The organism is Caloramator sp. Dgby_cultured_2 (genome assembly GCF_028872215.1).
In the GTDB taxonomy this organism is placed as follows: domain Bacteria; phylum Bacillota; class Clostridia; order Clostridiales; family Caloramatoraceae; genus Caloramator; species Caloramator australicus.
Map to the genome: position 1 here is coordinate 2138341 of NZ_CP118396.1, position 55029 is coordinate 2193369.

Consider the following 55029-nt stretch of genomic DNA (forward strand, 5'->3'; position numbering starts at 1 on the left):
AGGGCAAGTCTTATAGGATCCACTTTTTTATCCTTCTCGAACTAATAAAATAAACCAACATACCACTAAAGGAAGAGCCTAAAAAGGATATTAACATCAATTCTAAGCTTGCTACGCTTTTTTCATCGCAAGAAAAACTGCAATTGTAAATATTGCTCCCTGAGTAATTCCTATTATCGACGGTTCTGCTAAAGGGTTTCTTGTAATCCCCTGCAATATTGCACCCGATACAGATAAATAAGCCCCAACTAAAGCAGCTGAAAGGACCCTTGGAATTCTAATGTCCCAAATAATCTGTGAATTTATTCCTTCTCTTGATATAAAAATGCTATTTACTACCTCAGTAAACCTTATATTTTTAGCTCCAAAGGATATGGATAGAATTATTCCAAAAACAAGATTAGAATGAGAATTAAATTTATATATAAAAAACTTTTTCTTATATTAAAATGCATTTAATCACTCCCGTAAGAAAAGTAAGGATGACATAAGTTAACCTTAAGTCACCCTTTTACTAACCTGTTATTTTGTTAATTGAGTTTTTAAAATATCTAAAAGCAACTCCTTTCCGATTGGTTCGTAACTTTGACCAAAATATGGAGAACTATCAAGATAAATTACCCTTCCTTCTTTAACAGCTCTTATATTTTTCCATATTGAACTTTCTTCAAGTGCTTTCTTATCAGTCTCTGTAGCTAAAACTATTAAATTATCTGAGTCTATCTGTGATAAACCTTCAAGGGTTACAACAGGAAGACTAATATTTTCTTGTTTAGGAAGATTAGCTGGTTTGTTTAATTTCATATCATTATAGATAATATCTCCAATTCCTGCGTTACTAAATACAAAGAATTGTCCTGCACTTGCAAGCACAGAAAGGTAACTTTCATTTTCTCTTTTTCTCTAATTTTATTTCCTATTTCCTGGGCCTTTTTGTCATATTCCTCTAACCACTTCATTGCAACATCTTTCTTATCAAGAAGTGTTGCAACATCTACCATCTTGCTTCTCCAATCATTGTCATATTCCTTTAATACAATAACAGGTGCTATCTCCTTTAATTGATTATAAATTTTTTCCTGTCTTTGGCTCATTATTATAAGATCAGGATTAGTCTCTATAATTCCCTCAACATCCATTGTGTCTGACATATAGAAGCCGACTATCTTTGAACCATTTAGCCTGTCCTTTAAATATGAAGGGAATTCCGTCGGTTTATAAGGATCAGTGTTTGCAGTGGCAACTGGAGTAAATCCTAAAATCAACAATATTTCGCTGGATCCAGAAATATCAACTATTCTCTGAGGATTAGCTGGTATTTCAACATCACCCTTTATAGTTTTAACTACTCTCTTTTCGTTATTTTGATTTGCTGTTTGTGTTTGCTTAGAGCATCCAGAAAAAATACCTACTAAAATCATTAAAGATAGTGCAATTACCAATATTTTCTTCATGTTTTTCCTCCTCTTATGTAATGATATTCATTATCAACTATAAACAATAATCATTATATCATAATTTTTACTCTTGTCAATAAAAAATCCTAAAAGGCTTTTTCCTTTTAGGATTGCATTATTATTCAAAAACCTCCAAAAACACATTCGCAATCTTAGGGTCAAACTGAGTTCCTGAACATCTTTTTATCTCTTCTATGGCCTCCTCGTGGGTTTTAACTATATTGTAAGGTCTTGAATTTGTCATGGCATCATATGCATCAACAACGGCTAGGATTCTACATTCTACTGGGATTTCTTCACCCTTAAGACCTAATGGGTAGCCTTTTCCATCCCATCTTTCATGATGTTTAAGTATAAGATCTGCTATTCCTGCAAGCTCTGGTGAGGATACCGCAATTCTATATCCCTTTTCAGGGTGACTTTTTAGAATCTCCCATTCTTCATCCGTCAAAGGCTCCCTTTTGTTTAATATATCATCTGATATTGCAACCTTCCCAAGATCATGCATATCTGATAATAGCAAAAGATTATTTTTTGAACCTCACCAAGCCCCATCTTTTCTGCCATTTTATGTGCCATTTTCTTTACCCTTTCAGTATGCCCTTTAGTTACATAATCCTTCTCTCCCAAGGCAGCCATCAGAACATTTAAAATCTGGTTTCTTGAACTTGTCTTATCCAAAAGCTTATTCTTATACATATTGTTATCAGCTTCCTTAAAGCCAACTTTAAAATCCCTATTATCATCTTTTACCGCCATCCCAAGGGCAACGCTTAAGGTTAAAATCCTTTCGCTAACATTTTCATTATGTTTCTCTATATTATGTTTTATGTTATTTAAAACTTCCTCAACTTCTTTTGCTTGTGTATTAGGGAGTAAAATTAAAAACTCATCTCCCCTAATCTAAACACTACATCCTTATCCCTTTTGATTCTAATAAAATCTTTGAAAAGGAAATTAAAAGTTTATCACCATATAAATGGCCTAAGGTATCGTTAACAAGTTTTAGACCATTAACATCTGCCATTATAATTCCAAGGGCAAGTCGCTATGCTTTATATTTTTAACAAAACTATTAAAATATCTAAAATTATAAAGCCCAGTTAATGTATCATGGTAACTTAAATACTTAAGATCTTTTTCATATTTCTTCTGTGTTGTTATATCCGTATAAATCCCAAAGCCACCATAGATGCGTTCGTTTATCTTGATTAAAATGCTTCTAATTAAAACATTAACAGGTTTTTTCTCTTTATTAAACCTTACTGTTTCAACATTGCAAAATCCATTTTGAAAAACTTGATTACTAATTTGTCGCGCTTCCTCAATATACATTTCATCTGTAATTAAATCATCTATATGTCTTCTTATACACTCTTCCTTTTTATATCCAAATATTTTCTCAAAGGATTTGTTTACATCTACGATAAGCCCTGATTTATCAAATTCAACTAAAGCATCAGGGAGTTTTCAAAAGAATTTTTCTTTTTAAAGTCTCCTCCTTGAGCCTTCTATAATCAGAATTCAGTCTGTAAATATAGGATATAAACAAGATTATTGTAAATAATACTATATGGTAAATTGCAGATTTTATTGAAAAAGAAGTTTAAACATTGACTTAAATGTGTTTTGAACATACATGCCTGTTCCTATATATGCTTCTATCTCCGGGATTCCCTTTATATAGGAAAGCTTAAATTGATGTTCGCTAGAACCTGGAGGTGCAGAATAATAAGAAACATAAGACCCTTCTGGACTTTCCTTTGCCGCCTTGACAAGTTCCCTTATAACATAAGTCCCCTTTATATCTTTATAATTCCAAAAGTTTTTCCATTCCTTTTCCCTCTCAAAGGGTTGAACTATATATGTTCCATCGTAGCTACTCATAAAAATATAATTTTTGAATACTCATCATCATAGGTCATCCTTCTTACTAAATCAGCAATTCTTTCTATAGCCTCTTTCTTTGTTATCTTTCCCTGTCTTTTTAATTGTAATATAGGTGAAATAGCATTATATACCATATCGATCTTTTGCTTTAGCTCATTCTTCCTTTGAATTTCAACCTGATAATAAAATTTATCAGTTAATATTTTTACATAATAGATTTGAAAAAGCATCAGCAAAAGTAGTAAAAAGGCAAAAGCCTTAAATACAAATGATCTATTTTTATGCATATAGCTTATCCCCCTCCTTTAAAATCATTATATGGTAAAATTCAAGCTATATCAACAATTGTTGACAAATTTCGTAGTAGATTAATGTTTTATAAATTTCTTTATATATCGTATAATATCATTAGAATATAAGTTTTCTTTATTATAAGGAGAGTGATATTATGTCGATTTACGATGAAGCCCTATCCTTTCATGAAAGGGTTAAAGGAAAGATAGAAGTGATATCAAGGGTGGAAGTTAATAATTCAAAGGATTTGTCCCTCGCCTATACACCTGGAGTTGCACAGCCATGTCTTGAGATACAAAAATATCCAGATAAAGCCTACATATATACAAGAAAGTGGAATACTGTTGCTGTAATATCCGACGGAAGTGCCGTATTAGGCCTTGGTGATATAGGTCCTTTAGCAAGCCTTCCAGTCATGGAGGGTAAATGCGTCCTTTTTAAAAAATTTGCAGATGTTGATGCATTTCCTATTGTTATAGATTCTAAAGATGTTGATGAGATAGTTGAAACAATCGTTAGAATATCAAAGGGATTTGGTGGAATAAATTTAGAGGATATATCTGCACCAAGATGTTTTGAAATTGAAAAAAGCTCAGGGAAAGACTTGACATTCCGGTATTTCACGATGATCAGCACGGAACTGCTGTTGTAACCTTGGCTGCCCTTACTAATGCCCTTAAGATAGTAAATAAAAAATTAAATGAAATAAAAATCGTTGTAAACGGTGCCGGTGCCGCAGGATGTGCAATTACAAAACTTCTTTTGTCGTCAGGTGCTAAAAATATTATAGTTTGCGACAAAAAGGAGTTTTAGATCCTAATGGTGATATTGATAATGCTAAAAGGGAACTTGCAAACCTTACAAATCCAAACGGTGAAAGGGGCCTTTTAAAGGATGTTATAAGGGGTGCCGATGTATTTATTGGAGTTTCTGCTCCTAATGTTTTAACTTCTGAAATGGTAAAAACTATGAACAAAGATTCAATAATTTTTGCCATGGCAAACCCAACGCCAGAGATTTTCCCTGATGAGGCAAAAAAGCCGGTGCAAGAATTGTAGGAACAGGAAGGTCTGACTTTGATAATCAAATTAACAATGTCCTTGCCTTTCCTGGGATTTTTAGAGGTGCCCTAGATGCAAGGGCAAGGGAAATTAATGAAGATATGAAAATAGCAGCAGCCCTTGCTATTGCAAATTCCGTAGAAGAAGATAAATTAAATGAAAATTATATTATTCCAAAAGCCTTTGACCTTAAAGTATACAAAGGAAGTTGCAAAGGCTGTTTACGATGCTGCTATAAAAGTAAGGCAATAAAATAAAGGTGGGAAAATCCCACCTTTATTCAAAATACTCTCTATTGTCGGTTATCCTAATTATGCTAGCACCTAGTTTTCTTAATTTTTCTTCTATTTTTTCGTAGCCCCTATCTATATGCCTTACATGTGTAACTGTTGTCGTTCCTTCCGCTGCAAGACCAGCAATAACAAGGGCTGCACCTGCCCTAAGGTCAGTTGCCATAACCTCAGCCCCTGAGAGCCTTTCAATTCCGTCTATAATTGCTATTTTTCCTTCAACCTTTATATTCGCTCCCATCCTTTTTAGCTCATCAACATGTTTAAATCTTCCTTCCCAAATGCTCTCTGTAACAATGCTTCTTCCTTCTGATACTGAAAGTAAAGTTGTAAAGGGCTGCTGAATATCCGTTGGGAATCCTGGATAAGGAAGAGTCTTTATATTCACTGCCTTAGGTCTTTTATCGCAGCTAACCCTTATAGAATCCTCATACTCTTCAACATTAACTCCCATTTCTATAAGCTTTGCAGTCATAGATTCAAGATGCTTTGGGATAACATTTTTAATTAGAACATCTCCTTTTGTGATGGCTGCTGCAACCATGTATGTTCCCGCCTCTATTTGATCCGGTATTACAGAATAATCGCATCCCTTTAGCTTATCTACTCCAACTATTTTTATAACATCTGTTCCAGCACCCTTTATATTTGCCCCCATCGAGTTTAAAAAGTTTGCAACGTCAACAACATGGGGCTCCCTTGCAGCATTTTCAATTATAGTAATTCCTTCTGCCTTACATGCAGCAAGCATTATATTTATAGTAGCACCAACTGAAACAACATCAAGGTATATATTTGCACCCTTTAGGCCATTCGGTGCTTCAGCCTTGATATATCCATGTTCTATTGTAACCTTTGCTCCTAAGGCTTCAAATCCCTTTATATGCTGATCTATAGGCCTTACCCCTATTGAACATCCTCCTGGGAAGGCAACTTCTGCTTTTTTATACTTTCCAAGAAGTGCCCCTAAAAGGTAATAGGATGCCCTCATCGTCCTTACATTTTCACCATGGGCGCTATATGTTTTAATCGTATTTGGATTTATCTTAACATGCCCGTCCCTTTCAGAAGTTAAAGATATTCCCATATCTATCATTATATTTTCAAGGCATTTAATATCTTGTATATCAGGGATATTATCTATATTACAAAGGCCATCATCCGCCAAAATAGAAGCAGGAAGTATAGCAACAGCAGCATTTTTGGCACCGCTTATATTCACTTCTCCAAATAGCCTTTTTCCACCTTCTATCTGTAGTTTATCCATCTCCACCCATCCTTTGCTTTTCTTTAAACTATAAATCCGTAACTTTTATTATATCATTTTCTTCTTCTTAATGTAACTACTTTTTTCTGGTAAATTATAAAGTTTATCGTTTTTTTAAATATTTACTATTGAAAGTATTTATAAAATAAAATATATTAAAAATAGGGGTGAATCAATGGATTTTAAACAAATTGAAGCTTTTATCAACGTAGCTAAATTTAAAAGTTTTTCTAAAGCAGCCGAAGCAATATTCCTATCTCAGCCGACAATAAGTGCCCATATATCAAACCTTGAAAAGGAACTTAATACAACTTTATTTGACAGAAGCAGCAAGGAAGTTAATTTAACTCCCGCAGGAAAAATATTTTTCGACTATGCCCTAAACCTTTTAAACATAAGAAACAACGCAATATATTCCATAAACGAATTTCAAAAAAGTATTACAGGAAAATTAAATATTGCCTCCAGCACAACACCCTGTAGATTTTTATTACCATCTTTGGTTAAAAAATTCACAGAAAATTATCCCTCTGTAGATTTTGACGTTAAGGAGGACAGCACTAAAAACGTAATAGGACTTGTTTTAAACGGAGATGTTGAGCTTGGTATAGTTGGAGAGACCATATGCGATGAAAGGCTTGAGTATAAAAAAATAGCAGACGACAATCTTATACTGATAAGTTCTCCCGATGTTCCTTCAATAAATAGCATAGAAGATATGATAAAGGAAAAATTCATCTTAAGGGAGAGCGGTTCTGCCACAAGGAATGTTTTCGAAGAGTTTTTAAGCTCTAATGGGCTTTTAGAAAAAATAAAGGTTGCTATTGAAACGAGCAGTCTTGAAGCGGTATTACAATTTGTAAAGAATGGACTTGGGGTTTCGGTTGTTTCTGAACTTGCCTGTGAAGATTATATTAAGGCAGGTTATATAAAAAAGCATGATGTAAAAATCTAGACTTAAAAAGGAATATTTATTTAGTCCTTCATCAAAAAAGAACTCTTTCACCTGCAGCAAGGGCCTTTAAGGAATTTATAAGTAACATTTAAAGGAATTTTGCATATAATATAATGCATAAATTTTTAGAGGGTTAATATGTTTTTTTAAATAAAAAAATTGACCCCTATTTAAAAAACTTAATGAAGATCAATTTAAAAGCAAAATTCCAGTTATCATATCCTTAAGGGAAGACTCTAAAAAATAAAAAGTAAAATAACATCATCAAACGGTAAAATAAAATGGGAATACGAAAACATAAGGGCTATATCCTGTGAGCTTTCCTCCCTTTCTATAGATTATATAACTGAATATCCCGAGGTTTCCTTTATATGTTATGACTATAAGGGTAATCTTTGCTTGAAAAATGCTGAAAAACTTATAGGTTTAAGTTATCCTAAACTTTTCAAATTAACAGGAAAGGGAATAGGAATAGGTGTAGTAGACACTGGAGTATATCCTCATCCAGACCTTACAATCAAACGAAATGCAATAATTTTTTTAAGGATTTAATTAACGGAATTGAAAAGCCCTATGACGATAATGGTCATGGAACATTTATATCAGGATGTATTGCAGCCTCTAAATATACTTCAGACATTGAAGGAATAGCTCCTGATTCAAATATTGTTATGATAAAGGCCTTCGATGCCTCTGGAAAGGGATTTTTATCGGATGTAATTAAGGCTATTGATATCCTTATAACATATTCAGAAAGTTTTAACATAAGGGTAATCAATCTTCCCTTTGAATTCGACATAAATGTAAATATAAATCCATTAGAAGAGATAATTAAAATAGCTCTTTCAAAGAATATTGCAGTGGTGGCGCCATCTGGAAACTCAGGGCCCCAAAGCTTTTCCATTCATTGCCCGGGAAATATCGATGAGGTAATAACCGTCGGCGGTGTCGAGTTCGGTGGAAATATGAAAAATATAAGGGTTTGTAGTTTCTCTGGAAGGGGACCTACTTTTAAAAAACCGTAAAGCCAGATATTGTAATGCTGGCATCCAACGTTAAATCATTGGCTTCCGATATAACATATATCCCTGGCAGAACATCAAATTTGTTAAATGCGTATACTGTTAAATCCGGAACATCCATTGCTTCTGCTATAATTTCAGGTGCAATTGCAGTAATCCTGGAAAAAACGCCAAATTTAACTCCTAAGGATATAAAATCAATCTTAAGCCTATCTACGATAGGAATTGGCGAAAACAAGTTTTCACAAGGGAAAGGATTATTTGTTTTTGACAAGATATTAAAGTAAAGATAGAGCCCTTTATCTTATATCAAAGATAAAGGGCTCTTGTTATCTTATATATTTTAAAGGATTTTTAGGAACACCGTTTTTTCTAACCTCAAAATGAAGGTGAGGTCCTGTTGAACGGCCTGTGCTTCCTACTGCCGCTATCTTTTGTCCTCTATCTACATATTCGCCTATGCTAACATATATTTTACTTGCATGTCCGTATACTGTATGGTAGCCATCACCATGTTTTAAAATAACGCACTTTCCATAGCCACTTTTCCAACCTGCATAGATAACCTTTCCTGAGGCTGCAGCGTATATAGGTGTCCCTGTTGGGGCTGCAATATCAACCCCTCGTGCATTCTTCCCCATCTATATCCAAATCTTGATGTTATCCTTCCTCTTGATGGCCTTATAAAGCCTCCAAAGGCCATGTAGGAGGAGCTTGTTTTCTTCCCACCAACAATTAAAATTTCGTCCTTAGGTTCTTTTAAAACTTTGGAAGATAAAACATCCTCTTGGATTACGTCATCGTTTAATATATAAACCTTCTTTTCAACATAGGCAAGACCATTTTGTCCTTCTTCCTTAACCTTTTCTATGCCTTGTTTTAAGCTTTTATCGATTATCTTCTTTGTATCATAGGGTATTTCTTCCTTGGCATTTATCATAGCAACAATTTCCACATTAACGTATGGCTTTTTCTTTATGAATTTAATCTTTTGTCCTATCTGGATCTTATCTATATTAAGATCAGGGTTTGCAAGTTTAATATCCTCGATAGAAATGTCGTTTTTCAAGGAAATATCCCAAACGGTATCTCCCTGTTTTACTTCATATTCATAGGTTAGCATTTGCCCATCTGCAATTTTTGAAGGATATCATCTGTATCCATTGTGTTTTTGTAGTAGTCAAAGGTTTCAACAGCCTCAATGTTTTCCTTTATAGTAGCTGAGATTATCTTCACATCTCCCTGAACCTTTGGATAATAGTATTTTTTAATTTTATCTAAGAGACTTTGATAATCCTCATAATATTTTACCTTTGCTATTTCCTCTCCGTTTATCTTGATGCTATAAACCTTTGCCTTAAGCCCTAGTTTTTCTCTTATATTATATTCCAATTCCTTTTCAGATAAAAAGTTTGTCTTTAGAAAATTTACCCTTTCATAGGATATTGAGTTTAAAGGAGATTCACCATCTGTTTCCTTAATGGAATTTAAAACATTTTTATATGTCTCAATACCTTTAACCACACCAATCTTACTGCCGTTTATCTTTACTATGTAGGCAGATTCCTTGTCTATATTTATGTCAATGCAGCTTACTGCAACGAATATTCCAACTAAAAAGCCCAGGATAGAAAAAATGTCGATTTTTTGTAAAATTTAAGGTTTTTGACTAATTTTGACAAAAATCAACTTTACCTTCTCCTTGCACCTTCTTTCCCCCTTTCTCTTTAGCTCACATTTTTTAGTATACAATAATAAAAAAATTTTTGCAACCTAGTATATTTTATGCAACATTTTAACTATTTATTTCTATTTGTTTTAACCCCCTTAAACTGATATAATATATTAAAGCAATAAAAAGAGGTGTATCACCATGGCAAATATTAAAATAAATTCTCCATTGCTGGATTTTATTCCTGTTCCCTATGAATTTTTGAAAAACATCTTAAGGATATAAACGGTGACTTTTTAAAGGTTTACCTTATGATATTAAAATTAGCCTATGATGGCCTTGAAATTCCAACATATAAATTAGCAAAGGATCTTAATATGCTCGAGGGCGATGTTATAAAGGCAATTGAATACCTTCAAGAAATAGGAATACTTTTTATTAACAACGACGGCTCCTTGTCCTTTACACACTCAAGGAGAGACGACTTTTCCCAAAGCCTTCAAGAAATGCTTATAAATATAGAAAAAATAATTGCAAGGCCTTTGTCAACTAAGGAAATTTCTACGTTTATTGGATTTGTGGAGGATTTTAAATTTCCACCTGAGGTTGTTAATCTTTTGGTAGAATACTGTGCATCAAAGCAAAAACCGACATAAGATACATAGAAAAGGTTGCTATTGCTTGGCATGAAAGCAATATTAAAACCATCGAAGATGCACAGGCACATTTAAATCGATTTGATGAAAGGTGGAATAGATTTAAAGAAATACTTAATTTTATGGGGATTAAAGATTTAGAAATATCAAAACCTCAAGAGGAACTTCTTGATAAATGGATTTATGATTATAAATTTTCCGATGAACTTATTAAGGAAGCCTGTAGAATATGCGTTAAAAGGATAAATGAAATCAATTTTAATTATGTTGATGCCATATTGAACGACTGGCACAAAAATAACATAGATTCGCTGGATAAAATAAAAAATATGACAAAAAACAAAAAGTTGCAAATAAGCAAACACAAAATTATTTCAACAGTTATGGTGGTCAGAGAAAATACGATATAAAGGAACTTGAAAAAATGCTCCTTTCAAGGAGGGATAACGTTGAGAAGCAGGATAATAGCTGAAATTATGGAGGATTATGAAAAACTTCAAAATGAGGCAAAGGCAAGGCAAAAGGAAAGAATTGAAAAGGTTTATTCAAAAATCCCAAGAATTAAAGAAATTGATGAAGAAATAAAAAAGCTTGGGATTTCGATGGCAATGGCTGTTGTAGGCGGTGAACAAGCAGAGGAAATAATAGAAAACACAAAGGAAAAAATAACTAATTTAAAAATAGAAAAAGGGGAGCTTTTATCCTTTTATAAAATTCCCCTTGATTACATGGAAATCAAATATAAATGTGAAAAATGCAAAGACACTGGATTTATAGGTTCGGAAAAGTGCTCCTGCTTTAAGCAAAAGCTTATAGATAAGCTTTATCAGCAATCAAATTTAAAGGAGATACTAAAAAGGGAAAACTTCGATACCTTTGATATAAACCTTTATTCAAATGAAATTTATCCTGGAGAAGCTACATCACCAAGAAAAAATATGGAAAGGATTTTTACCGATTGTCTTAATTTTGTCCAAAACTTTGATAATATAGACAGGAGCCTCTTTTTCTATGGAGGTTCTGGTCTTGGTAAGACCTTTTATCCCACTGTATAGCAAAAGACCTTTTGGATATGGGAAAGGTTGTTATATATCAGACAGCTCCAGATCTTATAAACATTATTAAAAATTCCAGATTCGACGAAAATTCCCAAAGGGAAGTCATTGAAGACATATTGGACTGCGATCTTTTAATAATAGACGACCTTGGAACTGAACCTAATAGCACAGGTTTATCCCAGTTGGAATTATTTAATATCTTGAACGCAAGGCTTTTAAAGAATAAAAAGATGATAATTTCCACAAATCTTCCCCTTGAAGACTTTGACTCCATATATGCCGAGAGGATAAAATCAAGGATATTCGGTTCCTTTGATGTTTATAAATTCTTTGGAGACGATATAAGAATTAAAAAATGGATAACTAAATCTTCCATATCATAAAAAGGGTAGGCTTTTGCTTACCTTTTTGTAAAAATTAAAAGTCCTAGCATTGCTAGGACTTTTATGGAGCCGGCTATAGGACTTGAACCTACAACCTACTGATTACAAGTCAGTTGCTCTACCGATTGAGCTAAGCCGGCATATGGCGACCCAGAAGGGGCTCGAACCCTCGACCTCCGGCGTGACAGGCCGGCACTCTAACCAACTGAGCTACTGGGCCGTATGGTGGGCACCACAGGGCTCGAACCTGTGACCCTCTGCTTGTAAGGCAGATGCTCTCCCAGCTGAGCTAGGCGCCCAAATGGTGACCCCTAGGGGATTCGAACCCCTGTTACCACCGTGAAAGGGTGGTGTCTTAACCACTTGACCAAGGGGCCACACGACATTTTCTATTATACAATGACATAAAAAAAGTCAATAATTTGCTCTAAAAATTTTTTCAAAATTCTTTGGAAAATTAAGGAATTAGACCTAAAGTCTAATTCCTTTTTCATAATCTTCAAGTGCCTTTTTAACTGTCTTTGAAAGAACTAGTAAGGCTATAAGGTTTGGAATAACCATTATTCCATTGAAAAGGTCGGCAAGTTCCCATACTAAAGGAACTTCAAGGACTGTTCCTAATGCAATAAATATAATAACTAATATTCTATAGGGCATTAACCCTTTTTTGCCAAATAAGAATTTAACATTGGCCTCTCCAAAGAAATACCAACCTATTATTGTTGAAAAGGCAAAGAATAAAAGGGCAATTGCGATAAATACTCCTCCAAAGGATCCTAAACCTCTTATAAATCCCTCTTGAGTTAACTTTATCCCTGTTGTTTTAGTCTCAATTGAACCTGTAGTTAAAATTACAAGGGCAGTTAAGGTTAAAATAACAAATGTATCTATAAATACACTTATAATACCCACAACCCCTTGTTCAACTGGATGATTTACCTTTGCAACAGCATGGGCATGGGGTGTTGAACCCATACCTGCTTCGTTGGAGAAAAGTCCCCTTGCAACACCATATCTTACGGCTTCTTTAACAGTTGCACCTATTATTCCTCCCGTTGCTGCCTTAGGATTAAAAGCTCCAAGGAATATCATCTTAAAAGCAGGAATAAGTGAGTCTATGTTTAAAACAATAACTATTATTCCTCCTATTATATAAAATAGTGCCATTATAGGAACAATCTTTTCTGTTACTGAGGCAATTCTTTTTATCCCGCCTATAAAAATAAAACCTGCTATAATTGCAAGAACTATTCCAACGTAAATAGGCTTTATTCCAAAGGAATTACTAAAGGCTGCTCCGATGGAATTTGACTGAACCATGTTGCCCATAAATCCTAGCGCTAAAATAATTGAAACCGAAAATAAATAAGCAAGAAAATTGCTTCCTAAACCTTTTTAATATAATAGGCAGGTCCACCCGTAACCTCATCCTCTACCTTATCCTTAAAAGTTTGTGCAAGAACTGCTTCTGAAAAGAGGGTGCTCATTCCAAAAAGGCACTTAACCACATCCAAAAGATTGCACCTGGTCCACCTGATGCAATGGCTGTTGCTGCACCGGCAAGATTACCTGTTCCAACCTGGGCAGCTATTGCCGTTGCAAGAGCTTGAAAGGATGTCATGCCCTCCTTTCCTGCCTTTTCTCCCTTTAATGTTATATTACCAAAAACCCTTTTCCACCCATCCTTAAATCTTCTTATTTGGACTCCCTTTAAAATAATGGTATAATAGATTCCAGTCCCACATAATAGAAAAATTAAAACATAACTCCAAAGAATGCTGTTGATATTTTTTACTAGATCTAACATAAAATCCCCCATCTTTAGTTAAAAGTTTAACAATAATCATTATACCCTTTAAACATTGATATTACAAATAGTTGGATTCTTATTTATAGAAATTATCTTTAAATATTCTAAAAATATTAAATTTTTCTAACAATTTCGCACAAAAGCACTTTATCAGAATAGCATTCCTGATAAAGTGCTTAATTTGCCGATAAATCTTCAAACTTACATAATGACATCTACTATATTTAATTCCTCATCCAAGATACAAAACTCCGCATCTTTCCCAGCTTCAATACTTCCCTTTTATCGTAAATTCCCAATAGTCTTGCAGGATTAATTGTGGCTAATTTTACTGCTTCCCAAATCTCAAGGTTTGTGTTTTTGTAAAAATTTCTTATTCCCTCGTTCATCCTAAGAACGCTTCCTGCAATAGTTCCATCCCTTAGTGTTGCCTTGCCATTCTTTACTGTTATAGCCTGTCCTCCAAGCTCATATTCCCCGTCTCTTAAAAGGCAAGCCCTATTTGAATCAGTGACAAGAATTATTCTATCTTTTCCTTTAATTCTAATTAAGACTTCGTAAAGATAAGGATGGATGTGAATATTATCAGGTATTACTTCACAATAAACATCAGTTGTAAAGGCTGCACCTAAAACCGAAGGGTTTCTATGATGAAGCTGAGGCATTGCATTGAAGGTATGAGTTATACTTTTAGCACCATACTCTATTGCCTTTAAGGTTCCCTCAAAGCTTGCACCACTATGACCTATTGATATTACTATGCCTTCCTTAGAACATTTTTTAATAAATTCCTCTGCCCCTTCAAGCTCTGGTGCTATAGTAACTATTTTAATAACATCCTTATAGGGTTCTATCAACTTAAAATCAGGATCTATTAAAAATCTTTCATCATGGGCACCCTTATATTTTTTACTTATAAAGGGTCCCTCTAGATGAACTCCTAGTAAGCCTTTACATCTTCCCTTTAGCATAAAATCTTTAATTTTTCTAAGTGCTCTTTCAATCTTTTCAAATTCCAACGACATTGTAGTGGCAAGAAAGGATGTAACCCCTGTTTTTAAAAGGTTATTCGATATTTCCTCTAATCCTTCCTCATCCATAAAATCATATCCTGAGCATCCATGAACATGGATATTTATAAACCCCGGTGAAACGAAGCTTCCTCCCACATCCATAAGCTCTACTGTTGATAGATTATATTCCTTTTCTGAAACTATATCTATTATTTTATCTTCAAAAAGTATAACCCTATCCTCTAATACGCCATTTTCAAGAATTATTTTACTGCTTTTAATTCCCTTCATAAGTTCCTCCTAATTTCTTTTTAAGTTTAAAATCATAGGTGGAGATACACTAAACTCATCCAATCCCATTTCAAATAAAGTTTCTGTCATACTTAAATCCGATGCCATCTCTCCACACATTCCAACCCATATTCCTTCTCTATGTGCATTATCAATAACAGCTTTAATCAATCTCAATATTGCAGGGTGTGATGGTTCATAGAGATATGATACATTTTGGTTCATCCTATCAACTGCCAATGTATACTGAATAAGATCATTTGTTCCTATACTAAAAAGTCAACTTCCTTTGCAAGCATATCAGATATTATTGCAGCTGAAGGAACCTCTATCATTATGCCAAGCTTATAATCATTAGAATATTTAATGCCTTGAGAAGATAATTCCTCTTCAACTCCCTTTAAGATTCTTTTAGCTTTCCTTAATTCCTCCAAACCTGAAATCATCGGAAACATAATTCTAAGATTTCCATAAATCGATGCTCTAAGAAGCGCTCTTAATTGCGTTTTAAATAAATCTATTCTATTAAGGCAAAGCCTTATTGCTCTCAATCCTAAAAATGGATTTTGTTCCTTTTCTAAATTTAAATAATTAATATGTTTATCTCCACCTATATCAAGAGTTCTTATTATAACTGGTTTCCCCTCCATCTTTTCTAAAACATGCTTATATGCCTCAAACTGCTCATCTTCTGTTGGTAGAGTCTCTTTGTCCATATATAAAAATTCCGTTCTAAAAGTCCAATTCCATCTGCACCATATTTTACAGCTAAATCAACTTCCTCTATTCTTCCTACATTTGCTGCTATTTCTATTAACCTCCCATTTTTGTTTACTATAATATTTTTATACTTTAAAAGTTCACTTTTTTCCTCATTAATTTTCTGCTGTTTTTCTTTATACCTTTTTACAGTTTCATCATCAGGATTAATAATTACAATACCCTCATCACCATCAAGTATTAAAATGTCACCTTCTTTTACTACATCTGTTATATTCCCTAATCCTAAAACTGCTGGTATTTCAAGTGTTCTTGCTATAATTGCAGAATGAGATGTTTTTCCACCTAAATTAGTTGCAATTCCCAAAACTAATTCTTTATTCATTTGTGCTGTTTCAGATGGAGTAATATCATCAGCTACGATGATGCATTTTTTATGTATATTTATTATAGAGTTATTATTGCTTCCACTTAAAATATTTATTATTCTATTTCCAACATCCTTTATATCAGACGCTCTTTCCTTAAAGTATTCATTTTCCATATTAAGAAATATTTGAGAATATTCATAGCTTACTAATTTTACTGCATATTCAGCATTAATTTTATCGTTATAAATTCTATTTTTAATTGAATTAATAAATTCAATATCTTCTAAAATCATCAAATGTGCTTCAAAAACTTTAGCATTTTTTCTCCTATTGTATTAACTGAAGCATCTTTTATTTTTTCTATTTCATCTTTAGCTATAGAAATTGCTCTATCTAGCCTATCAATCTCTTCTTTAGCATTTTCTACTCTATAGTTTTTAACTTCTATTTCTTTTTTATAATATGAGCCCGTCCAATCGCTACTCCAGAAGAAGCAGCAATGCCTCTATCCATTCTCCCACCTCAATCCTTTAAATCTTCTAGTAGTTTCTGAAGTGAATTTATAGCCTCATTTTCATCTCCACCTTCAGCTTTTATTTTTATTTCATCTCCCAATGCTGCCCCCATTGCCATAACGCTCATGATACTTTTTGCATTATATTCTTTATTATTTTTGATTAAATAAATATTCGACTTAAACTTCATAGCCTCTTTTACAAGTATACTTGCCGGCCTTGCATGAAGCCCCGTTGGGTTATTTATTTTTACTAAAATTTCCTTCACAGAAATCCCTCCTTATTTTAATCTTACATTAGCAATAACATCGCCTTCTTCAGCATCTATAAAATTTACGTTCATTTCCTTAACCTTTTCCATGTTAGTAATTAAAACAGGAATTATAGTTGACTTAGCTTTATTTTTTATAAGTTCTAAATCAAAGGTTATAAGTTTATCTCCAACCCTTACATAATCTCCCTCATTTACAAAAGTGACAAATCCCTTCCCTTTCAACTCAACCGTATCAATTCCAATATGAATTAATATCTCCAATCCTTCTTTAGTTTTTATTCCAATGGCATGTCCCGTTGGAAAAACTTGAATTATTTCTCCCTCAACTGGAGAATATATAGTATTATCTTTTGGATCTATTGCAAAACCATCTCCTACCATTTTACTTGAAAAAACCTCATCTGGAACTTGTGATACATCTATTACTTTTCCTTTTATCGGTGATTTTATCTCCATCTGTCTCTTACTAAAAAGTCCAAACAATTTTACTCCTCCTTTTTATCTGTTTATAGATGCTGCAATTCTAAAATATGTATGCCTTCTGCCTCTTATAGTTATCGAATAAGCTAATATATTTTCAGGGATCGCAATTCCCGGTAATCCGCAATCTCCAATATGATGAATATCTGCTCCTGCCATTTTGCACATTAAAGCTATATTTTTTATAGTATTCTCTTCTGCTCCTTCTTGGGAAGTTCCAATTGTAGTCATAGCAATCGCTCCTAAATCATGAACATAATCTATAAGTTCTTTTGCATAATCCAATGTAATACCAGGAATAGTTCCAGGTGCTGGAATTAAAATGCCATCTGCACCCTTTTCGATAAATGAATAAATGTCCTCTTTAGTTATCAATTTGCTGCCTTGTTCTTTTTTAATCCCTGATGAGTGCATTTTACCTGCAAGCAAAATTATATTTTCACCAACTACAAATTTTATTTCTTCTATAGATCTACTTATTTCATTATTGGTAACTCCCGTTTTAGGATTGCCAGTTAATATTATAAAGTCTACACCCATTTCTTTTGCCTTTTTAGCATTCTCCTTTGATGCAATCCTTCCTTTGCTTATGCTTTTAATATTCATTGAAAAATCTACAGGTTCTAAATTAATACCTACTGGTCTGCCTGTTAACCTTTTCACTTCCTTTATATAGTCATAATTATCCTCAACTTTAATTCCTTGAACTAATGGTTCGTTTAAATCAAACATATTTAAAATGATTAAATCTGCTCCAAAGGCAGCAGCCAATTCAGCATTGCTTATATTTAAAAGTAAAGGCTGCAGTAGACTTATCACTTCAGCAGCAATTACTCTCCCTTCGCTTGCCCTAATAGATTCTATTAACTCTTTCTTACTCATCTTTAAAATATCCGAAGAGAAACTATCAATAAATCTTTTCATGTTATCACCCCAAAAATCCTCGGGCAAAGCCCGAGGAATGTTATACGCTTAAATTTTTATTGCTCATAATCGCCTTTATATGTGTTACAAGTGGGTCTGCTGAAGTCCCAACAACAATTTGATAATTATTTTTACCCATCTTTATAACACCTGTAGCCCCAAGGGCCTTTAATGCGTCTTCGTTAACCACATCTGGATTGTTTACTGATACTCTAATCCTTGTCACACATGCATCTATATTAACTATGTTTTCTTTTCCTCCTAAGGCACTTAATATCTCTGCAGCCTTATCTTTCAAAGCTGATGAGGATAATTTGGATATTACTGATGATTCCTCCTCAATTCTTCCTGGAGTCGGTATATCATACTTAATTATGATATAGTAGAAAATAAAGTAATAAATTATACCGAATATAACCCCAACTACTAAAAGTCCTATAGGTTTACTTGATATACCAAAATTTAAAACATAATCTATTAACCCTGCTGAAAAACCAAATCCACACCTCATTCCAAGAGCTGTCGTAACTGCAAGTGAAATTCCACTCAAAAGAGCATGGATTACATACAAAAGTGGTGAAAGGAACATGAATAAAAATTCAATAGGCTCAGTTATTCCTGTTAAAAATGATGTAAACGCAACACCTAACAGCATTCCTGTAACTTCTTTTCTATGCTCTTTTTAGCAGCCATTATCATAGCAAAGCAAACTGCAGGTAGTGCAAACATCATTATTGGGAAAAATCCTGTCATAAATGTTCCTGCATTTGGATCACCAGCAAAGAATCTTGATAAATCCCCTGTTACAATTTTACCAGTTGCATCTTTAAATTCACCAAATTGAAACCATACAAAAGAATTGATAACATGATGAAGACCAAATGGTATTAGTAGCCTATTTAACAATCCAAAGAAAAATCCTCCAATAGCTCCAGATGAGGCGATAGTATTGCCAAATGAACTGATAAAGTTTTGAATAAGTGGCCATACATAACCAAAAATAACTCCAATAACCAAAGAATAAAAAGAAGTTACGATAGGAATAAACCTCTTTCCACCAAAGAAACCTAAAAAGTCTGGTAGTTTAATGGCCTTATATTTATTATATAGATATCCAGCAAGTATACCGACAATAATACCAGATAATACTCCCATGTTTATCTTGTCATTAAACGTAGTAGCAACTTTAGTTAATACAAAGTAACCAACCGCAGCTGCAAGTCCAGCAACTCCATTGTTTTCTTCAGCAAAACCAATGGCTATACCGATAGCAAATAAAAGAGCAAGGTTACCAAAGATTGCATCTCCTGCAGCAAACATCCATTTTAAATTAAAAACATCTGGTGCCCCAAGCCTTAACAAAAGTGCTGCTGCAGGTAAAACTGCAACTGGCGTCATCAAAGCCTTCCCAAGCTTTTGAAGATTAGCAAGCAATTTGTTGTTACTCATTAAAATCCCCTCCTAAATTTAAAATTAAAAAGAGCCAAAAAGGTAAAATACTACCTTTTTGGCTCTTGCTTGACAAAGTCAATTGCACGCCAAAATTTTAAGAATATTCTATAATTTTATTTTATACTATATTTTACTGCCTGTCAACGGAGTTTAATAAACTTTGCTGCATCTTTATCTAAAATGAATGTTACATCTGGATGAAGTTGCAGAACTGATGCAGGATGTTTTGGAACTATCGGCCCATATATTGCTTTATATATTGATTCCGCTTTTTCTTCCCCATTTGCAAGAAGTATTATTTTTTTGAATGCATTATTGTTTTTATGCCCATGCTTATTGCAAAACTTGGGACCTCATTAATGCTATTAAAAAATCTCGAATTTGCCATTATTGTTTCTTCATCTAGTTTTACAACATGGGTTGTTGCTTCAAATTTTAAATCTGGTTCATTAAATCCTATGTGCCCATTTTTGCCAATACCGAGTATTTGAAGATCAATTCCACCCTTTTCTTCAATAATTCTTTCATATCTTTTACATTCCTCTTCTAAGTCCTGTGCCATGCCATCTGGTATGTAAATATTTTCTTTCTTTATATTTATATGATTAAAAAGTTTTGAAACATGTAATAATGATAACTATTTTTATCATTTTTATCTAAACCAACATACTCATCTAAATTAAAAGTAACTACATTTGAAAAGTCTAAATCCTCTTCCTTATGCATCCTTACAAGTTCTTTATACATACCTATAGGCGTGCTTCCAGTTGCCAGTCCTAATATAGTATCAGGCTTTAATAGAATTTGACCTGCAACCATTAAAGCTGCTTTCTTACTCATAGATTCATAACTATCCTCAATAATAATCCTCATAAAACCCCTCCTAAGCAAAAAGCTGAAGGACTCACCTTCAGCTTTTGCCTAAAGTTACACGCTGATTTACAATATTATTATAATCCATAATAGGGGATTAATCAATATAAGGTTTTGTTCTTGAATTTTTCAACATGCATAGCCATATAAGCTATTTCATCATCAGATACTTTTTCTTTTAATTCATTTCCCATAAATTTTGCTATTATTTGTGCTATTTTATAAGAATCCTTATATTTTCTTTTAATAGCGGACTTTAATTCATTTTTTATCGGTATTTTGTTAATTATCCTATAAATTGCAAATTTTATATGAGTTATAAATCTTGCATAATCTATCGATTGTTTATTTATTTCCACTTTTAATTCATCCTCTAATATTTCAATTATACTATTACAAATATATATATTCTTCAAAGTATCTGAAACCTTACCTTTATTTTTTGCAGCATTTATATGAAGTGCAATAAATCCTATTTCACCATCAGGAATTTCAATATTTAATCTTTTTTAATCATAAATGCAGCTTTTTTGCAATTTCATAGTCTTTATTGTATAATGTTTCTATTTCTATTATAAATGGATTTTCTATCTCGTCATTGTTTTTTAATCTTTTTATTGCAAAAGCAATATGATCTACTAATTTTACATGTATTTCTCTGTCTAATTCCTCGTATTCTTCTGAAATCATACTAATTACTTCTTCACATACCCCTACAATTTCTTCATCTATGTTTAATATTAATTTATCAAATCTATCTTTAATCTCTCTTTCAAGAGTAAATATCTTTTCAAATCTATCTTTATTAATTAATTCACCTTTTCTTTTGTTAAATCCTATTCCCTTATCTATTAATATGTATTCTTTTTCATCTTTTTTAGCTAAAACAACATTGTTATTAAAAATTTTTAAGATTTCATAGAACTCCAACTTTCTCCACCCCTAAAAGGAATGTTCTAATAACATTATATTATATAAATTTAATGTGATGAATTTATTTTAATCCACATATTATTATCAACGTATCAATAAAATTAAACTAAGAAAATCTTTTATAACGTTTACTTATATTTCAAAAACATTATAGAAAGAGGTATATATATGTTAAATGACTTGCTAAATAAAAATAGAATTATGTTAAACATTGTTTGTGAAAATTGGGAAGATGCTATAAAAAACGGGACTAAAATTTTATTAAATGATAGTTGTATTACAAAAACTATGAAGAAGCTATTATAAATAATTTTAAATCTCTAGGACCATATATGGTAATAGCTCCTGGCATAGTCTTAGCACATGCAAGACCTGAAAATGGTGTAAAGAAACTTTCTATGAGTCTAATAACATTAAAAAACCCCATCAATTTTGGTAGCGAATTAAACGACCCTGTAAAATTAATTATTACATTAGCAGCTATAGATAGTAAAACTCATCTTAAGGCATTATCTCAGCTTATGAATTTATTAATGAATACAGATGACCTCAATATTATAATAAACGCTAAATCAAAAGAAGAAGTTTTAAATATAATAAACAAATATTCAATTACATAAAAAAGGGGGATGAAGGTGAAAATTCTTGTATGCTGTGGTAACGGACTTGGGAGCAGCTTTATGTTGGAAATGAATGTTAATAAAGTTTTAAAAGAACTTAATTTGAAAGCTGAAGTTGAGCATTCAGATTTGGCCTCTGCAAAGGCGATTAAAGCAGATATTTATATTGCAACTAAAGATTTGGCAAATCAAATGATATCTTTAGACGGCTATGTAATTACCCTTAATAACATAATAAACTTAAATGAAATAAAAGAAAAATTAATAGATGCTTTTAAAAAATTAGATATTGATTTTTAAAGGGGGATAATTTATGTTAAAATTTTTACTTGACATATTAAGTGTTCCTTCTATTTTAGTTGGACTTGTTGCTATGATAGGACTTATAATACAAAAAAGTCTAAATCTGAAGTAATAAAGGGAACATTAAAAACAATAATGGGATTTATTGTCCTTGGTGGCGGTGCTGGCATAGTGGTATCATCTTTATCTGATTTTAGTTCTATGTTTCAACAGGCCTTTGGTTTAAAAGGAATCGTTCCAAATAATGAAGCTATTGTCGCCTTAGCTTTAAAAACATATGGAACCCAAACTGCTCTTATTATGACATTTGGTATGATAGTAAACATAATTATTGCAAGGTTCACCAAGTTAAAATATATTTTTCTAACAGGTCATCACACACTATATATGGCATGTTTAATAGCAGCCATATTAATCTCAGGTGGTATAAAAGGAATCGCTCTTATAATTTTAGGATCCATAATTTTAGGATTTGTAATGGCAATATTCCCAGCTATTGCACATCCAACAATGAAAAAAATTATAGGCCAAGACGATGTTGCATTTGGTCATTTTGGAACTATTGGATATGTTTTTTCAGCCTGGATAGGTAAAATAGTAGGTAAAAATTCTAGATCAACCGAAGAATTAGAACTCCCTCAAGAACTTAGTTTCTTAAGAGATACATCAGTTGCAATAGGATTAACAATGACAATATTATATCTTATTGTTGCTTTTACAGCAGGTAAAAATTTCGTAGAAAAAATTTAAGCGGCGGACAAAACTTTATTATTTATTCTACTATCCAAGCAATAACTTTTGCAGGTGGAGTATATATAATTCTTTCAGGTGTAAGACTAATACTTGCTGAAATAGTTCCTGCATTTAAAGGTATTGCTCTTTCTATTGTTCCCGATGCAAAACCCGCTTTAGACTGTCCTGTTGTATATCCTTATGCTCCAAATGCAGTTTTAATAGGTTTCTTATCAAGCTTTCTAGGTGGTATCATAGGTATGTTTATACTAATTATACTTAAGGCTCCCGTGATCTTGCCAGGTCTTGTTCCCCACTTTTTCTGTGGAGCAACTGCTGGAGTATTTGGAAATGCAACAGGAGGAAGAAAGGGAGCCTTTTGGGGTGCATTAGCTCATGGTCTTTTAATTACTTTTCTTCCAGTAATGCTACTTCCTGTTTTAGGAGATTTAGGTTTTGCTAATACAACCTTCGGTGATGCAGACTTTGGAGTTGTTGGAATAATTCTTGGAAATATAATCAGGTTATTTATACATTAATAAACTAAGCTATGCATTCTACTATTATATTTAAGAAAAATTAAATGATAATTCAAAAAGTCTATGGTGATTCATTAAAAATAACCATAGACTTTTTATTAAACTATTGTTATAAAACAAGGATAATACAAGTTTTTGATGGCTATCTTGTTATAAAATTATATCATATATCTTATATTATCTTTTTGTTCCTTATTTATTAATAAAGAAAACATTATATTTCTTAATACAATACTAATACTGAAAATAGGCCTTTTAATATTTCCCTACAACTATAGTATTTTCCCTCTCTGGGCCTACGGAAACTATTGATATTCTAACTCCGGTATATTCTTCGATGAATTCTAGGTATTTCTTTGCATTTTCCGGAAGGTCTTCATAGGTTTTAGCCCTTTGGATTGATTCATCCCAACCGTCAAAATCCTCGTATATAGGTTTGCATTTTGCAAGATCCTCTAATGATGCTGGGAAGTTTTCAATCACCCTTCCTTCAAACTCATAGCCTGTGCAAACCTTTATTTTTTCAAGACCAGCAAGGGTATCTATCTTTGTTATTGCAAGGCTTGTAAGGCCTGATATCCTTGCTGCATACTTTAAAATAACAAGGTCAAGCCAGCCGCATCTTCTTGCCCTTCCTGTTGTCGTTCCATATTCAAATCCCTTTTCCCTTATATAATCTCCAATTTCATCAAAAAGCTCCGTTGGGAAGGGACCCTTTCCAACCCTTGTAGTGTAGGCCTTGCATACTCCAACAACTCTATCTATCATAGTAGGACCAATGCCAGAGCCTATACATACTCCTCCTGCAATTGGATGGGAGGAGGTTACATAGGGGTATGTTCCATAGTCTATGTCAAGAAGGGTTCCTTGAGCTCCTTCAAACAATACTTTCTTGCCTTCCTTAATATTATCATAAAGAACCACTGACGTATCGGTTATAAAATCCTTCAACTTTTCTGCATATTCTATGTAGGTATTATAAATTTCATCAAAATTCATTTCCTCATCTTCGTAAATTTCCCTTATTAGCCTATTTTTAACCTCTAAGTTTGTTTTTAGCTTTTCATAAAAAACCTCTTTATTTAATAGGTCGCATATCCTTATGCCCGTTCTTTCATGCTTATCAGTATAGCAGGGACCTATACCCTTTCCTGTAGTTCCTATATCCTTTGAACCTCTTTTCTTTTCTGAGAGGGCGTCGATTTTTTTATGGTAGGGCATTATAACATGGGCTCTATCGCTAATTAAAAGTTTTTTATTATCAACCCTTATTCCTTCGTTTTTTAAATATTCAATCTCATCTAAAAGGGCCTTTGGATCTATAACGACACCATTTCCTATAATGCATAGCTTGTCATCGTAAAGTATCCCTGATGGAATAAGATGAAGCTTATATTTTTATCATTGGCAATAACAGTATGTCCTGCATTATTTCCTCCCTGATATCTTACAACTACATCTGCTCCCTCTGCTAAAAAGTCTGTAATCTTTCCCTTTCCTTCATCTCCCCATTGGGCACCAATAACAACTAAACTCATTTTACCACCTCAAATTCTCTTTAGTATTTCCCTTGCGATAATAACTCCTGATACAGAAGCCTGTGCAAGCCCCCTTGTTATTCCTGCACCATCTCCTCCAGCAAATAAATTTTTAACTTGTGTTTCTAAATTAGATGAAAGCTTAACCCTTAGAGAGTAAAATTTTACCTCTACTCCATATAATAGCGTATGTTTTGAATAAATACCAGGTGCAATTTTATCAAGGGCCTGAAGCATTTCTATAATATCCGTTAAGAATCTATATGGGAGAACCAAACTTAAATCCCCTGGAGTTGCATCCTTTAAGGTTGGTCTTACAAGTCCCCTTCTTAGCCTTTCCTCCGTCGTCCTTCTTCCCTCTAAAGGTCCCCAAGCCTTTGAACTATTACTCCTTCTCCAAGCATATTTGCAAGGCTTGCAACATATTTTCCATATTCTATCGGTGAATTAAAGGGCTTTGTAAAATTCTTTGATACCAAAAGGGCAAAATTTGTGTTTTCGCTTTTTTGTGGGCATAACTATGGCCATTTACTGCTTTTATGCCATCGTTGTTTTCCACAACAACTTCTCCGTAAGGATTCATGCAAAAGGTTCTTACTCTATCATCGAAGGACTTTGTGTAGTATATAAGTTTAGATTCATAAACGGCATCGGTAATATCCTTAAAGACGATGGCAGGGCATTCAACCCTAACACCTATATCTACAGGATTTGTAGATGTTTCTAAATTTAATCTTTCAATTTCTTTAGAAAACCAGTCAGAGCCTTCCCTTCCTGGCGCAACAACTATAAACTTTCCTTCAACCACTTCACCGTTTTTTAGCTCTACTCCCTTTGATATGCCATCCTCAACTATTATTCTTTTAACCTCTGTATTTGTCCTTACATCTATCCTTTCCCTTAAGTATTCCTCCATCTTTTTTAATATGTTAAAGCAGTTATCTGTCCCAAGATGCCTTATTTTAGCAGGGATAAACTTAAGATCTGCAGCTGCTGCCCTTTTCATAAGATCTAAAACCCTATCGTTAATCTCCCCATGAACTTCATCGGGGCCTCCAAATTCTAGGTAGATTCCGTCTATGTATTCTATAAGTTTTTTAAGTTCATCTATGTCAATATATTCATCAAGTATTCCTCCAAATTCCGTCGTCAAAGTAAGCTTACCATCGGAAAAGGCACCTGCACCACCCCAACCTGAAACTATAGCACAGGGTTTGCAGTGCTGACATTTAACTCCTTTTTCATTAATAGGGCATTTTCTTTTATTATGCTTTTTCCCTTTTCAAATAAAGCGATTTTAAGATTTGAGTTGTTTCTTATAAGCTCTAGGGCTGTAAAGATTCCAGATGGTCCTCCGCCTACTATTATAACATCAAACATATTTGTTCCCCTTTTTGTGTTTGCATTTATAATATACCAAAGTCTATCATATTAGTCAATTATAATGAAAATAATTAAAATTAAGTTCGATTAAATACGAATTATATTTAAAATATCAATAATGTTCATTCGAATAATTTTTATGTTTTAATTTACAATTTTTGTGGTATAATTGTATTATCAAAGCATAAGGAGGGTGCCATGAATATACCTAATGCTTTAACTACATTAAGATTTATCCTCATTCCTACATATTTATTTGTATACTTTTCTAAAATAAATAATTCTTTTCTTTTTGCCATGATTATATTTTTTATAGCCGGTGCCACAGATGTATTAGATGGTTATATTGCAAGAAAATATAACATGGTCACAAAGTGGGGAACTTTGCTTGATCCCCTCGCCGATAAGCTTATGCTCTTAACTGTATTATTCTCCTTATCCTATACAAATATAATCCCCCATTGGGTTTTTTATATTGTTCTTATAAAAGAAATTTCTATGATCATAGGAGGCTTTACTTTACTTAAAAATATGAAACCGTAGTTGCTGCAAAATACTATGGCAAGGCGGCAACAGCTCTATTTTATGTTGCCATTGGTATTCTTATATTTAATAAACTGTTTGGGCTTTATTTCCTATACTGTGCAATATTCTTGGCTTTTTTGCCCTTTACAATTACTTTATCCATTTTATTCAAATTAAAAGACAGGCAAAATACTAGTCGCCTGTCTTTATGTTTTCTATCATTTTACTTAAAACCAAACTTCCATTAAAATTCTCATCCATTATCTTAGATAAATTCATGTTATCCTGTGCAACCGCTGAAATGTTTTGAGCAATGTCCCCTAATGCCGCCGTAACCTGAGATATTATCTCTGTTATATTAGAAATATTCCTCTTAACCTCTTTAAACCCATCAACCGTTTGTTCCGTTCTGCTATATATATCCCTTAATAGATTTTTAAAATCCTTCGCACTTTTTTCAAATTCATTTGAAACCCCTCTAAAAGAATCATAGTCCTTAATTATCTTATCTTCTAATAAAATTATCATTTGCCTTAGAGAATCAGATAAAGAGTTCTTAGAAGATAAAACATTTTTTATAATTCCATTAACCAATGTAACCTCCCTTGAAGTTCTTTCCGCAAGCTTTCTGATCTCTTGAGCTACAACTGCAAATCCTCTTCCGCTCTCTCCTGCCCTTGCAGCCTCAATTGCAGCATTTAAAGCTAAAAGATTTATAGCTTCTGCTATTTCCAATATACTGTTGGCTACCAATGAAATTTCACTTATGGCGTCTAACTCTTCAATAGACTTTTCCAACCTTAATTTTCTCTCTTCATATATCATTTTGAATTCCTCAACATTTTTTTGTATCTTATGATTTATTTCCTTTGCTCTGCCCTCTATTTTATCTCCAATATCAAGGGATTTTCGAGTTAATAAAAATGTATCATCCGTCATAATGTCAACAGCCTCTGTATTTTTATTTATATCTCTTGCTGAAATTAAAATTTCCTCCATGCTTGCAGATATTTCTTCCGTCGATGCAGATGCCTCCTGAAGCCTTGAATTTATACTAGCAAATTTTTCATCAATAACCTTCATATTGTCAAATACTAACTGAATCTGCCTTTTCAATTCTTTAACTATATCTTTTATATTCATGATAACTTTATTTGTCCAATCGATTATTAATCCAAATTCATCCTTCCTTTGAGTTTTTAAGCTAATATCTAAATTCCCATTAGCAATATTCTCAAGGGACTCTCTAATAATGCCCACATCTTTATTTATTTTTCTTGAAAAGACTGTAATTACAAAAATTAAAAATAAAAGTATTAGCACTCCTAAAAATGAAAAAATCCTATTAAATTGCTCCTTTATTTCTATAAAATGCTCAACATCTATATCCACACCAGCAATACCCACAATCTCTCCATTAGAATTTCTAACCGGGCAAAATGCACTAATAAATGTTCCCCATTTATCTTTATATGCCTTGTCGGTAACCACAAATTCACCCCAAAAGGCCTTTTTGATATAATCATTCATTTCATAAAGTTCACCTATAGGTGAAGGGTCAAAGGACGCATCGTTTACAAAAAGAGTTTCCCTCCTTTATAGGCCATGGTATAAAAATATTTTATATTACTCCCAGCAATAAAATACATCATATTCCTTTGAATTTCCTTATATTCTTTACTTTCCATATCCTTTGTTTCTATTAGTTTTTCTAAATAATCACCATTTATATGCTTTACACCCTCCATTAAAAAATCTCTAACTTCTTTTTAAACTGATTACAAATATTTTTAAAAATTAAATTGCTGCTTATAAATAAAGTTAATAGTAAGAAGATTAAGGTCGTTATACTAAATCCAAAAATCCTATCTCCTAATCTTTTCATAAAACTCCCTCCTAGTTTATAATATTCAAAACAAGGAGGGGCGTTAATTACATCCATTTTAATTGTTCATTTTCTTCCCTTTCAAAGTATAATTTGTTATTATGATTAAAATCAATTATCCTATAGGCTTCCTTTAAATCACCAAAGAGCCAGGCATCTATATCTTTTTCATCAATTATAAGAGGCATTCTGTCATGCAAATTTTTCATTTCTTTATTTGGTGATGTTGTAAGGATAGTAAATGCATTAATTATACTCTCCCCAACTTTAAAACTATTATATATGCCACCAAATAAAATAAATTTACTTTCCTTTTTTATTTTGTATTTTATTTTATCTTTGCCTTCCTTTTTCCATTCAAAAAAGCATTAGCAACAGCAAGGCATCTTCTGTTTATAAAGGAGTCTTTAAAAAAGGCTTTTTATCAACCGTTTCAGCCCTTGCGTTAAATACAGCTTTATTTTGCAGCGGAAACCCCCACTTGTAAATTAAAATTATTTTATCCACACCTTCTAAAATTTTGTCCACATTTTTGTGATTATCGGTGCAGGATTTGTGGGAAAAACCTCACCCCTTGTGAAATCTTTAAAATCGATAAGTCTTGCACCAAAATAACTTGAAATCTCCAAAAGATCATCCTCAAGCCAATACCTTCCACACATTTTATCGCCCTCTTAAAAATTCCCATTTTGTTTCTACTGTAATAACTGAAATAAGTATTAAAGCACATCCTATAATAGTCCTCAATGTAAAGGTTTCACCTATAAAAATTACAGAAAATATGCTTCCAAAAACAGCCTCCATGCTAAGAAAAATAGCAGCTGATGTAGACTTTGTATACTTTTGAGCAACCGTCTGGAGTAAAAAGGCAATACAGGTGGATAAAATTGAAAGATATAATATTGAAAGATATCCGTTAAAGGATATATATCTAATGGAAGGTTCCGTAAAAATCGCTGTTAAAATAGAAAGGATAGCAGCAACTCCAAATTGAATAACTGTTAAATTTATAGGTTCTAACTTTTCGGCATAGTATCCCGTTGATACTATATGCCCTGCAAAGAATACAGCACAAATTAATGTCAAAAGGTCGCCAAAATTTATAGACATGCCTTTGTTATAAGTAAGGGCACCAATCCCAATAAAGCACAAAATTGCACCTATAAAGGAATAAAGATCCGGCCTTTTTTTGTAAAGGGCCCAATACAAAAATGGAACCATTACTACATTTGTTCCCGTTAAAAAGGCTTGTTTCCTGGCGTTGTAAACTGAAGACCTATCGTCTGACTTGCGAAGCCTGAAAATAAAAACAAACCTATAACGATCCCACCTATAAGTTCTGATTTATTAATATTTTTAACTTTTTTAAAGAAAATAATAGCTAAAATAAAAAAGCTATAGTAAATCTAAAGGCCATAAGATATAAGGGAGTGATTTCCGACAAAGCATTCTTAGTTGCAACGAATCCTCCCCCCAAATCGCTGCAACAAGTAAGAGAGCTAGATTAGCCCAAATTGTAACTTTTTTATCCATACATGTCCCCCAAAAATTTAGATAATTTAATTATATCCTGAATTTTGAAAATTTTCTATGTAGCATTGGATGTTAAAGACAAAAACATAGAAATAAGGTAAAAAGGATTTTCATCCTTTTTACCTTTTATTTCGATAAAGAAGATACGCACCAATCGCAATAAATATAACTGGTATAAAGTAAGTGCTTATATAGGATCTTATTAAATTATATATTTCATTCCCATAAAAGGCTTTATTTATAACCCCTAATACTCCTAATATAACTAAAGCCCATCCGGCTATTAATATCCACTTATCGTTTAAAAGGTTAGCCCATCTGCCATCTAACTGGAAACTTCCATTTCCAAATATATCGCTATCATAAACTATTTCGCCTCTATCCAATTTATTGGCTACATTAAAGGTATCGAAAAAGGTATAAAACCATAATGGTATTTTAATAATGGAAGCTAAAAAAGATAACCCAACAATCCTAAACACAGGTTCGATTAAAAGGTAAAGCAGCAAAAATTGAATCCCTCTTCTTATAAGTCCTAAATACATATATCCTACACCAGGTATTAAAGCCGCAAGAAAGGTAAGAAATGAATTTCTCCTCATAAACTACACCCCCATTAATTTGTTTAAATTTTGGATTAAAACGTTCACTCTAAAGATAAATAAAGACTGAAATGAAAATATCCTTTCATATAAACTCGTAAAATGTGAACTACCCCCACTTATAGAAGTGGTGGCTTCGTGGTCAATACTCAAAGCGGAGTAAGTTATCCCACGCTCAAAGGGCTGTTCCTTCCCCATATATACCAATCACATGGCTAATTTTAGCAAATTCTTACTTGCATTTATATCTCTATCATGAACTGCACCACACTTTGGACATTTCCATTCTCTCAATGCTAAATTCTTTACATCAGGATTTTTATATCCACATTCACTACATGTTTGACTTGATGCATAATTTTGTGGTGCTATTATTATTTCTCTGCCATACCATCTTGCTTTATATTCTAACATCCTTCTAAATTCTGCCCATGATACTTCTGTTATTGCTTTGGCTAATTTATGATTTTGTTGCATATTTTTTACCTGTAAATCTTCTAAAACTATCACTTGGTTTTCGTGTATAATTTTAGAAGATAATTTGTGAAGAAAATCTTTTCTTTGATTTGATATTTTTTCGTATAATTTTGCAAGTTTTTGTCTTGTCCTTTCATAGTTTTTACTTTGCTTTTGCTTTCTTGATAATGATTTTTGTATAATTTTAATTCTTTTTTCTGTTTTTCTTAACCATTTTGGATTTTCTACCTTTGTTCCATCAGATAAAATAGCAAATTCTTTAATTCCTAAATCTATACCTACTTTTCTATCTATTTTAGGTAATTCTTTAATTTCTTCTTCTACAAGTATAGAAGCATAATATTTACCTGTTGGCGTTTTTGATATAGTTACGGATTTAATTCTTCCTTCAAATTGTCTGTGTTGTTTTATTTTTATTTTTGTCTTTAACTTTGGAACTTTTAGATAACTACCTTCAAGTGTTACTGTCCCATTTTGATTATTTGTAGTATAAGACTGGTAACCTTTCTTTTTCTTGAACTTTGGAAAGGCTGTTTTTTTATCTCTAAAGAAATTTTTATATGCTTTTTCTAAATTAAGTTGTGCGTTGGAAAGTGCAAGACTATCTACTTCTTTTAGAAAAGAATATTCTTTTTATATTGTGCAGGTGTATTGTTTAGCATTTCTCCTGTTTTTTATAGTATTCTATTTTGTCATGTAGCATTTTGTTGTATATAAATCTTACACAACCAAATACTTTTGCAAAATATTCTTCTTGTTCTTTTGTTGGATATATCCTGTATTTATAAGCCTTTAGCAAAGTTACACCTCTTTCCCTTGCTTTTCTATATATTTTTTAATTACTTCAATTGACACCCCACCTGTTGTAAGTAAACAGTAACTTCTTGACCAAAAATATTCTTTCCATAATTGCTCTTTTAATTTAGGATACTCTTTCTTTATCAATCTTGATGAAGCACTTTTATATGCATTTATAAACTTAGACAACTCAGTATTAGGATGTGCTTTGAATAATATATGGATATGGTCTTTATCATGGTTCCATTCTTGTAATGTGATATTATAATTATCCTGTATCTTTTCAAATATTTCTTTTAGTCTATTCGATATATTATCATAAATAACTTTTCTTCTATATTTAGTTACCAAAACAAGATGATAATACAATAAGAATAATGAATGATTATTATTGTCTAAATCCATTCTATTACATAACCTACTTCCTATAATACTGATTATACAATAAAGGAAGAATTTATCAATCAACATTCATCACCCACTTACAGAAGTGGGCGACTTCTGTTGCTGTTTAGTTAAAACTTCCTTTAACTTTTTCCTTCTCAAAAATCTATACATGTTGATCGGGCAATGTAAAAAAGATAGGTTTTTAAAGAACACTCACATCTATATTTTGAAATGTTTTGGTAAAACTTAAAAAAACCTCCTGAGATATATCCTCCGCTTCTTGAAGATCTTTAACATAAGAATAACAAAACATTACAAGCTGCTTTTTGTATAAATCAACAATATAAACAAATGAATCTTTATCCCCTTCCCTTATCCTTTCGACTAAACCCTTCTCCTCCAACAAAATCACTCCATACACTTAAAGTTAATAACACCACTGTTTAATCTTATAATCATTTTATTTCTCCCACTTCCAATAACCCTTTTATTCCCGAATTTACTCTTGTATCACCATTTAATCTGCATACCCCATTGTCTAAATTGAGCTCAACATCTACATCCTTTTCCTTTGTAGAAAAATTTACTACCCCACTGTTTAATGAAACGTTAAAATTTTTTACTACATCTTCCTTTTTATTATCATCCTTAACATCTATTTTACCATTCACCATATCAATTTTTAAATTTTTTAATTCTCCGTTTATATTTGCATTTCCATTTACTCCCCAAACTTCAACGGTATTGGATATATCCTTTGCGTTTAAATTTACATTCTGACCGTTTAAGCTTAGTATTTTTGCGTTAGAAATGTTTACATCGGCATTTTGAGAATCGATCTTTACTTTAGTTATATTGGCACTGCTTGAAAACTTTAGATTATTAGAAACAACCTCTAAATTAACTATCTTTGGAACATAAACGGTTAGTTCTACTCCCTTTATCTCGTTGTTAAAAAACTCTATTTTAGTCCATCCCTCTGAGGATTCTAAAGTAGGCTCAAATTTGTTATAAAAGCTGCCTTTAGGAAAATAAACTTTGCCCTCAACCTTTATCTTTTTTCATTTGTTTCAATAATGTTAACCTTTAAATTATCAGCTTTTATCAGAACATTGTTTTCTACTGTCTCTAAAGAACTGTCAAAATTTATAGCTTTACTGTCTAATGAATTAAAAGGTTTAAGTTGAAAAGAATCAAAATTAACTATTTTAGAGGAAAAATTTAAACTATAAGAATAAAAGCCGTTAACTGCAATATAAATTAGAATAACAAAAACTATCAAAGGATTTAGTGACATCCTTTCTTCACGTTTTCTTAAGCTAAAAAATATAAGCTCCAACCCTAAAATAACAAGAAGTAAAGGCCAAAACTTTAGCATGGTCATCCCTAAATTAACATCAATTCTTTTTATTATCATCCAAATTCCTAAAAATATAAACCCTACTGCACTTGATATGGTTCCAATACTTCTCATAGTCTATCCCCCTTTCTTTATTCACTTATATAGACGAAGCTTTTTGAAATTATCCCATGAAGGATATAAAAATCTTTTTAACTAAAAAACAATAAAGGGGCATAAAATGTTGCCCCTTTTTAAATGATATAAAACTATTTTGGAGCTCCATGCCGGATTCGAACCGGCGACCTGCTGATTACGAAATAGTGGGAGACAATTTTTAGGACAAGCATTAAACTTTAGAACCCTTGAAAAATCTATGTTTTTTAACATTGTTAATTTATTCCACTTTGCAAAAAATCATTAATTTTTAATCTCGTTGCAGTATTATTGCAGTAAATTGCAGTAAAAAATAAGCCTTGATTTTATTATGTTTGTTAGCACTATTTCATATTTATTGCAGTAAAATTTTTCACTTTGCCATTTTCAAATATGCCAAATCATAGGTATTTTGTATTGTTACCTTCTCAACCTTATCAAATTTATGTTTTAACTCGTCAATATCATGTTTAATTCCTTGTATATCATCCGCTAAACTTTTTACGGATAAAGATAAAATCTCCCTTGTTCCCTGCTGCTCCTTTATTATTTCTTCAAACTTACCTTCTACTTGTTCCTTATAACTGCTATTCCCCTCAAATAATACTGCTACCTTGGATTTTATATCATTTTCTATTATTAGCTTGGTCTTATTAACTTCATTTTCCAACTCGTCCATCCTGTTATTTAAACTTTTAAAGCCCTGCTGCATTTCCTCATAAATTTTTGCATTAAATCTAATACTTTTTCATTATCCATTACTTGCACCCCGTAGTATTAATTATAATAAATCAAACCTTATTTGACTATATAGAACTTTACAAACGAACAAGTTATTATTTATTGCTAAAAATTTTTATTTTTATATAAAAACTCCTGAATTAGCTTAAATCCGGATAAATAAACTACAACAATAACCCCGTTCGTTTATATATCATGTCGCAGGTCTTTGTATCTGGTCGCTGCGGTCTCGCTGGTGCTCAGCCTAAATTATAACCGGGGGATGTTTCATCCCGTCATCAATGTTAGCATTTCTCAGCTATTTAAAATCAATACCCTTAACCTCAAACCTTTCCCTTAACCTCTCTCTTTCTAAGACAATGCTTTCTACTATGCTGCCATAATATCCTGTGTTTACTTTAGGCCTTGAATAATCTATTGCTGCAATATACGTTGTCCTAAAATCTATGTAATCCTCAAACTGCTTTTTAAAGTATCTCATCTTTGCTCTGGCCTTTCTTAATGCTCTTTCCCTTAAAATCCTTCCTTCTTTTTCATCTAATTGCATTATTTCAAATACTTGTTTATCGTGTAAATTGTTATTGTATTTTATCTTTAGGAATCGCATTTCTTCTTCATTTAAGTTCTGACCTAATATTTCCCATAGTCGCTTTAATTCCTTTGTTTCCAGCTCCTCAACAAAGTTAATGCTCTTATCCTCTATCGTATCCATTAACGTTAAGTCGCTGTCCTCATCATCTCCTATATTCTCCTCAAGGCTTAATGTGTCCTCGTGGCCTTCTAATGCCCTTCTAATAGTTTGTTTTATCCAATTAACCGCATAGGTCGAAAACTTGCAGCCTAATGCAGGATTATATTTATCAATAGCTTTCATTAGCCCAATTATTCCAACTTGGACTAAATCCTCAAAATCATAATCCTTATAATTGCATACTTCAAACATAGTGTAATATTTATTTGCGATATATTTTACAAGGTTAATGTTATTTACAATTAGCTGCTCTTTAGCCTTATCATCACCATTTGAGTAAAGCTCAAACAATTTTTCATTCGTCAAGGCCTACACACCACCTTTTAAATTTTTCCGGCCTGCTGCAAGGTCTCCCTTTCCCTGTGGCTCTCCCTTACCCCTTATTTAAGTTTTCTTTTACCCCCTCACCCAGGTGAGGTGCTGTATGCAGCTAAAATATTAAGGCCTTGTGTCCCTGCTGCTGGAATGTTAACCCTCACATAAGGCCGGTCCTAATCTCAAAATGTCAGTTTCCTGCTCTTTTTCCTTAAAAATTTCACATTTTTTCATACTCTCCCTACCCATGTGAGGTATCCGAAAGCAGTTAAATTAAAGCCTTGCAAGGACAAGGCCTTGAAATGATGTGAAATGCCTTAAGGCCTACCAATGGAAATGTAAAACCTTGTATAAGGCCGGAAGAATCCCATTTTTAAAAATAAAACGAATTTTGTATAAGCTCGGCTGGTCGCTGCGGTCTCTATTGTAAAGTGGTAACTTTTTAACTCCCCCTACCCCCTTTAACCTCATTTAGGGAATTTTTGCAAGCGAAGGGGACGCCGCCGGTATTGAGGAAATGCTGCAAAATTTCTTTATCAGCCCTACCCCTTTACTGCATTATACATAAAGGCCGGGATATGTCATCCCAAGCCTATTATACCACCTCTTTATAAATTGAACTAACAAACTGATATTCAGGAAACCATATTAATTTTATCCTTCCAGTTTTTCCATTTCTATTTTTGGCAATATTAACTTCGATAGTCTTTTTATCTTTGCTATCGTAGTTATAATACTCATCCCTGTAAAGCAATAATATTACGTCGGCATTTTCTTCTATTCCTGAACTTTCTTTGAGGTCTGACAAACTGGGCCTTTTATCCTGCCTTGCGTCTGGGTTTCTATTAAGCTGGCTTAATGCTATAACTGGGATGTCAAGCTCCATTGCCAAGTTTTTAAGTATTATGCAAACATTTGTTATCTTTTCTCTTAAACTATCGCCTAAACCTCTCAAGTTAAGTCGGCCTATATGGTCAACTACTAATAAATCAAGTTTGCCTTGCATTTTTAACTTCTTTGCCTGCTTAACTATATCGTTAATGTGGATTCCAGCTTTAGCATAGGTTATGCATTTTTGCCTTGATAGAATATTGCAGCTGTCAGCCAATTTAACCCACTCTTTATCATTCAATTGCCCTCTTTCTAACTTCTGGCTATCTAATTTGCTATACATTGCTAATCTTCTAATCCCCAATTCCTCTTTAGTCATCTCTAAGCTGTAATATAAAACATATTTTGTCTTAGAAATATTTTGAACAATGTTTAATGCAACTGCTGATTTCCCCATTCCTGGACGGCCTGCTATAATGTATAGCCTTCCTTTCTGAAAACCATTTAAGGCCTTATCTAAGTCCGTTATATCGCTTTTTAATCCTAATATGTCCCTTCCTTTTTGTTCATCAATATAATTAAATGTTTTTGAAAATAAATCTTCGTCTGTTTCTAATTGCTCATCTTCTCCATTGCTAATATCTAATAAAGCCTTTTGCATCTCATCAAATACTTCTTCAAAGTCTTTATTTTTTTCAATGTCATCATGAGCTTTTAAAATGATTTTATGCAATTTTCTATATTTAGCCTTTTCTTTTATAATCTCAACCTTAGACTTATCAAATATCGTCCCTGCTGCTAATAGCTCCGACAAATAACTAATACCACCAATAGAGCTTAAATCCCCTTTGAAGTATTCAACCAATGTCGTTGTATCTATTACAATATCCTTCTTAAATAGCTCTTGCATAGCTCTAAATAGGTTTTTATGTCTTGTATCAAAAATCTTCTGGATTAATGTCAATATCAACCATGCAATTATTATTAATCAATACTGCAGCTAAAACATCTATTTCAGCTTGTAGGTTATAAAGATTATTTGTCCCTCTCAATTACTCATCCCCACCTTCAAGAAAACTAAAGTCAAAATCCTTCCAAGTGTTATTACTGCTTATATCAGCCTTAAATATGTCGGCCATACTTGGGGAATATGAAACATTCTTTAAAACCCAGTCTATACGTTTATTAAATTCCTCGTCTGACATATCTTTCATGTATTCATACCATTGCTTTAGCCTTGCTGCATTTGGATTAAAACCTTTCTCTTGATATTCGTTTATAAGTTTGTTAATCCCTTTTTGAAAATTTAATTCACTTAACATCGTTAAAAACCTCCTCCCAAGAAAAATCTATTTTTTTATACTTTTTCTTAAATTCTTCTTCAACCTTTTCGGCTACCCACATTAAAATTGCTCTATAATCATCCTTGTATTGTTTTCCCTTTGCTCCTTTGTAATTATCAAGAACTTCTATCATGCGTTTAGTCTTTTCTTCTCCGTATTTCTGGATAAGTAAATTATATTGCTGCTCTGTCATGCTAACATATTCAGCATATTTAATCTTAGGCTTGTCCTTTTTATTGTTCCTTTTCTTACTTTTGTCCGTATCATCCGATATGTTAAGCTCTATTTCTTCACCTTTAAAAAGTGGATTAGTTATCGTTTCCTCATTTTGAAGAAACGGATTATTGTTAATTGCTTCTGATGTTTGATTTTTACTATATTCTTCCGTTTCTTCATTTTGAGGAAACGGGATATATATATTATTATTAATATTATTTATATTGTTATTTGTTATATTGTTATTTGTCTGTGGTCGATTTCCCGTATACGGAAAATAAGGAAACGGAATTTTATTCGTTTCTTCATTTTGAGGAAACGGAACTAAAAAGTAAAATACTTTGTCATATTTATTCTTTTCATTTAAGGTCTGTTGTTTTACAACGTAACCATATTGTATTAATAAATTTAAGTGCTTATAAAAACGATTTTTAGTAATTTTAAGCTTTTTTGTTATTAACTCTAATGATGGATAAGCATAACCATCACTACCAGCATAAGCAGCTAAATAACTATAAATTGCCTTTGACTCTATTGTTAACCTTTCATCATCCATAACTTGTTTTGGGATAAAACCATAACCTAAAACTTCCTTTGTTGTTGCATTGCTCATTTAATCACTCCTTGCCTTCGGTATTAAATTCAAGCTCCCTCACTCCCAAAGGCAGCCCTGCTGCATTTAGTTATACTTTGTGAGCGGATTTTCCCGCTCACCTCTATTTTTCTTTTCTTCTACCACTTGCAGCATTTTTATTGATATGTTTAGCTTATCTAACTTTTCATCAATTGAGGCTAACCTCATATCAAGCCTTTCAATTATGCTAATTAGCTGCTCCAATAACTTATCTGTTTTTGAATATGGATTCCATTCCATATAAATTCACCTCTTAAATTTTTGTAAAAGGTCTTTATTTTCATCTCATTTTCGCTTATAATTAAATTGCGTTAAGTTTATTTTTTACTTCCTTATGGAAGTTTCTTTTTATTGCTGCATTTATTAGAGCCTGTTTTAGGTCGTTTATGTATTCTTCCTCTGGAACGTTTGAATTAACAACTACTATAAGGCAACCGTTGAAGTATGTTACTATAAACTTAAAGCTAATCTTAACTGCAACCTTTTGAACAATTAAACATTTATATCTTTCCTGCAGCTCCTTTAAAGAGGAGCATTTATTTATCCTTGCTGCTGATATTTTCATTTTGCTTGTCCCCCTTATAGTAAATATCATTTACCTGAAAGAACTTTATTCCTAACTCTCTAAGTCTTTTAACCTTTTCGGATTCATATATTACAACCCCATCAATAGTTATTCGCAAAATATGCTCGTCCAACTTTACTTCATCAGCTTTAGCAGTTTCCACCTTAAACCCTCCCATGTATTCTTTTTCTAACCTTTGTCTTGCTCTTACTATTCTTTGCATCCTTTCAATTATCTTTTCTTTTTTCATAGGATTTTCAATTACATCTTTCATTACAAGCCTTTTTAGTAACCTTATTTGCTGCATTTTTAACTTCTCAAGCCTTGTCAATTTATCACCACCTTTCATGGCTGCAGCTCCGGAAGAATATTCCGAACCTTTATTCCTTCCATGCTGTTTCATTCACCCATTTAAAGAAGGCCTCTTTAGGGATTAGGATTCTTCTTTTAGCTGCCTGTATCTTAGGGAAGTCCTTCCTATGCACCAAGTTAAGCATTGTATTGTAACTTACACCTAACAACTTTGCAGCCTCATCAATGTTTAGCGTTAGCCTTTGTATCTTTTCCTTTAATGCGTCATCTGTGTAAATTTCATATTGCTTTTGCTCCATATCAAAGCCCCCTTTCCTTTGCTTATTAAATAGGAACTTTTTGATATAAAATTTTTTAAAGGTGTAAATGTATTATCTCGGTGTTTGATGTGCTAAAATATACTCTCCTCTGGGAACTTTTTAAAATAATTTTGATTTTAAAATTGACCTTTTAACCTATTGACTAAAATCTCTTTTGTTTTGTTGATAGTTTTCTCGGAGGCCTAACTGATAACCAATTTTTCAATACAATAAAGGTTAACCCACCATCGCCATTATCTTTTTTAAATTTAACTCCTTCCGGATTCGCCTCTGCATACTTTTTAAGCTTTCTTATCAAAGGCTTGTTATAAGTGAAAATCTCTGCCTCTTTGTCCTTCTCGTTGAATAGGATTATTGTTTCCCTTTCCTCAAGTGATAACTTTGACATACTTAAAACCCCTTTCTTTTGTGATTTAATTTCCCTTGCAGCTCTCCAGCTGCTCTAATTTTCTTCTTAAAAGCTCATTTTCCGTCTTTAGTATCTTTAGCCTTATCATAAGCTCCGCAGTTTGAGAACTTAGATTCTTTATGTCGTTGATTAGGCCTTCAATTATGTTTTCTTGCTGCTGGATGTATTGACACATTTTATCACCACCTTTCGTTTATATGTCTTTCCAACTTAGGAAGTCATGCCCTTGTAATTTACGATGTCATTCGATTTTGAAAATCTCGTCAAAATCAACTTCCAATGCGTCAGCTATGGCCTTTGCTGTTTTTGGCCTTGGTGAGGATTTACCATTTTCAATTAGGGATAAAGTAGAAAAAGCAATTCCTGTTTTTGACTTAATTCTCTTAAACTAAATCCTTTTTTACTCTTAAATGCTTGATTTTTTCTCCAAAAGTGTTAATCATAACATCACCTCTCTTATTCTATTTGTTTTTACAATTTTATTATATCAAACAGTTTGTTAATGTCAACATAAAGTTTAAAATATTTTTTGTGTTATTCGTTTAGTTTTTATATTGTTAATTCTATAAGTTTGTTTTATAATTAAAGTTAAACTAATTGTTTGTAGGAGGTGTGATAAGTTGAGTTTGTTTAGTGAAAGATTAAAAAATTAAGAGAAGAAAAAAGTGTCTCAAGAAATGAATTAGCTGAAGAACTTAATGTATCAACTCAAACAATAGCCAATTATGAAAATGGAAATAGAGAACCAAATTTTGATAATTTAATTAAATTAGCTGATTATTTTAAAGTTACAACTGATTATTTGATAGGAAGAAGTGATTTTCGAACTCCCGAAGAATACATATTGTATTCAAATAATATGAAAAACCAAAAATTTAACAATGAAGAAATTTATAACATCCTAACTTTTTTAGAAAACTTAGCTGTTTGATAGAATTTAGCAAAATTTATGCAGCAAATATTTATAAAAGCATAGATACTATATTAGATTCTCTTTTAGAAATACTAAATATTTTCGGAACTACAATGTTTACTCAAGATAATTCTTTTGATTTCAAAGAAACATATCATCATTTGAATATTTCCAAACAAGAAGGTGTAACATTTATTAAATATCAAGATAACGACCCGGATTTTAAATATAAAGTTTTTGTTAAACTATACAATAATTTTTTGGAATATCAAAAAAATTAATATTGAAGTTTCTAATATATTTACTATTTTATTCGATGAATTTTATAAACTAAGGTTACAAGAAGTATCGCAAAACAAAAATCTATAGATAAAATTTATCTTTTATATAACTATGAGAAATTTGGCATAAAAGGCAAATATAAGTTTTCTAAAAGAAAATGAATTTATCTTCAAAGAAGGTGTGAAAAATGCCCAAGAAAAGAGGGAATAACGAAGGAACGATATATAAGAGGCCTAACGGAACTTGGTGCGGTCAAATTACACTTGGAAGAAAAGAGGACGGCAAACTAAAAAGGCTAACCTTTTACGGGAAAACAAGGCAGGAAGTCGCCGATAAGATTAATAAGGCCATTAATTCCTATAATGCAGGTGTATTAGTAGAGCCTTCACAACTTACATTAGGCAGCTGGCTAAATACTTGGCTATTTGAGTATAAAAAAGCAGCTTGAGACCTTCAACGCTGCAAAGTTATGAGTATTTGATTAGGTATCACATCAGCCCTGCATTAGGACATTATAAACTAAAAGAGTTAAGGCCTGAGCATATACAACTTTTTACAATGAAAAGCTAAAAGAAGGCCTATCACCAAGAACCGTTAAATATATTCATACCCTTTTACATGGTGCATTAAAACAGGCCGTAAAAAATAATATAGTCGCCCGTAATGTAACAGAGGCAACTATATTACCTAAGCAAAGTAAAAAGAAATTAGGGTATTATCACTTGAGGAACAACAAAGATTTTTACAATCCCTTGAAGGAGAACGTTTAAAGGCTGCTTTTATTATAGCACTTGCAACGGGATTAAGACAAGGTGAGCTATTAGCTCTTACGTGGGATAATGTGGACTTGAAAGAAGGAACAATAAAAGTTAAAAGGTCATTGAAAAGAGTAAAGAACTTTGACCCAAGTATAAAGAAAAATACTATTTTAATATTTCAAGAACCTAAAACAAGCTCCGGGATTAGGATTATTCCATTACCACCCGCAGCAATAGAGGAATTAAAGGAGCATAGAAAAAAGCAACTTGAAGAAAAGCTAAAAGCTGGTGAAGTTTACGAAGATAATAACCTTGTCTTTGCCACTGAACTTGGTAAACCTATTGACCCAAGAAACCTATTAAGAACATTTTATCGCATTATCGAAAAGGCTAATATTGATATAAACTTCCATGCTCTGCGTCATACTTATGCTACAAGGCTACTTGAGGCTAACGAACATCCTAAAGTAGTCCAAGAAATTTTAGGCCATAAGGATATTACAACAACGCTTAATATATATTCTCATGTTTTACCGGAAGTTAAAAAAGCTGCAGCTATGAAAATTAATCATCTGTTTGAAGTAGATAATAAAAATAAAAAGTCTAAGTGATTATTTATGTCCTTTACCCTTTGTGTTATAATATTAATACCACTTCCGGAGGTGTTTAAATATGGATAATCAAAATCTTTTGGCTGCAATTGAAGAACTGCTTGATAAAAAACTTGAACCTATTAACAACAAACTTGATAACATGGAGAAAAAATTAAATGCAGTATTTGACCAAGTGGCCGACCTTACAGAGTTTAAAACCGAAGTTAAAGAAAAACTTGATAACATTAGAGATGATATTAACGCTATCGAATATGTAACATCTAAAAACTGGAATGAAATAACTAAGCTAAAAATAGCAAAATAATAAATGGGACGGTAAAATGCCGCCCCATTTTCTTTATAAGAGTTTTTCACAAAAAGTGTAAAACCTCAAGTTCCGGCCTGCTGGAAGGTTTTAATTTTGCTCCGGCCTTGTGGAGCAGTTTAATTTTCCCATTATTTTTTGTTTTAACAATACTTATGCGTGATACTCTACAATAACAAGGTATTGTGTAATAGATTATTAATAAACTCATATATTCGCCCACTTCTGGTCGAAAGTTATCCTTGCAAAGGCATAAAAAATAGTCGGTTTATAAAACCGACCTTGGATTGAGTTTTTATTAGTCCTAAAACCCTTTTCCAACTCCTTATTGTTAATATAACACATACCTTAAATTATGGCAAGAAAAATTTTACTATTAACCATTAAGTTTTTGTTAATAGATAACAAGGTCTTTCTTGGATTTTGCTTTCTGTTTATGTGCTTTTAATGAAAAATATCAACAAATCCAATTTTGGATCGGTTAAGAGTTTCAATATATCTTTTAAAATCGATTTTAAGGCCTTCCTTCTAACGTTTATTTTTAGATTCTTATTCCGTTGACGGTGAACGAATCATTCAGCGTTTGACTTCCTTCCAACGTTTATCCTTAGATTCTTAACTATGAAAATTTTAAAAGGTATAAACATATTACCCTTTGATTTTATACCTCATCTACTCCGATATCACATCGATAGAGTCAAAACTAAAATCGATTTTAAATACTTACTCTCCATGTTTAGCCTTAGGAACTAAATAATAAAACATCGTATAAATATATCACCTCTATATTTTACCCCTTAAATATGCTCCTATTTCTGGACGTCAGTTAAAGCTAAAATCGATTTTTAAGGTATCCCCAACTTACGGACACCTTTAAAGGTATTACCGACTTGGAAATACCTTTAGATTATCTCATAAGGCTGCAAGGTATCGATAATCTATCAACACCTGTTAAGGATATTCCAACTTAGAACGTCCTTTTAACTCATCATTAACCTTGGAATTATGCAGCAAAATAAAAATGCAGGATGTAAAAATACAACCTGCAAAATAAATTTTTCTCCCGTTGCAGTAAAATTGCAGTATTTTTAGTTTACTGCAACTTACTGCAATTTATCAAAACCTTGAAAATACTGGAGCTCCATGCCGGATTCGAACCGGCGACCTGCTGATTACGAATCAGCTGCTCTACCGCTGAGCTAATGGAGCACATGGCAGGCTATAAGCCTGCTAACTTGCAATATCTTCTGTTTCAGAATTAGATACAACTGCGATAACTTTATCTAAATCCTCTAATATCTTTATTTCTTCACCTAAATTCAAATCTTCAATAGTTATCTTGTCCCCTAGTTTTTGTCTTTAACATCTATTTTGATAACTTCAGGAAGGTCCTTTAATCTTCCCATAACTTCAATCTTGGGCATATATGTTTCTAATATAAATCCCTTGGCCTCTAAAAACTCCTCGCCTTCAAAAATTACAGGAAGTTCAATTTTTACCTCTTCATCCTCATGAACTGCTTGAAATTCAAGATGAAGTATGTCTTTGTTTAAATAATCTAATTGGACATCCTTTATCACGCAGAAATACTTGTTATTTTTGTAATCAACATAAACCTTTGAATTTTTACTATTGTGTCTTAATAGTTTTAAAACATCCTTTTTGCAATCTTAACCTTTTGAGGGCTTGATACTCCTTTTCCATAAAGAATGGCAGGAATAAAACCAAACCTTCTTACTGAATTAGGATTTTCAATCCTCTCAAGTGCAACCACTTGATTCATAAACCTCACCTCCAATGTATTTCTAAATATAGCCTGTTTATAAAATCAGACGTATATAAAGAAACACATAAGAGTAAGTTTATTGAAAATCCTAACAATTTTAATTATAGCCTTTATAAAAATCATGTCAAGTTGCCTTATTCCATCTTAATGTTCAATTCTCTTTAATAAGTAACACCAGATGCACGGATTTTAATTTTTTTAAATTAAGTTCTTTTCTATGCTACTTCATTTTCATAGTAGTTAACAAATTCATTTACTACTAAATTCCCTTTACACACAAAACAGTTTATTCAACTCTCCTAAGAATATTACGCAACTCAGTTATATATACAATCTTTAACTCCATAAATCATTTCTAGTTGTTAATAAAAAGTCCAGCCTTATACTCATGGTATAAAGCTGGACTTTTTATGCACTATGATATCTATCGAGATTTCCAAACTTGGTATACTGTCCAAGCCATACTAATTCAACTGTTCCTGTAGGACCGTTTCTTTGCTTTGCAATTATAACCTCCGCAATGTTTTTCTTGTCGGTATCCTTATGGTAATATTCATCCCTATAAAGGAACATAACAAGGTCAGCATCCTGTTCGATGGAACCTGATTCTCTAAGGTCCGATAGCATTGGTCTATGGTCAGATCTTGCCTCAGGAGCACGGCTAAGCTGCGATAGGGCAATAACCGGAGCATCCATTTCCTTTGCAAGGGCCTTTAAGGATCTTGATATTTCTGAAACCTCCTGTTGTCTACTTTCACTTCTTTTACTTCCTGACATGAGCTGAAGATAGTCAACTATAATCAAGTCTAAGCCCTTTTCTATCTTTAGTCTTCTACATTTTGACCTCATCTCATTTACAGAAATTCCAGGGGTATCATCTATAAATATCTTTGACTCAGACATCGGGCCTGCCGCCCTTGCCAGTCTAAACCAATCCTCCTCATCAAGATCCCCTGTCCTTAGTTTTAACATATCTATGTTAGCCTCAGCACAGAGCATTCTAAATGCAAGCTGTTCCTTTGACATTTCAAGGGAGAATATTGCAACGCTTTTTTAGCCCTTAAGGCAGCATGAAGGGCTATATTTAAAACAAAGGCCGTCTTACCCATAGAAGGTCTTGCTGCAACAAGAATAAAATCTCCCTTTGAAATCCCGATGTTTTTCTATCAAGATCAGTAAATCCCGATGGAATCCCTGTAACATCTCCCTTTGTTTTTGACAGATGTTCTATGCTGTCAAAACTTTTCATTATTATTTCTGATAAAGGCTCAAAATCATTGTGGGATTTATTTTGAGAAATATCGAATATTGCCTTTTCTGCCAAGCCTAAAACTTCTTCAACATCATCAGGCTCCTGATAGCACTTATCCATAATTTCGTTAGATGCGATTATAAGCCTTCTCAAAAGCGCCTTTTCTTTAACTATTTTTGCATAGGACTTTGCATTAGCTGTCATAGGAACAGAAGCAACAATGTTTGATATATAGCTTACTCCTCCTACAACCTCCAAAAGATTCCTGCTCTTTAAAAGGTCTATTACGGTTATGATATCCACAGGTTCATCCTTATTATAAATTTCCTCTATTGTTTTGTATAATATCCTATGGGATTCTTTATAAAACTCATCGCCAGTTAAAATTTCAGTAACGTCGGCTATTGCATTCCTGTCAAGAAGCATAGAGCCTAATACCGACTGCTCAGCTTCAATATTATGTGGAGGAACCCTTAATTTATCCATCAAACCGCCTCCCAAAGAATTACATCTAACACTTCATCTATCGTGGAAACAGGGATTATTTCAATCTCATAATCCTTATATACCTCATCAATATTTTCTTTAGGAATTATGACTTTTTCATTCCTGCCTGAATTGCCCCATGAATCTTTTCATTTACTCCACCAACAGGCTTAATTTCACCAAGAAGGGATATTTCCCCGGTAATAGCAGTATCCTGTCTTACTTTTTGCCTGTTATGGCACTTAATATTGCAACGTTATGGCAGCACCTGCAGAAGGTCCATCCACATTTCCTCCGCCAATTATATTTACGTGGATGTCATAATTGGAAATGTCTAGACCAGTAAGCCTTCTTATAACCGATGCTGCATTAAAAACCGAGTCCTTTGCCATGGTGCCAGCTGTATCATTAAACCTTACGCTTCCATCTTCCTTTTCAAAGGCAACCGCCTCAATCTCCAATATACTTCCTAAAAAGCCTGAAACTGCAAGGCCAAATACCTTACCTACTTCTCCCTCTTCCTTTGCATAGGTTTTATAATAAGGAACAAGCTTTGCAAGGTTTATTACCTCTAAAACATCATCCTTTGTAATATATGGCCTTTTGCCTCTTCTATTATAAAGGGCATAACCATAGGCATCGGCTAATATATTAACAGCCTTTCTTCCCTCTATAGTATATTGACTAATGATTTCGGGAACTTCTGCATCCATTTTGATTTTTAACTTTTTTGCAGCATTTAAAACAATGTTTTGGATATCTTTTTTAGAAAGTGGTTCAAAATAAACTTCGGCACACCTTGATCTTAAGGCAGGATTGATCTCCTCAGGGCTTTTAGTTGTTGCACCGATTAAAACAAAATCCGCCGGTGCTCCTTCATCAAATAGCTTTTTAATATATTCAGGAACATTTTCATCATCAGGATCATAATAGGATGATGAAAATTCCACCCTTTATCCTCTAAAACCTTCAAAAGTTTATTCTGAAGTATTGGATCCATCTCGCCTATTTCGTCGATAAACAGGATTCCTCCATGGGCCTTTGTAACAAGTCCAAGCTTTGGCTCAGGAATGCCGCTTTCTGCAAAGTCCCTTTTGCTTCCCTGATATATAGGGTCATGGACAGAACCTAAAAGAGGGTTTGTAATCTCCCTTGGGTCCCATCTTAGGGTTGTCCCATCTACCTCCACAAAGGGAGACTCCTCATAAAAAGGAGTGGATTTTAACATCTTTGCAATTTCAAAGGCAAGCCTTGCGGTGGTCGTTTTTCCAACCCCGGAGGACCATAAAGTATTATATGCTGTGGATAGGGCGATGCAAGCTTTGATAATATAGCCTTTATAGCCCTATCCTGTCCAACAATCTCCTTGACAGAAGATGGCCTTAGGTATTCCATAATTGATTTTGAAAGGCCTATGCTCTCAAGCTTTTGAAGCTCTGCAAGTTTTTTTAATGTTTTGCTGTTTTCTGGTCCCCTTTGTTTTTTAATGATGCTAAGCTTTATGTCATCAATAAACTTTTCATTGTTTTTTTCTATTATCTCATCAACCTTTTTTCAAGTTCCATTTCAACTTTTTTCTTGCCAAAACGTAGGCTAATTTTTCTTCTAACTTTTCAATAAGTTCAAAAGGGTTATCTATAAAATCATCTTTGTTTAAAAGAACCTTTTGAAGAACAAAAAGTTTTTCGTTTAATTCATCCGATAAAAGTGCATCTAAAAGATTTTCTTCCTTTAAAACAGCATTTACATTTTCAGTCCCATAAAGCTCATATACATTTTCAATCAAAGAATTAACCTTTATTTCAAGTTCTTCATATTGTCCTTTAATTATTTCCCTAACTTTATTAGATTTACTTGCTGCGTTTTTTTCACCTAAATCTTCCTTTCTACTGTGCTTTAATGCTTACCTTAAGCTTTGCTGTAACTTCCGGGTAAACCTTTACTTCAATATTGTAAACTCCTGCAACCTTTATTGCTTCATCTAATTCTATCTTTTTCTTATCTATTTCTATTCCATGTTGTTTTTTAAGAGCATCTGATATATCCTTTGAAGTTATTGAACCAAATAGCTTTCCATTTTCCCCAGCCTTAACTGACACTTCAACTGTAATTTCAGAAAGTTTTTTGCAAGCTCCCTTGCCCTTTGAAGCTCCTCTTGTCTTTTTTGCTCTTCTTTAGCCTTTTGAGCTTCTAAAACCTTTAAATTTGATTCATTTGCTTCTATTGCTAATTTTCTTGGAAAAAGAAAATTTCTTGCATAGCCATCTGAAACGTTTATAACATCTCCTTTTTTCCTACACCTTTAACATCAGCGTTTAATATTACCTTCATTTCTTGTCACTCCCCTTTAGATAGTTTTGTATAGCAATTTCTAAAAGTTTCTTAGCTTCATCTATGCTAATATCTGAAAGCTTTGCTCCAGCGATAGTCATATGTCCACCACCGCCAATGCTCTCTAAAATAAGCTGAACATTTATATCACCTAAGGATCTGCCGCTTATCATTACTTCATTTCCAACATTAGCAAGAACAAAGGAGGCCTCAATTCCGTCAATCTTTAATAGATCATCGGCAGCTTGGGGAACTATTATAAAATTATCGACCTGTCCCCTATGAAGGGCTATTGCTATACCATTTTTAATCTCTGCGCTTTTTATAAGTTCCATCCTTTCAATAAAGGTTTTAAAATCATCGGCAAAGAGCCTTTTAACTTCAATAAGATCTGCCCCCATCTTCTTTAAAAAGCTTGCTGCTTCAAAGGTCCTTGAACCCGTCTTAAAGGTAAAGTTTTTAGTATCGACGTATATACCTGCCATAAGGGCTTGAGCTTCAACTTCGCTTAGTTCAACTCTATCAACCATATACTGTAAAAGCTCCGTTACAAGCTCCGAAGTTGATGAGGCATAGGGCTCTATATAGGTTATTGTTGCATTATCAATAAAGTCAATGCTCTTTCTGTGGTGGTCTATAATAACTATATTTCCAACCCTGTTTAAAAGCTCAGGATTTTCAACAAAATTTCTTCTATGGACATCCACTATTATGAGGAGCGTTTTGCTATTTGCTATGGCATTGGATGTTTCATTAGTTATAAAAACACCCTCATATCCTCTATTATTAACCTTCTCCATTATTTTTTCAATGGATTTATTTACCTTGTTTAGGACAATATATACACTTTTACCTTTTTGTTTGCATCCTCTATACATTCCAAGGGCAGCACCCATACTATCAAGGTCCGAGTCTCATGCCCCATTATAATTACTTCGCTGGCTTGATTTATAAGCTCCGATAGAGCATGGGCAATTACCCTTGCCTTAACCTTCGTCCTTTTTTCTACTTCTTTGCTTTTACCACCAAAGAATAGTAATTTTTCCCCATCCTTCACAACAGCTTGGTCCCCTCCTCTTCCTAGGGCAAGGTCCTTTGCTGCAACTGCAAATTGATGGGTTTTATGTGGATTTTCACCATTCATACCTATACCTATGCTTAAGGTAACAGGTATTTTATTGCCAAAATACATCTCCCTAACTTCATCAAGGATAGGAAATTTTTCTTCTATAACCCTTTTTATATTCTGTTCTTCAAATACTGCCACATATTTGCTTGTATCATATTTCCTAACAAAGGCATTTAGGCTTGAAGTAAAGGAATTAATCTTTTTATCAATTTCTGCAATCAATATGGGCCTATTTATATCATCCATACTCTTTAACACTTCATCGTAATTATCTATCTCAATTAAGGCAACTACCATTTTCTTATTTTCATATTCTTCAATAAGCTTATAATAATTTGTTTTTTGATAAAATAAAACAAAAATATATTTTTCCTATTAGAGGATTTTGATTTTACTACATTAATTAAAACATCATAATACTCTTCTTCTATCTTTACTTTATTTATTTCACTTATATTTTTTCAATTATCCTTTGAAGATCTAAATCTTGAATAATCGTCTTTATGCTCTTTCCATACGGATTTTTAACAACACCCTCTAAAAAGGAGAATTAGCCCAAATAATTTTTCCCTCATCATCTGCAATAGTAAGAGGTATTGGAATTTTAGACAAAGTGTTCCTTCCGGCAGTATCGATATTATTCGATATATCCTCTATAAACTTAAAAAACTGATTCTTTTTACTTCTGAACTTTTGAAGTTATAATAAAGGAGAACCAAATAAACAAAAATCCTACAAAAATACGTAAACATTATAAAAGGCCAATATTCCTAACAATATAGCTATTATAAGCAGATATATCCTTACATTTGGAATAAAATTTTTAAATTTATTATCCATAACAAACCTCCATCATTTTGGAGAATCTTTAATCCTTGATTTATCAAGTTTCCTTAAATTTAAGGAATAATCAACTATTCCTACTAAAAACAATAGATTGCCTAAGGAAAAGAAAACAAACAAAAGTATTAATACCCTAAAGGCCTTGGGTAAATTCTGTTTGCTGAGCCAAAAGCTTAAGGCTGCAAGACCGTTTATTGAAAAAGTTAAAAGCATTAGATACATTGCATTTAAAAGATATGCATCAGCATTTTTAACCTTTAGATAAGCTAATATATAGGCAATCAAAACTAAAATTATTACTGAAAAGGCAAGCTTTACAGGAACATACCAGTTTGAAAACTTAGGAATTTCTTCAAGCTTTATCCCAAACCTTGAGTATATTCCCTTTGCCAAAACATAAGTTATAATAGCCGACAAAAATCCATACATAAATAGGGCAAAGGGATTAACATTAAAAGCATTTCCTTAGGAGGCATAGCTTTAAATATGTTTTCATAAACTTCCTTTTGAACTCCCATTTTTTCATAAAAGGACTTTGCCATGTCAATGCTTTTATAAAACTCATCTAAAGCAAGTTTAATATAATCCTGTCCAGCTATCAATCCAAATAATTTTATTGATATAGCAACGGATATAACATTGACAATTATCATTATAAAAATGGTATTTATAGCCCTTTCTTTCCTTTTAATCATCGTTCCCAATACTATACCTAAAACACCGTTTGTTATTGCAAATCCAAGAGCTGTATAGGGGTCCGTAAATATAAATACTATTATTGTTGTAGCAACAAGTGAAAGAAGGCTATATTTATAACCATGTTTTATTTGCACCAATGCTAGAGGCAACGGCCACATAAAAAGTCCAATAAAATAAAATATAGGAACATATATACTTATTAAAATCAATACTACTGCAATAGCAGTAAGTAAAGAAGATTCTATTAAGGCCCTTGTAGACACCATCTATTCCCTTCCTTCTTTTAAGTATGTAATAAGACTAAGATAGTCTGTGTCGCTTTTTCATCATCCAAAAGGCTTGCCTTAAGTTTTTTATAACCTTATCATCTATACTTGAATAATCAATTCCAAGCTTTTTAGCAAGAAGATAGGCAAGGATTATAATTTGAGATAATTCATCCTTAATCTCATCTAAATTTGCTCTACTACCCTTTAACATAGATATATGCAAATCTGAAACTGAAGTCAACAGGAACGTTTTATACGTTTCTATAAGTCTTATATTACCCATTATATCCAATTCATCCCCCATTATTTCACCCCGGAAGCTAAATCTTTATTTTATTATATCACATAATTATAAAATAAAAAGTGCCCATTGGGCACCTTTTATTCTTATTCTGTTGTAAATGGAAGTAGAGCAACGTTTCTTGCTCTTTTGATGGCAACAGTTAACTCTCTTTGATGTTTTGCGCAGTTTCCTGAGATTCTTCTTGGAAGAATTTTTCCTCTTTCTGTTATGAATTTTTTAAGCTTTGCTATATCTTTATAATCAATGTATTCAACCTTATCTACACAGAAAGCGCAAACTCTCTTTTTGCTTTTCTTTGCTTTGTTGCCTTCTTTGCATTTGACATACTATCCCCTCCTTACCTAAGTATTTAAAATGGTATTTCGTCTTCTCCATCGACAGGGAAGAATTCTCCTTCGTCGCTTGCAACTTCATCATGAGTAAAGGATGCTGCTTGCTCCTTAGGCCTATCCAAGAACTTAACTTCTTCAGCCACAACTTCGGTTACATATCTGTTTGAACCATCTTGTGCCTGATACTTTCTTGTTTGTATAGAACCTGATACAGCAACAAGCCTTCCTTTAGTAAGGTTGTTAGCAACTAATTCAGCAAGCTTTCTCCAACAAACAACAGGGATGAAATCTGTCTCCCTTTGACCACTTTGACCTACATATGGCCTATCTACTGCAAGTGTAAAGGTGGTCACGGCAATACCCGTCCCTGCTGTATACCTAATCTCAGGGTCACGAGTTAACCTGCCTATAAGTAAAACCTTATTCATTTTATCCCACCTTATTAATCAAGTTTAACAACGATATGTCTTATTACGTTGTCGGAGATTCTTAAAACCCTGTCTAATTCCTTAGGTAATTCAGGGCTTGCAGTGAAGTTAATTAGAACATAATATCCTTCATTGAAGTGATTGATTTCGTAGGCAAGTCTTCTCTTTCCCCACTCATCAACGTTATCTACTACTCCACCGCCGTTTTCGATTACACCCTTAATCTTTTCAATAGTAGCCTTAATTTCTTCTTCTACTACATTAGGTGCAATTACGAAAAGAGTTTCATATCTTTTCATATCCTTCACCTCCTCCCTCTGGACTTACGGCCCACTCCTGTGGGCAGGGACTATAATATTTTAGCATATAAGTCATTCTTGTGCAATAGTATCCGGTGCATTTGATTTGATTATTTTTTTAACCGACTTTTCAAACTTAGACCTTGGAATCATGACTATCCTGCCGCATTTTAAGCATTTTATTTTTATATCAGCACCAAGCCTTATAACTTCCCACGTCTTATTGCCACAAGGATGTTCCTTTCTCGTTTCAACAATATCTCCCAAATAAAACTCCTTCATCGCATCACCCCTCCTTTTTTCGATAATAACTCTTTTAGGATAGGGTATTTCTATACCTTCCTCCTTGAAAGCTTTTTTAATTCTTTTTCTTAATTCATATTCTGCATCCCATTGCTTCATTGGTAAAGTTTTAGCTATTACCCTTAACTTTATTCCCGTTTCTCCAAAATTAGTTATTCCTAAAACCGTCGGCCCTTCTACAATATAATCACATTCTTTTTTACATCTTCTGATATTTTATTTAATATATCTATCGCCTTTTCTAAATCCTCCTCATAAGATATATCAACCTCAACAAGGGCCCTCATATTTCCCCTTGACTTATTTGTTACCCTCCCTATTGTTCCATTAGGTATAATGTGAAGCTCACCAGAAAAATCCCTTATCTTTGTCACTCTAATTCCTAACGTTTCTACTATTCCTGAAAAACCATCGATGGTTATGTAATCTCCAACAGCAAATTGATCCTCCAGTAAGATAAAAATTCCCGATATGACATCCTTTACAAGGCTCTGGGCACCAAATCCAATAGCAACTCCCGCAACCCCTGTTACCGCAATCAAAGCCTTAACATCAAACCCTAAAGTTTCAAATATCCAAATAAAAGATATAATGTAAACTGAATACCTTAATAAACTCTTAAACAGTCCCTTTAAAGTATCCGCCTTTCTCTCATTTAGTCCAAATTTTGACTTCTTTTGTCTGTCGAAAAAATTTGTTATCAGCCTATTTCCAATGTTAATTGCTAATTTAGTTGTGATTAAAATAATAACTATTTTTATTCCTTTATTTAAGTAATTAAT

General features: G+C 32.8%; 68 protein-coding genes, 5 tRNA genes and 18 pseudogenes (2 of these 91 cut by a window edge). 21 read left to right on the plus strand and 70 right to left on the minus strand.

Annotated elements, in window-relative coordinates:
- The 10 genes and pseudogenes from PWK10_RS14795 to PWK10_RS14835 form a co-directional block, all read right to left on the minus strand.
- Nucleotides 1-23: the start of a FecCD family ABC transporter permease gene (locus PWK10_RS14795; RefSeq protein WP_274766574.1), read on the minus strand. Its footprint begins 544 nt before the window's first position; only the first 23 of its 567 coding nucleotides appear in the window; it begins with the start codon at nt 21-23; its stop codon lies beyond the left edge, outside the window.
- Nucleotides 24-111: 88 nt separating this feature from the next.
- Nucleotides 112-426 carry an iron chelate uptake ABC transporter family permease subunit gene (locus tag PWK10_RS14800; RefSeq protein ID WP_342455814.1) on the minus strand — a complete coding sequence of 105 codons (315 nt, stop codon included), beginning with the start codon at nt 424-426 and terminating at the stop codon, nt 112-114.
- A gap of 96 nt (nt 427-522) precedes the next feature.
- Nucleotides 523-804, minus strand: a complete 282-nt coding sequence (locus PWK10_RS18990; protein WP_342455551.1) for a hypothetical protein — start codon at nt 802-804, stop codon at nt 523-525.
- On the minus strand, nt 801-1454 hold the full coding sequence (locus PWK10_RS14805) for an ABC transporter substrate-binding protein (RefSeq protein WP_342455552.1): 654 nt from the start codon (nt 1452-1454) through the stop codon (nt 801-803). Before PWK10_RS14805 ends, PWK10_RS18990 begins: the two co-directional genes overlap by 4 nt.
- 121 nt (nt 1455-1575) lie before the next feature.
- Complete coding sequence (locus tag PWK10_RS14810) at nt 1576-1965, minus strand: HD-GYP domain-containing protein (RefSeq protein ID WP_274766575.1); 390 nt, start codon at nt 1963-1965, stop codon at nt 1576-1578.
- Nucleotides 1923-2360: a GGDEF domain-containing protein gene (locus PWK10_RS14815; protein ID WP_274768308.1), complete on the minus strand. Its 438-nt coding sequence runs from the start codon at nt 2358-2360 to the stop codon at nt 1923-1925. Before PWK10_RS14815 ends, PWK10_RS14810 begins: the two co-directional genes overlap by 43 nt.
- A 7-nt stretch (nt 2361-2367) precedes the next feature.
- Entirely contained in the window at nt 2368-2484 is a 117-nt protein-coding gene (locus PWK10_RS14820; protein WP_274766576.1) for a diguanylate cyclase domain-containing protein, read from the minus strand.
- Nucleotides 2484-2912: pseudogene (locus PWK10_RS14825) on the minus strand (PAS domain S-box protein); the annotation flags it as partial. The pseudogene PWK10_RS14825 and the gene PWK10_RS14820, both read right to left, overlap by 1 nt.
- A 135-nt stretch (nt 2913-3047) precedes the next feature.
- Nucleotides 3048-3344 (minus strand): cache domain-containing protein, encoded by a 297-nt coding sequence (locus PWK10_RS14830; RefSeq protein ID WP_274766577.1) that lies wholly within the window; start codon nt 3342-3344, stop codon nt 3048-3050.
- A complete protein-coding gene (locus PWK10_RS14835; RefSeq protein ID WP_274766578.1) occupies nt 3341-3634 on the minus strand; it encodes a cache domain-containing protein in 294 nt (97 codons plus the stop codon). The genes PWK10_RS14830 and PWK10_RS14835 overlap by 4 nt, the downstream gene beginning before the upstream one ends.
- 161 nt (nt 3635-3795) lie before the next feature.
- Here PWK10_RS14835 and PWK10_RS14840 point away from each other — a divergent pair.
- Nucleotides 3796-4954: pseudogene (locus PWK10_RS14840) on the plus strand (NAD(P)-dependent malic enzyme).
- 24 nt (nt 4955-4978) lie between these two features.
- On the opposite strand, the gene PWK10_RS14845 reads toward PWK10_RS14840, so the two are convergent.
- Nucleotides 4979-6259, minus strand: coding sequence for a UDP-N-acetylglucosamine 1-carboxyvinyltransferase (locus PWK10_RS14845; RefSeq protein WP_274766580.1), 1281 nt, complete (start codon nt 6257-6259; stop codon nt 4979-4981).
- Between the two features lie 175 nt (nt 6260-6434).
- Between PWK10_RS14845 and PWK10_RS14850 the strand changes: the two genes are divergently transcribed.
- From PWK10_RS14850 to PWK10_RS20095, 4 genes are all read left to right on the plus strand, one after another.
- The gene (locus PWK10_RS14850; protein ID WP_274766581.1) at nt 6435-7214 is read left to right on the plus strand and encodes a selenium metabolism-associated LysR family transcriptional regulator; all 780 of its coding nucleotides are present in this window, start codon (nt 6435-6437) and stop codon (nt 7212-7214) included.
- Nucleotides 7215-7613: 399 nt separating this feature from the next.
- Nucleotides 7614-7766, plus strand: a complete 153-nt coding sequence (locus tag PWK10_RS14855) for a hypothetical protein (RefSeq protein WP_274766582.1) — start codon at nt 7614-7616, stop codon at nt 7764-7766.
- A gap of 8 nt (nt 7767-7774) precedes the next feature.
- The gene (locus tag PWK10_RS14860; protein ID WP_274768309.1) at nt 7775-8239 is read left to right on the plus strand and encodes a S8 family serine peptidase; all 465 of its coding nucleotides are present in this window, start codon (nt 7775-7777) and stop codon (nt 8237-8239) included.
- A gap of 14 nt (nt 8240-8253) precedes the next feature.
- A complete protein-coding gene (locus PWK10_RS20095; protein WP_446715261.1) occupies nt 8254-8523 on the plus strand; it encodes a S8 family serine peptidase in 270 nt (89 codons plus the stop codon).
- 42 nt (nt 8524-8565) lie between these two features.
- Here the strand turns inward: PWK10_RS20095 and PWK10_RS14870 are convergent, their stop codons facing one another.
- The 3 genes from PWK10_RS14870 to PWK10_RS14880 are packed head-to-tail and all read right to left on the minus strand — an operon-like array spanning nt 8566 to nt 9760.
- On the minus strand, nt 8566-8850 hold the full coding sequence (locus tag PWK10_RS14870) for a M23 family metallopeptidase (RefSeq protein WP_274768310.1): 285 nt from the start codon (nt 8848-8850) through the stop codon (nt 8566-8568).
- Nucleotides 8754-9359 carry a G5 domain-containing protein gene (locus PWK10_RS14875; RefSeq protein WP_274766584.1) on the minus strand — a complete coding sequence of 202 codons (606 nt, stop codon included), beginning with the start codon at nt 9357-9359 and terminating at the stop codon, nt 8754-8756. Before PWK10_RS14875 ends, PWK10_RS14870 begins: the two co-directional genes overlap by 97 nt.
- Nucleotides 9353-9760 (minus strand): hypothetical protein, encoded by a 408-nt coding sequence (locus PWK10_RS14880; RefSeq protein ID WP_274766585.1) that lies wholly within the window; start codon nt 9758-9760, stop codon nt 9353-9355. Before PWK10_RS14880 ends, PWK10_RS14875 begins: the two co-directional genes overlap by 7 nt.
- Nucleotides 9761-10414: 654 nt before the next feature.
- Between PWK10_RS14880 and PWK10_RS20100 the strand changes: the two are divergent.
- The 4 genes and pseudogenes from PWK10_RS20100 to PWK10_RS14900 form a co-directional block, all read left to right on the plus strand.
- Nucleotides 10415-10575 (plus strand): annotated as a pseudogene (locus PWK10_RS20100) (DnaD domain-containing protein); the annotation flags it as partial.
- Nucleotides 10576-10686: 111 nt separating this feature from the next.
- The gene (locus PWK10_RS14890; RefSeq protein ID WP_274766587.1) at nt 10687-10974 is read left to right on the plus strand and encodes a DnaD domain-containing protein; all 288 of its coding nucleotides are present in this window, start codon (nt 10687-10689) and stop codon (nt 10972-10974) included.
- Between the two features lie 39 nt (nt 10975-11013).
- A complete protein-coding gene (locus tag PWK10_RS14895) occupies nt 11014-11619 on the plus strand; it encodes an ATP-binding protein (protein WP_274766588.1) in 606 nt (201 codons plus the stop codon).
- A 17-nt stretch (nt 11620-11636) separates the two neighbouring features.
- Complete coding sequence (locus PWK10_RS14900) at nt 11637-12005, plus strand: ATP-binding protein (protein WP_274766589.1); 369 nt, start codon at nt 11637-11639, stop codon at nt 12003-12005.
- A gap of 64 nt (nt 12006-12069) precedes the next feature.
- Here the strand turns inward: PWK10_RS14900 and PWK10_RS14905 are convergent.
- The 13 genes and pseudogenes from PWK10_RS14905 to PWK10_RS14975 form a co-directional block, all read right to left on the minus strand.
- Nucleotides 12070-12145: transfer RNA gene (locus tag PWK10_RS14905), tRNA-Thr, on the minus strand.
- 3 nt (nt 12146-12148) lie between these two features.
- Nucleotides 12149-12225: transfer RNA gene (locus tag PWK10_RS14910), tRNA-Asp, on the minus strand.
- A gap of 3 nt (nt 12226-12228) precedes the next feature.
- A tRNA-Val gene (locus PWK10_RS14915) sits at nt 12229-12304 on the minus strand.
- Nucleotides 12305-12307: 3 nt separating this feature from the next.
- Nucleotides 12308-12382: transfer RNA gene (locus PWK10_RS14920), tRNA-Glu, on the minus strand.
- A 94-nt stretch (nt 12383-12476) separates the two neighbouring features.
- Nucleotides 12477-13812: pseudogene (locus tag PWK10_RS14925) on the minus strand (alanine/glycine:cation symporter family protein).
- A gap of 227 nt (nt 13813-14039) precedes the next feature.
- Nucleotides 14040-15119, minus strand: coding sequence for an N-acetylglucosamine-6-phosphate deacetylase (gene nagA / locus PWK10_RS14930; RefSeq protein ID WP_274766590.1), 1080 nt, complete (start codon nt 15117-15119; stop codon nt 14040-14042).
- A 9-nt stretch (nt 15120-15128) separates the two neighbouring features.
- Nucleotides 15129-16723, minus strand: a pseudogene (ptsP, locus tag PWK10_RS20105) (phosphoenolpyruvate--protein phosphotransferase).
- A gap of 9 nt (nt 16724-16732) precedes the next feature.
- The gene (locus PWK10_RS14950; RefSeq protein ID WP_274766594.1) at nt 16733-16993 is read right to left on the minus strand and encodes an HPr family phosphocarrier protein; all 261 of its coding nucleotides are present in this window, start codon (nt 16991-16993) and stop codon (nt 16733-16735) included.
- A 12-nt stretch (nt 16994-17005) separates the two neighbouring features.
- Nucleotides 17006-17482, minus strand: coding sequence for a PTS sugar transporter subunit IIA (locus PWK10_RS14955; RefSeq protein WP_274766595.1), 477 nt, complete (start codon nt 17480-17482; stop codon nt 17006-17008).
- Nucleotides 17483-17497: 15 nt separating this feature from the next.
- Nucleotides 17498-18403 (minus strand): DUF7916 family protein, encoded by a 906-nt coding sequence (locus PWK10_RS14960; protein WP_274766596.1) that lies wholly within the window; start codon nt 18401-18403, stop codon nt 17498-17500.
- Nucleotides 18404-18443: 40 nt separating this feature from the next.
- Nucleotides 18444-19852 (minus strand): annotated as a pseudogene (gene nagE, locus PWK10_RS14965) (N-acetylglucosamine-specific PTS transporter subunit IIBC).
- A 143-nt stretch (nt 19853-19995) separates the two neighbouring features.
- Nucleotides 19996-20728 (minus strand): annotated as a pseudogene (gene nagB, locus PWK10_RS14970) (glucosamine-6-phosphate deaminase).
- A 101-nt stretch (nt 20729-20829) separates the two neighbouring features.
- Nucleotides 20830-21658: pseudogene (locus PWK10_RS14975) on the minus strand (PRD domain-containing protein).
- Nucleotides 21659-21829: 171 nt separating this feature from the next.
- Between PWK10_RS14975 and PWK10_RS14980 the strand changes: the two are divergent.
- The 5 genes from PWK10_RS14980 (at nt 21830) to PWK10_RS15000 (ending at nt 23855) form a co-directional block, all read left to right on the plus strand.
- The gene (locus PWK10_RS14980) at nt 21830-21967 is read left to right on the plus strand and encodes a hypothetical protein (RefSeq protein WP_274766597.1); all 138 of its coding nucleotides are present in this window, start codon (nt 21830-21832) and stop codon (nt 21965-21967) included.
- Nucleotides 21968-21993: 26 nt separating this feature from the next.
- Nucleotides 21994-22281, plus strand: coding sequence for a PTS sugar transporter subunit IIA (locus tag PWK10_RS14985; RefSeq protein WP_274766598.1), 288 nt, complete (start codon nt 21994-21996; stop codon nt 22279-22281).
- Nucleotides 22282-22290: 9 nt separating this feature from the next.
- Nucleotides 22291-22581 carry a PTS sugar transporter subunit IIB gene (locus PWK10_RS14990; protein WP_274766599.1) on the plus strand — a complete coding sequence of 97 codons (291 nt, stop codon included), beginning with the start codon at nt 22291-22293 and terminating at the stop codon, nt 22579-22581.
- Nucleotides 22582-22719: 138 nt separating this feature from the next.
- Nucleotides 22720-23334 (plus strand): PTS transporter subunit IIC, encoded by a 615-nt coding sequence (locus PWK10_RS14995; protein ID WP_274766600.1) that lies wholly within the window; start codon nt 22720-22722, stop codon nt 23332-23334.
- Nucleotides 23335-23375: 41 nt separating this feature from the next.
- Nucleotides 23376-23855 (plus strand): PTS transporter subunit IIC, encoded by a 480-nt coding sequence (locus PWK10_RS15000; RefSeq protein WP_274768311.1) that lies wholly within the window; start codon nt 23376-23378, stop codon nt 23853-23855.
- A gap of 255 nt (nt 23856-24110) precedes the next feature.
- Here PWK10_RS15000 and PWK10_RS15005 read toward each other — a convergent pair.
- A pseudogene (locus tag PWK10_RS15005) lies at nt 24111-25393 on the minus strand (adenylosuccinate synthase).
- A gap of 9 nt (nt 25394-25402) precedes the next feature.
- Nucleotides 25403-26773: pseudogene (locus PWK10_RS15010) on the minus strand (NAD(P)/FAD-dependent oxidoreductase).
- 201 nt (nt 26774-26974) lie between these two features.
- On the opposite strand from PWK10_RS15010, the gene PWK10_RS15015 reads away from it, so the two are divergent.
- Entirely contained in the window at nt 26975-27319 is a 345-nt protein-coding gene (locus PWK10_RS15015) for a CDP-alcohol phosphatidyltransferase family protein (RefSeq protein ID WP_274766601.1), read from the plus strand.
- A 174-nt stretch (nt 27320-27493) separates the two neighbouring features.
- Here PWK10_RS15015 and PWK10_RS15020 read toward each other — a convergent pair whose 3' ends face one another.
- From PWK10_RS15020 to PWK10_RS20110, 24 genes and pseudogenes are all read right to left on the minus strand, one after another.
- On the minus strand, nt 27494-28831 hold the full coding sequence (locus PWK10_RS15020; protein ID WP_274766602.1) for a methyl-accepting chemotaxis protein: 1338 nt from the start codon (nt 28829-28831) through the stop codon (nt 27494-27496).
- A 44-nt stretch (nt 28832-28875) separates the two neighbouring features.
- Nucleotides 28876-29049: a hypothetical protein gene (locus PWK10_RS15025; protein ID WP_274766603.1), complete on the minus strand. Its 174-nt coding sequence runs from the start codon at nt 29047-29049 to the stop codon at nt 28876-28878.
- On the minus strand, nt 29049-29186 hold the full coding sequence (locus PWK10_RS15030; RefSeq protein WP_274766604.1) for a hypothetical protein: 138 nt from the start codon (nt 29184-29186) through the stop codon (nt 29049-29051). Before PWK10_RS15030 ends, PWK10_RS15025 begins: the two co-directional genes overlap by 1 nt.
- A 47-nt stretch (nt 29187-29233) precedes the next feature.
- A pseudogene (locus tag PWK10_RS15035) lies at nt 29234-29539 on the minus strand (SOS response-associated peptidase family protein); the annotation flags it as partial.
- A 159-nt stretch (nt 29540-29698) separates the two neighbouring features.
- Nucleotides 29699-29848: a hypothetical protein gene (locus tag PWK10_RS15040; RefSeq protein ID WP_274766605.1), complete on the minus strand. Its 150-nt coding sequence runs from the start codon at nt 29846-29848 to the stop codon at nt 29699-29701.
- Nucleotide 29849: 1 nt separating this feature from the next.
- Nucleotides 29850-30407 carry a DMT family transporter gene (locus PWK10_RS15045; protein ID WP_274766606.1) on the minus strand — a complete coding sequence of 186 codons (558 nt, stop codon included), beginning with the start codon at nt 30405-30407 and terminating at the stop codon, nt 29850-29852.
- Between the two features lie 431 nt (nt 30408-30838).
- Nucleotides 30839-31321 carry a hypothetical protein gene (locus PWK10_RS15050; RefSeq protein WP_274766607.1) on the minus strand — a complete coding sequence of 161 codons (483 nt, stop codon included), beginning with the start codon at nt 31319-31321 and terminating at the stop codon, nt 30839-30841.
- Between the two features lie 207 nt (nt 31322-31528).
- A pseudogene (gene tnpB, locus PWK10_RS15055) lies at nt 31529-32597 on the minus strand (IS200/IS605 family element RNA-guided endonuclease TnpB).
- 2 nt (nt 32598-32599) lie between these two features.
- Nucleotides 32600-33001 (minus strand): IS200/IS605 family transposase, encoded by a 402-nt coding sequence (gene tnpA / locus PWK10_RS15060; RefSeq protein WP_274768312.1) that lies wholly within the window; start codon nt 32999-33001, stop codon nt 32600-32602.
- 184 nt (nt 33002-33185) lie between these two features.
- Nucleotides 33186-33386, minus strand: a complete 201-nt coding sequence (locus tag PWK10_RS15065) for an RNA polymerase sigma factor (protein WP_274766608.1) — start codon at nt 33384-33386, stop codon at nt 33186-33188.
- A gap of 52 nt (nt 33387-33438) precedes the next feature.
- A complete protein-coding gene (locus PWK10_RS18995; RefSeq protein ID WP_342455553.1) occupies nt 33439-33657 on the minus strand; it encodes a hypothetical protein in 219 nt (72 codons plus the stop codon).
- Nucleotides 33658-34034: 377 nt separating this feature from the next.
- Nucleotides 34035-34457, minus strand: a complete 423-nt coding sequence (locus PWK10_RS15075; protein WP_274766609.1) for a LiaF transmembrane domain-containing protein — start codon at nt 34455-34457, stop codon at nt 34035-34037.
- Nucleotides 34458-34851: 394 nt separating this feature from the next.
- Nucleotides 34852-35157, minus strand: a complete 306-nt coding sequence (locus PWK10_RS15080) for a hypothetical protein (protein WP_274766610.1) — start codon at nt 35155-35157, stop codon at nt 34852-34854.
- 360 nt (nt 35158-35517) lie between these two features.
- A complete protein-coding gene (locus PWK10_RS15085; protein ID WP_274766611.1) occupies nt 35518-36276 on the minus strand; it encodes a sigma-70 family RNA polymerase sigma factor in 759 nt (252 codons plus the stop codon).
- Nucleotides 36277-36880: 604 nt separating this feature from the next.
- On the minus strand, nt 36881-38026 hold the full coding sequence (locus PWK10_RS15090) for a replicative DNA helicase (RefSeq protein ID WP_274766612.1): 1146 nt from the start codon (nt 38024-38026) through the stop codon (nt 36881-36883).
- Between the two features lie 142 nt (nt 38027-38168).
- A complete protein-coding gene (locus PWK10_RS15095; RefSeq protein ID WP_274766613.1) occupies nt 38169-38438 on the minus strand; it encodes a hypothetical protein in 270 nt (89 codons plus the stop codon).
- The gene (locus PWK10_RS15100; protein WP_274766614.1) at nt 38428-39288 is read right to left on the minus strand and encodes a helix-turn-helix domain-containing protein; all 861 of its coding nucleotides are present in this window, start codon (nt 39286-39288) and stop codon (nt 38428-38430) included. The genes PWK10_RS15095 and PWK10_RS15100 overlap by 11 nt, the downstream gene beginning before the upstream one ends.
- A gap of 66 nt (nt 39289-39354) precedes the next feature.
- Entirely contained in the window at nt 39355-39549 is a 195-nt protein-coding gene (locus PWK10_RS15105) for a hypothetical protein (protein WP_274766615.1), read from the minus strand.
- A 61-nt stretch (nt 39550-39610) separates the two neighbouring features.
- Nucleotides 39611-39874 (minus strand): hypothetical protein, encoded by a 264-nt coding sequence (locus PWK10_RS15110; RefSeq protein ID WP_274766616.1) that lies wholly within the window; start codon nt 39872-39874, stop codon nt 39611-39613.
- Nucleotides 39846-40277, minus strand: a complete 432-nt coding sequence (locus PWK10_RS15115; protein WP_274766617.1) for a hypothetical protein — start codon at nt 40275-40277, stop codon at nt 39846-39848. The genes PWK10_RS15110 and PWK10_RS15115 overlap by 29 nt, the downstream gene beginning before the upstream one ends.
- Entirely contained in the window at nt 40255-40485 is a 231-nt protein-coding gene (locus PWK10_RS15120; protein ID WP_274766618.1) for a helix-turn-helix domain-containing protein, read from the minus strand. The genes PWK10_RS15115 and PWK10_RS15120 overlap by 23 nt, the downstream gene beginning before the upstream one ends.
- A gap of 163 nt (nt 40486-40648) precedes the next feature.
- Complete coding sequence (locus PWK10_RS15125) at nt 40649-40894, minus strand: hypothetical protein (RefSeq protein ID WP_274766619.1); 246 nt, start codon at nt 40892-40894, stop codon at nt 40649-40651.
- A gap of 25 nt (nt 40895-40919) precedes the next feature.
- A complete protein-coding gene (locus PWK10_RS15130; protein ID WP_274766620.1) occupies nt 40920-41090 on the minus strand; it encodes a hypothetical protein in 171 nt (56 codons plus the stop codon).
- A 66-nt stretch (nt 41091-41156) separates the two neighbouring features.
- Nucleotides 41157-41294: a helix-turn-helix domain-containing protein gene (locus PWK10_RS20110; protein WP_446715387.1), complete on the minus strand. Its 138-nt coding sequence runs from the start codon at nt 41292-41294 to the stop codon at nt 41157-41159.
- Between the two features lie 261 nt (nt 41295-41555).
- On the opposite strand from PWK10_RS20110, the gene PWK10_RS20115 reads away from it, so the two are divergent.
- The 6 genes from PWK10_RS20115 to PWK10_RS15160 all read left to right on the plus strand — a co-directional run bounded on the left by PWK10_RS20115 (nt 41556) and on the right by PWK10_RS15160 (nt 43786).
- A complete protein-coding gene (locus PWK10_RS20115; protein WP_446715388.1) occupies nt 41556-41846 on the plus strand; it encodes a helix-turn-helix domain-containing protein in 291 nt (96 codons plus the stop codon).
- Nucleotides 41843-42109, plus strand: a complete 267-nt coding sequence (locus PWK10_RS15140; RefSeq protein WP_274766622.1) for a hypothetical protein — start codon at nt 41843-41845, stop codon at nt 42107-42109. Before PWK10_RS20115 ends, PWK10_RS15140 begins: the two co-directional genes overlap by 4 nt.
- Nucleotides 42110-42297: 188 nt before the next feature.
- Nucleotides 42298-42558 carry a hypothetical protein gene (locus PWK10_RS15145; protein ID WP_274766623.1) on the plus strand — a complete coding sequence of 87 codons (261 nt, stop codon included), beginning with the start codon at nt 42298-42300 and terminating at the stop codon, nt 42556-42558.
- Nucleotides 42559-42587: 29 nt separating this feature from the next.
- On the plus strand, nt 42588-42680 hold the full coding sequence (locus PWK10_RS15150) for a hypothetical protein (protein ID WP_274768314.1): 93 nt from the start codon (nt 42588-42590) through the stop codon (nt 42678-42680).
- A 136-nt stretch (nt 42681-42816) separates the two neighbouring features.
- The gene (locus tag PWK10_RS15155; RefSeq protein WP_274768315.1) at nt 42817-43479 is read left to right on the plus strand and encodes a site-specific integrase; all 663 of its coding nucleotides are present in this window, start codon (nt 42817-42819) and stop codon (nt 43477-43479) included.
- Nucleotides 43480-43540: 61 nt separating this feature from the next.
- Nucleotides 43541-43786 (plus strand): hypothetical protein, encoded by a 246-nt coding sequence (locus PWK10_RS15160; RefSeq protein WP_274766624.1) that lies wholly within the window; start codon nt 43541-43543, stop codon nt 43784-43786.
- A 1134-nt stretch (nt 43787-44920) separates the two neighbouring features.
- Here PWK10_RS15160 and PWK10_RS15165 read toward each other — a convergent pair.
- From PWK10_RS15165 to PWK10_RS15240, 17 genes and pseudogenes are all read right to left on the minus strand, one after another.
- Nucleotides 44921-44995 (minus strand) — tRNA-Thr (locus tag PWK10_RS15165).
- Between the two features lie 137 nt (nt 44996-45132).
- On the minus strand, nt 45133-45366 hold the full coding sequence (locus PWK10_RS15170) for a hypothetical protein (protein ID WP_274766625.1): 234 nt from the start codon (nt 45364-45366) through the stop codon (nt 45133-45135).
- 68 nt (nt 45367-45434) lie between these two features.
- A complete protein-coding gene (locus tag PWK10_RS15175) occupies nt 45435-45569 on the minus strand; it encodes a hypothetical protein (RefSeq protein WP_274766626.1) in 135 nt (44 codons plus the stop codon).
- Between the two features lie 411 nt (nt 45570-45980).
- A pseudogene (locus PWK10_RS20120) lies at nt 45981-46681 on the minus strand (replicative DNA helicase).
- Nucleotides 46657-47310 (minus strand): DnaB-like helicase N-terminal domain-containing protein, encoded by a 654-nt coding sequence (locus PWK10_RS20125; RefSeq protein WP_446715262.1) that lies wholly within the window; start codon nt 47308-47310, stop codon nt 46657-46659. Before PWK10_RS20125 ends, PWK10_RS20120 begins: the two are co-directional and overlap by 25 nt.
- A pseudogene (gene lonC, locus PWK10_RS15185) lies at nt 47310-49141 on the minus strand (Lon family ATP-dependent protease). Before lonC ends, PWK10_RS20125 begins: the two are co-directional and overlap by 1 nt.
- Nucleotides 49142-49196: 55 nt before the next feature.
- Nucleotides 49197-49588: pseudogene (rplI, locus tag PWK10_RS15190) on the minus strand (50S ribosomal protein L9).
- A 49-nt stretch (nt 49589-49637) separates the two neighbouring features.
- Nucleotides 49638-50519 (minus strand): DHH family phosphoesterase, encoded by an 882-nt coding sequence (locus tag PWK10_RS15195; RefSeq protein WP_274766627.1) that lies wholly within the window; start codon nt 50517-50519, stop codon nt 49638-49640.
- Nucleotides 50471-51067 carry a hypothetical protein gene (locus tag PWK10_RS15200; RefSeq protein WP_274766628.1) on the minus strand — a complete coding sequence of 199 codons (597 nt, stop codon included), beginning with the start codon at nt 51065-51067 and terminating at the stop codon, nt 50471-50473. The genes PWK10_RS15195 and PWK10_RS15200 overlap by 49 nt, the downstream gene beginning before the upstream one ends.
- Before the next feature lie 555 nt (nt 51068-51622).
- Nucleotides 51623-52578: pseudogene (locus tag PWK10_RS20130) on the minus strand (YybS family protein).
- Nucleotides 52579-52612: 34 nt separating this feature from the next.
- Nucleotides 52613-52885, minus strand: coding sequence for a MazG-like family protein (locus PWK10_RS15215; protein WP_274766631.1), 273 nt, complete (start codon nt 52883-52885; stop codon nt 52613-52615).
- Nucleotides 52886-52968: 83 nt separating this feature from the next.
- Nucleotides 52969-53172 (minus strand): annotated as a pseudogene (rpsR, locus tag PWK10_RS15220) (30S ribosomal protein S18); the annotation flags it as partial.
- A gap of 62 nt (nt 53173-53234) precedes the next feature.
- Nucleotides 53235-53645 carry a single-stranded DNA-binding protein gene (locus tag PWK10_RS15225; protein WP_274766632.1) on the minus strand — a complete coding sequence of 137 codons (411 nt, stop codon included), beginning with the start codon at nt 53643-53645 and terminating at the stop codon, nt 53235-53237.
- Between the two features lie 14 nt (nt 53646-53659).
- Complete coding sequence (rpsF, locus tag PWK10_RS15230) at nt 53660-53944, minus strand: 30S ribosomal protein S6 (protein ID WP_274766633.1); 285 nt, start codon at nt 53942-53944, stop codon at nt 53660-53662.
- A gap of 72 nt (nt 53945-54016) precedes the next feature.
- Entirely contained in the window at nt 54017-54226 is a 210-nt protein-coding gene (locus PWK10_RS15235) for a DUF951 domain-containing protein (protein WP_274768316.1), read from the minus strand.
- Nucleotides 54227-54331: 105 nt separating this feature from the next.
- Nucleotides 54332-54460, minus strand: a pseudogene (locus tag PWK10_RS19000) (mechanosensitive ion channel protein MscS); the annotation flags it as partial.
- Nucleotides 54424-55029: the 3' portion of a mechanosensitive ion channel family protein gene (locus tag PWK10_RS15240; protein WP_274766634.1), read on the minus strand. 27 nt of this gene lie beyond the right edge of the window; the window shows 606 of its 633 coding nt (coding positions 28-633); the start codon falls outside the window, past its right edge; it ends in the stop codon at nt 54424-54426. The pseudogene PWK10_RS19000 and the gene PWK10_RS15240, both read right to left, overlap by 37 nt.

What these genes read in the sequence shown, in the direction of transcription:
- PWK10_RS18990 (WP_342455551.1), bottom strand. Translation starts at nt 804, where the DNA reads ATGAAATTAAACAAACCAGCTAATCTTCCTAAACAAGAAAATATTAGT.
- PWK10_RS14805 (WP_342455552.1), bottom strand. Translation starts at nt 1,454, where the DNA reads ATGAAGAAAATATTGGTAATTGCACTATCTTTAATGATTTTAGTAGGT.
- PWK10_RS14810 (WP_274766575.1), bottom strand. Translation starts at nt 1,965, where the DNA reads ATGCATGATCTTGGGAAGGTTGCAATATCAGATGATATATTAAACAAA.
- PWK10_RS14820 (WP_274766576.1), bottom strand. Translation starts at nt 2,484, where the DNA reads ATGGCAGATGTTAATGGTCTAAAACTTGTTAACGATACCTTAGGCCAT.
- PWK10_RS14830 (WP_274766577.1), bottom strand. Translation starts at nt 3,344, where the DNA reads ATGAGTAGCTACGATGGAACATATATAGTTCAACCCTTTGAGAGGGAA.
- PWK10_RS14835 (WP_274766578.1), bottom strand. Translation starts at nt 3,634, where the DNA reads ATGCATAAAAATAGATCATTTGTATTTAAGGCTTTTGCCTTTTTACTA.
- PWK10_RS14845 (WP_274766580.1), bottom strand. Translation starts at nt 6,259, where the DNA reads ATGGATAAACTACAGATAGAAGGTGGAAAAAGGCTATTTGGAGAAGTG.
- PWK10_RS14850 (WP_274766581.1), top strand. Translation starts at nt 6,435, where the DNA reads ATGGATTTTAAACAAATTGAAGCTTTTATCAACGTAGCTAAATTTAAA.
- PWK10_RS20095 (WP_446715261.1), top strand. Translation starts at nt 8,254, where the DNA reads ATGCTGGCATCCAACGTTAAATCATTGGCTTCCGATATAACATATATC.
- PWK10_RS14875 (WP_274766584.1), bottom strand. Translation starts at nt 9,359, where the DNA reads ATGCTAACCTATGAATATGAAGTAAAACAGGGAGATACCGTTTGGGAT.
- PWK10_RS14890 (WP_274766587.1), top strand. Translation starts at nt 10,687, where the DNA reads ATGGGGATTAAAGATTTAGAAATATCAAAACCTCAAGAGGAACTTCTT.
- PWK10_RS14900 (WP_274766589.1), top strand. Translation starts at nt 11,637, where the DNA reads ATGGGAAAGGTTGTTATATATCAGACAGCTCCAGATCTTATAAACATT.
- nagA (WP_274766590.1), bottom strand. Translation starts at nt 15,119, where the DNA reads ATGAAGGGAATTAAAAGCAGTAAAATAATTCTTGAAAATGGCGTATTA.
- PWK10_RS14960 (WP_274766596.1), bottom strand. Translation starts at nt 18,403, where the DNA reads ATGAAAAGATTTATTGATAGTTTCTCTTCGGATATTTTAAAGATGAGT.
- PWK10_RS14980 (WP_274766597.1), top strand. Translation starts at nt 21,830, where the DNA reads ATGTTAAATGACTTGCTAAATAAAAATAGAATTATGTTAAACATTGTT.
- PWK10_RS14985 (WP_274766598.1), top strand. Translation starts at nt 21,994, where the DNA reads ATGGTAATAGCTCCTGGCATAGTCTTAGCACATGCAAGACCTGAAAAT.
- PWK10_RS14990 (WP_274766599.1), top strand. Translation starts at nt 22,291, where the DNA reads ATGAAGGTGAAAATTCTTGTATGCTGTGGTAACGGACTTGGGAGCAGC.
- PWK10_RS14995 (WP_274766600.1), top strand. Translation starts at nt 22,720, where the DNA reads ATGGGATTTATTGTCCTTGGTGGCGGTGCTGGCATAGTGGTATCATCT.
- PWK10_RS15015 (WP_274766601.1), top strand. Translation starts at nt 26,975, where the DNA reads ATGAATATACCTAATGCTTTAACTACATTAAGATTTATCCTCATTCCT.
- PWK10_RS15020 (WP_274766602.1), bottom strand. Translation starts at nt 28,831, where the DNA reads ATGAATGATTATATCAAAAAGGCCTTTTGGGGTGAATTTGTGGTTACC.
- PWK10_RS15025 (WP_274766603.1), bottom strand. Translation starts at nt 29,049, where the DNA reads ATGGAGGGTGTAAAGCATATAAATGGTGATTATTTAGAAAAACTAATA.
- PWK10_RS15030 (WP_274766604.1), bottom strand. Translation starts at nt 29,186, where the DNA reads ATGAAAAGATTAGGAGATAGGATTTTTGGATTTAGTATAACGACCTTA.
- PWK10_RS15040 (WP_274766605.1), bottom strand. Translation starts at nt 29,848, where the DNA reads ATGTGTGGAAGGTATTGGCTTGAGGATGATCTTTTGGAGATTTCAAGT.
- PWK10_RS15045 (WP_274766606.1), bottom strand. Translation starts at nt 30,407, where the DNA reads ATGGTTCCATTTTTGTATTGGGCCCTTTACAAAAAAAGGCCGGATCTT.
- PWK10_RS15050 (WP_274766607.1), bottom strand. Translation starts at nt 31,321, where the DNA reads ATGAGGAGAAATTCATTTCTTACCTTTCTTGCGGCTTTAATACCTGGT.
- tnpA (WP_274768312.1), bottom strand. Translation starts at nt 33,001, where the DNA reads ATGGATTTAGACAATAATAATCATTCATTATTCTTATTGTATTATCAT.
- PWK10_RS18995 (WP_342455553.1), bottom strand. Translation starts at nt 33,657, where the DNA reads ATGGTGAATGGTAAAATAGATGTTAAGGATGATAATAAAAAGGAAGAT.
- PWK10_RS15075 (WP_274766609.1), bottom strand. Translation starts at nt 34,457, where the DNA reads ATGAGAAGTATTGGAACCATATCAAGTGCAGTAGGGTTTATATTTTTA.
- PWK10_RS15080 (WP_274766610.1), bottom strand. Translation starts at nt 35,157, where the DNA reads ATGGACGAGTTGGAAAATGAAGTTAATAAGACCAAGCTAATAATAGAA.
- PWK10_RS15090 (WP_274766612.1), bottom strand. Translation starts at nt 38,026, where the DNA reads ATGCAAGAGCTATTTAAGAAGGATATTGTAATAGATACAACGACATTG.
- PWK10_RS15095 (WP_274766613.1), bottom strand. Translation starts at nt 38,438, where the DNA reads ATGTTAAGTGAATTAAATTTTCAAAAAGGGATTAACAAACTTATAAAC.
- PWK10_RS15100 (WP_274766614.1), bottom strand. Translation starts at nt 39,288, where the DNA reads ATGAGCAATGCAACAACAAAGGAAGTTTTAGGTTATGGTTTTATCCCA.
- PWK10_RS15105 (WP_274766615.1), bottom strand. Translation starts at nt 39,549, where the DNA reads ATGGAATGGAATCCATATTCAAAAACAGATAAGTTATTGGAGCAGCTA.
- PWK10_RS15110 (WP_274766616.1), bottom strand. Translation starts at nt 39,874, where the DNA reads ATGAAAATATCAGCAGCAAGGATAAATAAATGCTCCTCTTTAAAGGAG.
- PWK10_RS15115 (WP_274766617.1), bottom strand. Translation starts at nt 40,277, where the DNA reads ATGAAACAGCATGGAAGGAATAAAGGTTCGGAATATTCTTCCGGAGCT.
- PWK10_RS15120 (WP_274766618.1), bottom strand. Translation starts at nt 40,485, where the DNA reads ATGGAGCAAAAGCAATATGAAATTTACACAGATGACGCATTAAAGGAA.
- PWK10_RS15125 (WP_274766619.1), bottom strand. Translation starts at nt 40,894, where the DNA reads ATGTCAAAGTTATCACTTGAGGAAAGGGAAACAATAATCCTATTCAAC.
- PWK10_RS15130 (WP_274766620.1), bottom strand. Translation starts at nt 41,090, where the DNA reads ATGTGTCAATACATCCAGCAGCAAGAAAACATAATTGAAGGCCTAATC.
- PWK10_RS15145 (WP_274766623.1), top strand. Translation starts at nt 42,298, where the DNA reads ATGCCCAAGAAAAGAGGGAATAACGAAGGAACGATATATAAGAGGCCT.
- PWK10_RS15160 (WP_274766624.1), top strand. Translation starts at nt 43,541, where the DNA reads ATGGATAATCAAAATCTTTTGGCTGCAATTGAAGAACTGCTTGATAAA.
- PWK10_RS15175 (WP_274766626.1), bottom strand. Translation starts at nt 45,569, where the DNA reads ATGAATCAAGTGGTTGCACTTGAGAGGATTGAAAATCCTAATTCAGTA.
- PWK10_RS20125 (WP_446715262.1), bottom strand. Translation starts at nt 47,310, where the DNA reads ATGGATAAATTAAGGGTTCCTCCACATAATATTGAAGCTGAGCAGTCG.
- PWK10_RS15195 (WP_274766627.1), bottom strand. Translation starts at nt 50,519, where the DNA reads ATGTATAGAGGATGCAAACAAAAAGGTAAAAGTGTATATATTGTCCTA.
- PWK10_RS15200 (WP_274766628.1), bottom strand. Translation starts at nt 51,067, where the DNA reads ATGGTAGTTGCCTTAATTGAGATAGATAATTACGATGAAGTGTTAAAG.
- PWK10_RS15215 (WP_274766631.1), bottom strand. Translation starts at nt 52,885, where the DNA reads ATGGGGGATGAATTGGATATAATGGGTAATATAAGACTTATAGAAACG.
- PWK10_RS15225 (WP_274766632.1), bottom strand. Translation starts at nt 53,645, where the DNA reads ATGAATAAGGTTTTACTTATAGGCAGGTTAACTCGTGACCCTGAGATT.
- rpsF (WP_274766633.1), bottom strand. Translation starts at nt 53,944, where the DNA reads ATGAAAAGATATGAAACTCTTTTCGTAATTGCACCTAATGTAGTAGAA.
- PWK10_RS15235 (WP_274768316.1), bottom strand. Translation starts at nt 54,226, where the DNA reads ATGAAGGAGTTTTATTTGGGAGATATTGTTGAAACGAGAAAGGAACAT.